Genomic DNA, 50675 nt, shown 5'->3' with positions numbered 1-50675 from the left:
AAACACATGATTAACTATAGAAAATTAAAATTAATATAATTAAAAATAATGAAAAAAATATTTTTAAAAAACAAAAATGAAAGGTAAGAAATTTATAACATACAAAAACGATATTATATGGTTAGATAAATACACATGATCAAAGTGAAGGAAGTGATAAAGAGGAAGAAATGATAAAAATGGACTTACTCTGGAAAATAGAATAAATAAAAGAACAATTTATTAATTTTTCAGACGACATAACTTTGGTATTCCATTGAAGTCATATGTTTAGTCTTTTTTTGTATTCCTCTTGTATTCTTCTTTAATCGGACAATTTGAATAGTTATGTAAGTTATATACTGGAAACATCCTACATTCATGAAACGTTTACTCAAGCAAAAAGAAAAATATTTGGCCTTTTTAACATATCCTAGAGATGTAAGAAAATACAACTATACAGCAAATACCGTGGAAATATTTAATAGCGTGTTTGAGAATGGAATATCCCTTTAATTGGAGATTACTCAAATTTTTAACATCAAATATTTCAACTCAGACACATAATTATTGATTAGTCTTCTTTACTTAGTCGATTTATTACTTCAATGGCTTACAAAAAAACCCCCTAAGTGATAAAACCACTAAGGGGGTGTTTTTTGTTCAGTGTAAATTTGTAAGTTATTTTTACCTCTTCATATTACTTGCGGTTCTTAACATTTCATCTGCAGTTTGAACGGTTCTTGAATTTAATTCGTATGCCCTCATTGCACTTATCATATCTACCATTTCTTTTACTATATCAACATTTGATTTTTCCACATATCCTTGGAGAATCGTTCCAAATCCATCTTGTCCTGCTGTACCCTCTACAGGTGCGCCACTTGCAGGAGTTTCAAGGTATAAATTATCACCTATAGCTTTTAGACCTGAAGGATTTATAAACCTTACTAATGTAATTGTTCCCAAATTTTGTAGAGTTCCATCCTGAAGTTCAGCAGTAACAATACCATCTGGTGATATGCTTAGTGCTACTGCATTTTGTGGGACAACAATATTAGGCGAGAGTAGATTACCATTGCTTGTAATTATTCTTCCATTACCATCTACTTTGAATTGTCCATCTCTTGTGTATGCTATTCTACCATCTTGGAGTTGTACTTGGAAAAAACCATCACCAGAAACTGCCAAGTCTAATGAATTTCCTGTTCTCTCAAGATTTCCTTGTGTAAAGATTCGTGTTGTTGCGGATAATTTTGTTCCATGTCCTACATATATGCCGGTAGGATGTAACGAATTTTGAGCAGTTGCAGCGCCGGCGTTTTTAGAGTAATCATACAAGAGGTCTTGAAATTCTGTCTTTACCTTTTTGTAACCCGCAGTATCCACATTGGCGATATTATTTGAAAGAGTATCCAATTTAAATTGTTGAGCCCACATTCCCGTTGCTGCTGTGTAAAGACCATTAATCATTTCTTAAACACCTCCTATTTTAAATTTCCTGCAGAGTTAATAGATTTATTAAGCAGTTCATCGTGAACTGTAACGGCCTTTGATAGAGTTTCATAATGTCTTGTTGCTTCGATCATCTTAACCATTTCACGTACTATGTTTACATTTGATTTTTCTATATAACCTTGTAAAATCCTAAAATTTTTCTTTGCTTTTTCTTGTCCTTCGAAGAACGTATAACCTATCTTTTTGGGATTTTCCAAATCAACCACCAATATTTTTTCAATTAAATTATCATCTGTCTTAAGTTTTTGCCCATCTTTTCCTAAAACATAGGCTCCATCATAGTTTACTAAAAAGCCTTCATCATTTACTTTAAAGTTTCCAGCACGCGTGTATAACCTTTTTCCATTATTTTCCAATACGAAGAAACCTTCGCCATCAATTGCAAAATCTAATGCATTTCCCGTATGCTCTATTACGCCTTGTGAAAGATTGGTTTTCACCTGATCCAGAATGAGTGCTTGTTCAAAATTACCTATTTTTTTTATTTCCACTTTTTTTTCTTGTGGCATAGGATTGAAAGAGTACAAATTTTTATCAAAATATGCTTTAAATGCCAAAGAATCAGACTTATACCCAGCTGTTTCGGCGTTTGATATGTTGTTTGAAAGGGTATCAAGTTTTGTAATATCTGCTAGCATTCCCATGGATGCAAGATAAATTCCTTTGTACATATTTTCACCTCATTCGTATGTTACTGCCACCTCATTTAATAATTCTTCATCCTCTAGTAAAATTCCTGTACCTCTTGCAACACATGTTAATGGATCTTCTGCGATTTTACATGGTACACCTATTTCATCGTAAATGGCCTTATCAATACCCCTTAACAATGCCCCACCGCCTGTTATAACAATACCTTTTTCCATTATATCTGCGGAAAGTTCTGGAGGTGTTTTTTCAAGTACCACTTTTATTCTAGATATTAAATTTTCGATTATTGGTTTCAAAATTTTATAAACATCGTTGGAGTTGAGTTTATCTGTTCTAGGAAGTCCTGTTACTGCATCTCTTCCCTTTACGTCCATTTCAAAATCTTCCACTTCTGGATGTGCTTTTCCTATTCTTTTTTTGATTTCTTCAGCTGTTGATTCACCGATTATTAGGCCAAGGATTTTTCTTACACTTTTTACAATTGTGTCATCCATAGAATCTCCTGCGAGTTTTACCGAATCACCTACAACGACTCCACCCAAGCTTATCACCGCAATATCCGTTGTTCCACCACCTATATCGACGATGATATTTCCTTCTGGTTTTGTAACGTCAATTCCAGCCCCAATTGCAGCTGCAAGTGGTTCAGATACAACATATACTTTTTTAGCACCAGCACTCATAGCTGCATCAAATACCGCTCTTTTTTCCACTGTTGTAGTTTTTGCTGGGATTCCAATAACCATATTTGGTTTTAGGAAGAATCCCTTTGTTACTTTCTTCATAAACATCTTAAGTACTTCCGAAATAATAGTATAGTCGGCTATAACCCCGTCTTTCATTGGTCTAATGGCAACGATACTTTCTTCAGGGGTTTTACCTATCATTTCTTTTGCCTCATCACCTATTGCAATGATTTTACCCGTTTTTTTGGAAATTGCCACTACAGAGGGTTGGTAAAGTACAATTCCCTTTCCTTTTTGATACACCAAAAAGTTTGCAGTTCCAAGGTCTATTCCTAAATCATTCTTTCCCATATTTTTCTCTCCTTTCTTCGAACTTTTCAAAAATATATAATCCTGTAACAACTAATATTATACCTGAAACTAGCAAAAATGTTGGCCATCTTTTAAAAAGAATATTTTCAAATATGGCAGTTACAATCGGGATGATATACACAGCATTTGTTGTTGTTCTATCTCCTAGTATTTCAATTGATTTGTTCCACAGAATGTATCCCACAGCAGAGCAAAGTATGCCAAGGTAAAGTAATCCAAAAACAACATTAATTGAAAAAATAAGCTTTGGAGTAAAATATGCATATTCAACAAAGGCAAATGGTATTAAAGTAACTACACCCCAAAAAGTAATTTCAAAGACGGCAGTTATCGATGAATGATCGGAAAGTTTTACAATGTGGTGTGTATAAAATACCCAAGAAAGTGCTGCTCCAAATGCAAGCAAATCACCTATAGGGTTAACGTTAAGGTACAATCTACCGTTTAAAATAACAAGTCCTACTCCAACGATTGCAATGGTGGAGCCAATATATTGAAATATATGTGTTTTTTTCTTGTGTACAATTTGGGTAAAAAGTATATACCAAATCGGTGCTGTAGAAACTATCATTGCGGCATTTGTGGGGGTGGTAAATTTTAGGGAAAAATTTTCTGCGACAAAATACATTGTAATTCCCCAAAATCCCGCAAGTATTTTATGAATGTTGAATAAATCTATTTTTCTCTTTTTAGGTACTATAAATAAAACCAGCAATGCTATTAAAAACCTCATAAATGCAGCAAAAAGTGGACTTATTTCCTTTACCACCACACTTGTTGAAATAAAGGAAAGTCCCCAAAAGAGAACTACTAAGATTAAGGGAAGATATCTCACATTAAATCCTCCAATATTTTTAGTATTTCTTCTATACTACTTGCGATTTTGATTTCAACAATCTTTCTGTTATCTAAATATTTACCTTCTATTAGTACTTTTTGGATTGTATCAGTCCATCCTCCAGTTTTGTTAAACAAAATTAGTGGTTTTCCATATGCATATGCCCCTAGTATTTCTATTGCTGTACCTATTTCACCGCCAATGGAAATTACCGCGTCTGCATTTTTTAATAGTATGAAAGATCTCATTTGAAAATCAAGACCTGTTGTAATATCCAAAAAGTTATAGGCATTGCCCTTTTCTTCAAACGGTAAAATGCCTATACATGTTCCATTTTCACTTTTTACTCCCTTTGAGATTGCTTCCATTACTCCACCTCTTCCACCAGTTAGGACGATGTATTTTTTTGAAAGGGCTTTTCCGAGCAAAAAACATATTTTTTCAAGTTTTTTGTCTATTTCTCCAGAGTAACCTATTACAGCGACTTTTTTCATATGCTCCTCCTTTCGAAAAAAGCGGGGAATTCCCCGCTTATTTTCTTTCACCTTTTAAAACAGCTGCACACCTTGGACAGACATCTTTGTAGATTTCATCTTTTCCTACATCTTTGCTATATTTCCAACATCTTTGACATTTTTCACCTTGTGCCTTTTCAACTTTAACACTTGAAAATTCACCTTTGATATCTCCGTTTCCCACTTTTACATCTGAAACGATAAAGAATTCTGCTAGATATTCTTTGTACTTTTCTATTATATTTTGTACATGTTCGTTTACTCCTTCAAGTGTTACATTTGCATCCAATGAGTGACCGATTACATTATTTTTTCTTGCTTCTTCTAACGCTTTTAAAACATCATCACGTACGAGTAATAACATTTTAAAGTCTTCCATAATTTCTTTGTTGATGAATTCCTCTTTTACTTCTGGCCAATGTTCCAAGTGTACTGTTTCGTATTTTTTGAATGGACTTAATTGATACGCTTCTTCTGCGGTGAATACCAAAATAGGTGCAAGCATTTTAACCAATGCCTGTAGTATATAATACATTACAGTTTGTGCTGAGCGTCTGTATATAGAATCTTTTGCTTCAACGTATATCCTATCTTTTATAATATCAAGATAAGTTGCACTAAGTTCTACTGTACAATATTTATTTAACAGGCTATATACTTTTGAATATTCGAACTTTTCAAAGTGATCTGTTACTTGTGAAATTACTTCTTGTAATCTGCCCAGTGCCCATTTATCAAGTGGTAATAGTTTTTCAAATGGGAGTATGTGTTTTTCTTCAAAATCACTGAGATTACCAAGTAAGTATCTTATTGTGTTTCTTATTTTTTTGTACACTTCAACTTGTTGTTGAATGATATTTTTTCCAACTCTGATATTGTCAAAGAAGTCAATGCTTGATACCCATAATCTTAGGATATCGGCACCATATTTGTCTACAATTTCTTTTGGATCTATAACGTTTCCCAGAGATTTACTCATTTTTCTTCCGTGTTCGTCTTTAATAAATCCATGGGTGACGACGGTCTTGTATGGAGCCATGTTTGTATGGGCTACAGACATGAAGATAGAGCTTTGGAACCATCCTCTGTGTTGATCGTCCCCCTCAAGGTATAAGTCCACTGGGAATTTTTCACCCTTTGACCGTATAACCGCTTCAAAAGAACAACCAGAATCTATCCATACATCTAATGTGTCGTAGGTCTTTTCAAAAGAAGTACTATTACATTTTGGGCATTTTACATCTTTGGGTATTAATTCTTCTTCTGAAAGTTCAAACCAAGCATCTGTACCTTTTTCTTGTACTATTTTTATGAAGTTATCTATAACTTTTTCGTCTAAAAATACCTCTCCACAGTTTTTACACTTTATTGCGGGTATTGGAGTTCCCCAGACCCTTTGTCTTGAGATGGTCCAATCTGGTCTTTCTTTTACCATTGACGTTATTCTATTTTCACCCCATTTTGGATGCCACTCTACTTTTTTTATTTCATCCAAGACCTTTTCCCTTAATCCGTTTTTATCAACTGAGATAAACCATTGTGGAGTTGCCCTGAAAATAACAGGATTTTTACATCTCCAACAATGTGGATAACTGTGTTCTATTTTATGTGTTTTTATTAAAGCACCGCTTTTTTCAAGGTCTTCAATTATTACTTTGTTAGCATCCCATATTTTTAAACCAGCGTATTTTCCCGCTTCTTTTGTAAATACACCTTCTTCATTTACTGGTGAAAGTACGGGTAAGTTATATTTTAAGCCTGTTAAATAGTCTTCTGCACCGTGCCCTGGTGCCGTGTGTACACATCCCGTTCCATCTTCCAGTGTAACGTAATCCGCAAGCACTACAAGAGATTTTCTGTCAATAAAGGGATGTTTTGCAGTTTTGTATTCCAAATCTTTTCCTTTGAATTTTTCTACAATTGTGTATTCTATTTCCGTTTCAGCGGCAAATTTGTTCAATAAACCTTCGGCAACTATCCAGTATTCGTTGTTTACTTTTATTTTTACATAATCATAATCTGGGTGTACTGCAATTGCAACATTTGCTGGAAGAGTCCAGGGAGTTGTTGTCCATATGACTATATATGTGTCTTTTTCAAGTTCAAATTTTACGTATATAGATGGTGATGAATGATCATGGTATTCAACTTCTGCTTCTGCAAGTGCGGTTTTACAAGTTGGACACCAGTATACGGGTTTGTTTCCCCTATAAACATTTCCATTTTTTACAAGTGTTTTGAAAATGTTTAAAATGTGTATTTCGTATTTGGGATCAAGCGTAAGGTATGGATTATCCCAATCACCACGTACTCCCAACCTTTTAAATTGTTCCCTTTGAATATCTACAAAGTTTAGGGCAAATTCTTTACATTTTTTTCTGATTTCAACTGGTGACATTTCCTTTATCTTTTCACCCATTTCCACTGACACCCTATGTTCAATGGGAAGACCATGGGTATCCCAACCGGGCACATATGGTGCATAGTACCCCCTCATGGTCTTGTATCTAATAACTATATCTTTTAGGATTTTATTTGTAGCTGTTCCAATGTGTATATTTCCATTTGCATATGGAGGGCCATCATGTAGTACAAATTTTGGTTTACCCTCTCTTGATTTCAATACCAATTTGTATTCATCCATTTCTTGCCATTTTTTCAACATTTCAGGTTCTTTTTTCACAAGGTTAGCCCTCATAGAAAACTGAGTTGAAGGCAAGTTCAACGTTTCTTTGTAATCCATCTTCTACACCTCCATATATTTTAACTTGTATTATTAACAAAAAAGGTGGCCCTCCCGCCACCTTTTATTGGGGGAGGGCTTATCTTACATATTAATTATTTTTGCAATAGTATCTTTTAATTCCGTTAAATCGGAAGATTTAACTACGTATGCATCTGCTGCCCATGAAGCAAGATCGCTTTTATAATGGGAATAGGCGGTCAAAATAATGATTTTTGCGTCCTTTTTCATCTCACGAATTTTCCCAGCAACTTCAAGCCCATTCATGCCGGGCATTTCAATATCCACTGTTACAAGGTCGTACTCTTTTGATCTAAATTTTTCCAATGCTTCTTGTCCATTTCTTGCTTCATCTACTTCGTATCCACTTTCTTCGAGCTCTTCTGTTATTAAAAGTCTCATATTATCTTCGTCTTCTACAACTAATATTCTTTTTTTAGACATGCTATCACCCCTCAGAGAAATACTACATTAAATTATATCACAATTATTCATTCTTGTACAAAACATAGGCGGAAATTCCTTCTAATACTAGTTTACCAGAAACTGTTTTTATTACTTTAGTGCCTGCTGTTTCTCCATTTACAACTAAATTCCAATTACCTTCTGGTAAATCATATTCTATAGAATTTACATTACCGTTGTATATAACCAAAATGTCTTTCCATGTGTCGTTTCTTGCGTTGTCGTGGATTATAAAGGAAACAACCCTTCTTTTTCTACTGGATAGAATTTTTAGATGTTTTTTAATTTCTTCTGCTGTTGTCATTCTAAACGCAGGGTGTTGTTTTCTAAGGTTAATAAGTCCCTTGTAATATTCAAAGACATCCAAATATTCATATTTTCTTTGGTAGTCAAGGCCATTTATAGAAATAGGTGCATTATATGAATTTTCGTTGAATTTCTTTGTTCTAGCAAAATCTTGACCTGCGTGTATGAATGGTATTCCTTGAGATGTTAGGAGTATAGCACCTGCAAGTTTTTGAGAATTTTTGAGCATTTCATCTGTCCATTTGTATTTTTTGTCGTATTTTGCGGCAAGTGCATTTTTATCCCAAAGTGTATGGTTATCGTGACATGCAACATAATTAATAGTTTCTTCTGGATCACTTGCGAAGCTTTTGATTCTTGAGTCATAATGTATACTACCCACAACACCTCTTTTTACGCGTGTTTCTTTTCCTATTGCTCCCATTAAAAATCCTTTAACCTTTTCGTTGAAAACAGAACCTCTTAAAGCATCTCTAAACTCGTCGTTGAATGCCGCAATATGTGTGTTTGCTACATCTGATTTACCAAACCTTATTGGTGCACCCCAGCCACCCCAAGGTTCACCGTACAGTATAATTGTTGGATCAATTGCATGGATTTTTTTCTCAAGTGACAACATTGTTTTTTTATCCATTAGTCCCATTTGATCAAATCTAAATCCATCAACGTGGTATTCGTTTATCCAATAAAGTAGTGTATCAATAACGTATTTTCTCATCATAGGTCTTTCAGTTGCAATAACATTTCCACAACCGCTTTCGTTTAGGTAGGCTCCGGTTTTATCTAATCTGTAGAAGTAATAAGGAACAGTTTGATCAAATGCGGAAAGTTTGCCAATTCCAAATGTATGTGGAAAGACCATATCAAGTATTACCCTTATACCTTTTTCGTGTAATTTTTGAACCATCTTTTTAACCTCAAAGATTCGTGTGTATGGATTTTTTGGATCTGTTGAATATCTTCCTTCTGGAACTGTAAAAAGGTAAGGATCATATCCCCAATTGTAACTTTTTTCGAAATCCTTGTTTTCTTCATCTCCTGTGTAAAAATCAAACATTGGAAGAATGTGAACGTGTGTAACTCCAAGTTCTACAAGGTGTGATAATCCCGTTGTAACTCCACCAGGACCTGTTGTGTTTTCCTCAACCAATCCCAAGTAAGTAGCTTTATTTTTTACACCTGAATTATCAAGTCCTGTCATATCTGCAATATGTATTTCATAAATTATGGCATCTTCGAGTGCTTCCATGTAAGGTCTTGTATCATTTTTCCAGTCTTTTGGATTTGTTTTAGAAAGGTCTACCACGGCGCTTTTTAAGCTATTTTTGTAAACGGCCTTGGAGTAGTAGTCTACGGTTTCTCTAACTTTACCGTAACTTTCAAATCTGTATTTGTAAAAGATACCATCTAAGTCACCGTCAACTTTTGCTTCCCAAACACCATTTCCAACGTATGTCATATCAACAACTTTGTATGGCTTTTTGTCTTCTCCGTTTTTGTATAGTAAAACTTGTGCCGTTTTTGAAACGGGGGACCATGTTCTAAAGATTGTACTGTCTTTTGAGTAGATATAACCTAGTTTTCCATCGAAGTATAAATTATCTAAGACATCTAACATGTAAACAGTAGACGGTGAGAAGCCCTCTATTAACAATTTAACATCTTTTCTAAAATCATCTTCTGTAAGTGGTGTTTCTAAAACTATTTTTATATAGTTTGTCTTAGAGAGGTCCGTTGGATCTGCTTTTTCAATTTTAGATACCTTTTTTTCCTTGCCGTCGACCGTTACCTTAACTCCTTTGAATGTTTTTGTGTCAATCGCATTTGTCAAATATGCTTCTATGATGTTTGAAGCTTTTGCAGCTGCAAAAAATACTCTTGGTTTTGTATCTGGCTTTTTTGTGTATATTTCTTCAACTCCTTGCAAAATCCACACCTCCGCTTTTCCATCTTTAATGTCTATAAATCTATCTTTGGCTACATCTTTTGCTTGCCATTCGTTAAGTCGTACGATAATTCCAACTTGTTCAAGGTCCATATCAAGCACTATCTTGGCAACCACACCAAAGTCATCTTTTTCCGTGAATGCGTATGATTTTCCGTCCATGGCAACGGGTTTCATAGGCCATATCCATAAATTCCATCCGTTGTAGTTACCATCAAAGCGGTGATAATGGACAACAATGGTTGTTGAGGAAATAGCAATCAATGAAAGTAAAACAAACAGAAAGACAAATACTTTTTTCATAGAAAACTCCCTCCTTTATTCGTTGACTATTATAAGTGCAAAACCACCAGGTTCTAGGTTTAATTTAACAACTTTTTCCGGTGGATAAAAGCTTTCATCTCTATTCCAAATTTTTATGTTTTTAACATTTAAATTTTTCCCGATGGTGTTTTCTAGATAGATTTCAACATTTCTTTCCCAGGAAAGATCTAAATTTCCAACTATGATTATTCCTTTGTCACCTATCCAATAGGAGTAATTTGCCAAAAATCCATCTTGATAGTTAAAGTACACGTATTTGAATTCTCCGTTTAAGACGAAATTATCGTATTTTTTTCTAATGAAAAGTAATTTTCTTAAAAAGTCAAATGTTTCTTTATCGTATTTACTCCAATGTAATGCATAGTGATCAAAAAACGCAAGTTTTGAGTAAAATTCATCATCTGGTGGTAACAAAGTTTTACCCCAGATGGTGTTATCAAGCCCAAGGTTCATCGGTTGTATTTCACCAATTTCTTGGCCTGAATTAATATACGGGATACCATTTGGCGAAAAATAAAGTAAAAACGGAGATAAATATTTTAATTTGTTGCCAAATTCCCTTGCCATTATTCTCGGGGTATCAGGCGTTTCAACGGAAGCTATAAATGGTATAACAAGTTTTTTTGCCTTTTCTTCTATAAATTTGTACATTTCATCTTTTCTTGGAGCAACATACCAAGAATTTCCTAAAATTACATCATATCCATCTGCCTTTGATTTTTTGTCGTTTTCTATTTCAAGTTCTTCTGCGATAAATACAAAATATGGATCTATTTCCCTTGCTTTGGAAATTATCATCTCTTGCAATTTTGCAGGAAGAGCGTGTCCCATATCTATCCTTGCACCGTCTATTCCAAATTTTTGTTGGTAGGTGGGAATTATATTTGAAATGTATTCCCAAAGCTCTTTGTTTGGTACATTTCCTGGAAATTTACTAGATTTTATAACATCGAATAAAATGTATGGTTTTTGATCTTTTGAGATGTAATCTTTTGCATCCGCTGGATTGTCAAGATAAAGTCTTAAAAATGTAACGTCATCCCAAGTGGGCTGTGGGTCGTTAATCCAATCTGAAAAACCAGGAGGAGTTACAACTCCAAATTCTTTGATTACATTCACAAGGATATTGCCATCCATGTCTTTTACTTTTTCCCATTTTTTTGGATCAAGTTTATCCGGTGAATCTACAAATTTTTTTAAGTGTTTTCTCACTTCTTTGTTTCTGTACAACAATTGTATATCTTCTTTATCTGGTATTTTAAAGGGAAGTTCTTCAACTTTTGGTGGTTTGTATTCGGATAAGTCATCTATTTTAATCCAATAAAACCAATCTGGATGCTCTTTTATTAAGTCGGAATCCCTTGAAGCTGTTCTTGGAATAAAATCCAGTACTACCCTTATACCCAAAATATGTGCAGCCTCTACTAAAGCTTTAAATTCATCTTCTACTGTGAAATCTTCAAGCAGAGGATCATGGTAACCTTCATCAAGTTTTAATGGGTTTTTTACAGCATATGGAGAACCAATACTTCCTTTTTTGAATAAATTACTGTTTTTACTAATTGGAAGCATGTATAGTGTATTAACATTAAAGTTTTTCAAGTACATAAGAAAAGCGATCATTTTTAAAAATGTTCCCGTTTCTTTATACCCAAGAATGTCTACTTCTTCAAAATTCCCGAAACCTTTGTGATTAAAGGCAGTTGTCATTCTTGGAAGTGTTCCGTACATTATTGCCTTTTTTTCCCAGTTTTTTTCTTTTGTGTGGAAAGATATGGGTTTTGCATAATCTAAATTTTCCCTTTGTTGATTGATATATGAAACCACTTTGTAGAAAAATTCGAATGGATCAACAAAAATATTTTCCCCTTTTTCTTCAAAAATGTTACCATATAAGTATTCATATCCTTTAATCCAAAGCTTGGGAATGGCATAATTTTTGTGACCTGTTATCTTTGATTTTAAATATTTTTCAAGATTTTTTAGCATATATACACCTCCATAGAAACGGTTCCAATGTTAACAAAAAAATTATACCATAAATCCTTAATATTTTGATATTCCGTATTTTATAATTTTTATGACATTTTCAAATTCTGATAACATTTTATCAGGTATATAGCTTGTATTGTTGTACCTTCTTGAAAATGTGTCAAAAAAATCTAAAACTATTGAAAATGTAAAATCTCTATCAAGTCCCTCTTTTAATTCTACTTTTTCGAATTTTTCTCTTAAAACAGGCATGTATTTTGTATAATTTTCTCTTAGAATAGTTTGAATTTTCTCTTCCAAGCTTTTTGGAAGATTTTTTGTGGTTTCAAGAAAATCAAGTATATATTTTCGTTTGTTTATAATTTCTATCTTCTTCTTACTCCATTTTAATATAAGGTTAAAAAAATCTAGATTTGGATTTGTTTTAAGGAAAAGATCTAATTCTTTCTCAAAAAGACTAATAATACTTTTAAAACAAATCAAGTATAAATTTTCTTTACTTTTGAAATGATAAAAAATTGCTCCTTTTGAAACATGGGCGTTTGTAGAAATGGTATTAGTAGAAGCTGCAAAAAATCCCTTTTTTGCGAATTCTTTTATTGCAACATCTATGATTTTGTTTTTCATAAATCACCACCTTATATCTTTATATCTTCTTTTCTGAATATAACTTCTCCAATTATCAACATTACAAAACTTATGAGTATTAAACAAATAGAATTTTTGACGAAAACAGTATTTGTCTTTAAAGTATCGCCAATAGAAATATATTTAAATATACTAAAATATCTTATGTTTTCCATTTTTTCCATGGCAGTCCCCACAAGATCAATTATATACATTATAACAAATAATCCAATTGAAAGGGAAATTGAAAACGTGGATTTTTGAAATAAGACAGAAAAAAGTAGTGTTAAAAATCCAAAAAATGTTTCCACAACGTATAGGTACAGTGCAAATCCCAACAATATACGTGCGTTATACTCGAAGCTTACGTAAATGTTGAATAAATATAAAACGCTTAACCCAAATGCAAGCGCAAAGGTGCTGTAGAATAAAAAAAGCACGAATGTTTTATACCAATAGACTTTTTTTCTGCTTATAGGTTTGATGAGTAAATATTCGATAGTCTTGTACTCAAATTCTTGTGAAAAGATACTTGATGCTAGTAATACAGAAAATATTGCGGCGAATATCTGAGCCATCATCATAACTTTTGCACCAAAAAAACCTTCTGGAGTTATAAAGCTTTCCGAAATGTTAAATGCTTTTAACATAAATTTTGGAAGTGAATTTACAAATTTTAATATTTCTTCAGAATCGTTCATTACAGTATCTATAAATGGTGCAACCATATATGAAAACATAAACAAAATGGCAAACCAAATAAAAAAGACCTTTAAGTTATGTTTTAAATCTTTTAAAAAAAGCATTTTTTCACCCCTTATATCAAAATATCTTGTGTTTCAAAAGATTTCTTTGATACTAATATCAAAGCAAAAGATATTAAAATTATAAAAAATACAGCAATATAGTTTATTGTATGTTGATTTACTAACTGTATTGTGGATAGGTGATAAAACATACTAATTTTTCTCAAAGATGCAAAAATTTTTACACCTTTGGTTACTGTATCCAAAAAATAAAACAAAAACAAAATGGCTATCGAAAGGGAATTTACGACCTTTCTTTTTTTTATGAAAATAGAAAGAAGAATTGCAATTGAAGAAAAGAAAATTGCAATTGATAAAAGGTATAGAGCAAACCCAAACATAACTTTTACACTGAATTTTTCAACAAAGGTTTTAAAGAATATAACTTCAAATGTAAAAAAAGTAAAAAATAAAAGTATGTTGTAAATGAATATGGCCAAGGTTTTTTCAAAGAAAATCTTTTTTCTTTTTAAAGGTTTTAGTAAAATATATTCTATTGTTTTTTCGTCAAATTCACTTGCAAGTATCTTACTGGAAAGTAAAATTGAGAATGTTCCAAATAAAATGAACATAAATACCATACTTTCTGTCCCAAAAAGTCCCTCAGGTTTTGACAGAGTTTCCATATCTATGTTAAAGGTCTTTAATAGATTTTTTGGGAGTTTTTCAATGAATTTTAGAGCAGAACTGTTTTGTTGCAAGAAAATGTTTGTAACTGAAGCATACAAAAAGACGAACAGAGAGATTATAACACACCATAGAATAAAGGTTTTTAAATTGAATTTTAACTCTTTTTTTGTAATATGCATTTTTATCACCACCTATATATACATCTTTAAAAATATGTCTTCAAGTGCTTGACTTTTAATCTCTATATCTTTAAATTCACACTTTAAAATGTCGCTTAAGAAATCTTTAAGTTGATTTTGTTTTATCTCAAAAACGTAATTTGTTTCCTCTTTTTGATAAGGATAGTTTTCCAAGAATTCACAAAATTTCAAACCATATACAAATACTTGTTTTAAAGAAATATCCCTCAATTTTGAAATCTCACCACTTATTATTACCTTTCCTTCTTTTATCATTGAAAATTTGTCACATAATTTTTCTATTTCAGATAATATGTGAGAGGAAAATAGTATTGCAGCTCCTCTTTTTTTGTGTTCTTCAAGTAATGCGTAGAATTTTTGTTGCACTAATGGATCAAGTCCACTTGTAGGTTCATCTAATATCAAATACTTGGGGTTGTGAACGAGAGCTTGTAATATTGCTACTTTCTTTTTGTTTCCAAGGGAAAGTTCTTTAAATTTTTTATTCAAATCTATTTCCAGTGTGTTGATTATATATTTTTCATATTCCAAATCTATATTTTTATAAAAAGAACGGTTGAACTTCAAGAAATCTTTTATTTTCATATCACCGTAGAAATTGACCTCTCCAGGTATGTAACCTATATCCTTTTTTACTTGATCTATTTCTATTGGCATCTTTTTGTTGGAAATTAATGCCTCCCCACCATCAGGTGTCAAAAAACCAGTTAATATACGTATTGTAGTTGTTTTCCCCGCACCATTTGGACCTATCAGTCCCAAAATTTCTCCTTCTTTTATTTCAAAGCTAACATCTTCTATACCTATACGTTTTCCATAGCGCTTTTTCAGGTTCTTTACTACAATCATATATATGCCCCCTTTTTTTAGAGTTATATGACCACATGGTCAGTATAGATTATATCATACGTTTAACGTAAATACAAATGAAAAAATTCTATTTAAAAAGGATTAAATCCGTGGGGTGGATGGTGGTGCTTCTTTTTTGTGGAAAGATATAGGTTTTGCATAATCTAAATTTTCACTTTGTTGATTGATGTATGAGACTACTTTGTAGAAAAATTCAAAGAGATCAAAATGTTTTCCCCTTTTTCTTCAAAAATGTCACCGTATAGGTATTCATATCTTTTAATCCAAAGTTTTAGAATGATGTAATTTTTGTGACCTGTTACCTTTTCGAAAAGGTATCAAAAAAGTCTAATGTTATTATGAGTGTAAAATCTCTAATAAGTTTTTCTTTTAATACTATCTTAGACTGTGACTGACCATTTGAAATTAAGAAAATATTTGAATCAGTAAGGTTTTCATTAAAATATACGATCTGAATTTACCGCTTATTTTATCTTATTGATTAAGGATTACAAAGTATAATGTTATAATTTATTAGTAGAAAGTTTGAAATTTTTCGTATGCTTAAAATGATAAAAAATTTTCTAAGAAAGAGGTGTGTAGTATATTACGAGGAAAAAAGCTTGGAATAATATTACTTCTAATGATATTTTTGGCATTTTTGGAAGGTTGTTTAACAAATGCAAATCAACAAATTGAAAGTTCTGCAAAATATATTTATGCGGCTGGATATAGTAAAGGAATATTTGTAATAGATGTAACAGATCCAGTAAACCCAAAGAAAGTAGGATGTTTAGATACGAAAGGAAGTGCATGGGGAATATACATCTCAGGAGAATATGCATACGTTGCAGATGGTTATAATGGTTTGGTAATAGTAGACATAAGCGATCCAACAAATCCAAAGAAAGTGGGGCATTTAGATACGTATGATCTTGCAAGAGAAGTATACGTTTTAGGAGAATGTGCATACGTTGCAAATTATGAAAGTGGTTTGGTAATAGTAGATATAAGCGATCCAGCAAATCCAAAGAAAGTGGGATATTTAGATACAGATAACATTGCAGGTGGGGTATATGTATCAGGAAAATATGCATATGTTGCAAATTATGAAAATGGTTTAGTAATAGTAGATATAAGTGATCCAACAAATCCAAAGAAAGTGGGGCATTTAGATACGAATGGTTTTGCAGGAGAAGTATACGTTTTAGGAGAATGTGCATACGTTGCAGATGGTTCTAATGGTTTGGTAATAGTAGATATAAGCGATCCAGCAAATCCAAAGAAAGTGGGATATTTAGATACAGAGGGTTCTGCATGTGGGATATACGTTTTAGAAGGATATGCATACGTTGCAGATGGTTATAATGGTTTGGTAATAGTAGACATAAGCGATCCAACAAATCCAAAGAAAGTGGGATATTTAGATACAGAGGGTTCTGCATGTGGGATATACGTTTTAGAAGGATATGCATATGTTGCAGATGATTCTAATGGTTTGGTAATAGTAGATATAAGTGATCCAACAAATCCAACTTTAGTAGCAAATATGATGTTGTTTAGTGTTTTGGATATATCTATGTAAGAAAGAAAAAGAACGTAAATAAGAAATCTTGTTGTGTTATAAAAAAGGGAAACCATTTCCATTTTTTATTCCAATCTGAATTTCTTAAAGAGCATGTAGGATACAAAAAAGTCTATTTTTTACCAATTTTCTATCCTATGCGGGAAGAGATAAAAAACATGGCTCTGGTAGAGTTCCAAAGCCATGTTTTTTTAATTATAAATTGATTTTTTGTTCTAATTTGCGGTGTTTATTTTATATTAAATACTACTTCTTTATCTTTTATTTCCAGGACGTTGATATTTAAATTGGGAATGTTTTTTACTTTTTTGATTATTAATTCTAAATTTTCGGATGTTTCAATTACAAAAACTCCTCTTTTTGGTGTTCTTTCAATCAAGTTTACTTTTTTAAACATCTCATTTAAATAATCTTTTAGAACTAATACATAGGTAGAACGTGAAACATTAAATATTAGTTTTACTTTATTTTCCGCCAAATCTTCTTCTTTTCTTAAGTTACCTACTAGATTATTCATGAAATTTACAAATTTTTCTTTATTTAACACTTTAGAAAGTGCAGATTGTTTTGTTGCACCTGTTCCTGTATCTTCAAAGGTAAGACTTTTTATTATTTGTCCAGAGAATGTATCTATTAATTGGACATTGAGCAGTAATCTTACAGACCACAGTTCATAGTCTTGTAAGTATTTTTCGCCATAACTTACTTTAACATTTATAACGTATTTGGCTGCGGATAAGAGTGCAAGTTTTGATAAAAGGTTTGGATCTTTGTAACCTACTAAGTTTTTGGAATATTCTTTGGAAACAAGTTTTATACCGGAGTTGATTAGCCTTTGTTCAATGTATGGTTCTATATATCCATATTGATCGTTATTTACCACTAAGACAGCATATCCAAGGGGTTTGTTATTTATTATCTTTTTTACTAAATCCTTGAATTTATCTTTTTCAAAACTTACGTTAATTACCACGTGATATACCTCATTTTTGGTATCTTCGTTGACTATTTCGTATTGTAGAACACCAATTAGAGAATCGATTAATTCAGCATCTACGGGTAAACTCAAAAGTAAATTTACATCATTTGCAAATAGCATACCCATTGCTTTTTTTACAGCTAGTATTAATGCTTTTTCTATTGCTTTTTCACGTGTGCTGCCTGCACCTTCGGCAGAAATTCTTAATAGTTTACCTGTTTCTTGTGAAGAAATACCAGTTCCCTGGGTTGTTCCAGGTGCGTATTTTTTGGAAATTACGCCTCCAAGTGAGATTTCCACTTCTATGTTTTTATTCTTCACTACACCGCTTAATATTGCTTTACCATTTTTTAGTGAAATATTTTTTGGAAAATCTCCATTTTTAGATGTTACTTTTAAAACAATATCATCTATATTTGGGGTTAACTTTACGGTTAAATCTATTCTCATTCCCACAGACACTTTATCAGGACCTTCTATTTTCAATACAACATCTTTTAAAAAAGGTTGTGCTTTTTTCCTTAAAGAAATTAATTTGTTTTCGGGAAAGTCTTTTGAAAATTCCTTTATCTTATCTATACCCTCAAGTAATTTAAGTGCTTCATTAGTGTTTTTTATTTCCTTTTGTGATAATTGTCTGTATAGTTCGTTAACCTTTTCCCATTTAATCTTTATTTCAGATACGATTTGGGTTAAGCTAGAAAACATATTTGCAGGTATTTGTGTTTTGTTTTGTGATAAGAGTATTTCGTATTCTTTTACTATCCTTTGAGCACTGTATATCATCTTGTCTTTTAAAAGTGATTGGCCAAGTTTGATTGCAAAGTACACTTTGTAGATGTTTAGTGCTGTATCTTTATCCAATAGTCCTAAAACTTTTGTGTAGTATTTTCCGTTCTCGTATCTTTTATCTACCAATGTAAAATCTACGTTTACAAGTTCAATACTCACGTTTGTTTGTATAACACTTTCTAATTTTGTTTCAATTTGCTCTTTTACTTTTTCATCATCTGTTATTTGAACGAGATTTTCGTATAACGTTGAATTGCTTTTTACTTCAACAAATATTTGCTCAGAAATCTTCCTTAGAGCTTCTTTTCTAGCTATTTCTTCAGACTTTCCCTCTGAATCTGAGATGCCTTCTCCAAAAGCACCGATAAACCCATATGGAATGGAAAAATCATTATTTGTGGTAGTTTTACTCTCAGTGTTGTTGCAAGAAAAAAGAAAAAATGCCAAAATGAGTAGCATTATATACGTAATTTTCTTCATATTTTTCCTCCTTAGAATGACATAAAGTATCCAAGACTAATTTGTGTAAACGATGTTTTATCTATTCCAAATAGTTGTTCATAAATATATTTTACAAGGTCTCCTGGAAACAACATGGTATATCCCAAATTTGCAAGTATACCATTTTTAGGTTCGAATTCATACTTTATTTGTATTCCGCCGTTAATTCCAAAAACGTTTAAGAAAGAATCACTACTTACACTATTTGTGTCATATATTCCAAGAATTTGTAATCCTCCAAATCCAGAAAAACTAACTTGTCCCATTTCAAAAAGTTCTACTATTCCACCGACAGTTGAATAACCAGGCACATATCCAAGTTCAGAAGATAAAATAATGCCAATATCTGCAAATATATTTTTGCTATATCCAAAGATTCCTAAGGATATTTTTCCAGCATACATTCCAATCGAAAAGCTTCCAAATGTATCGGAAATAGGATATTCTAAGGCAGGATCATATATTGATGGGTTACCGCCGTACTTTATTTTTGCAATGACGAGATTTTCATTTCTATCTACGCCTATAACTTTAGCATATACCACATCTCCTTCTGAGGTTTCGATTTTGAATATAAATCCCTTTTTGACGATATTTGGATCTAGACCTGCAAGGTATACTTTCCCGTTTTCCACGCGTTTTACATATGCTTCTACTTTAAAAAATTCCCTTAAGGTAATCCAAATATCTTCAGATATTAATTCTAATAGGCTGTTTATAGCCTTTTGTGATGTTTCTTCTTCAACGTAAGTGCTTTTATCAAAGGTTTTTGCAGCTAGAAGTTCTCCTGTGCTTAAATTGTAAAGTTTTAAGGAAAGGCGTAGGCTTGCGGTGTAGCCGTTTTTTTCGTATTGTGCAGAAAGTTCCGTTAATGTAAGCAAAACAGCGTATTTTGCTCCCAAAATCTTTCCCACTTCAAAGGTTTGTTCTACTATTCCCAAATCTGCAAGGTTTCGTTCTTTTACTATCATATCTAAATCATTTCTTGAAAAAACCCTAAATCTTCCAAGAGATAAAGCCTTCTCTTCAAGTAGTGATATTAAGTAATCTGCTTCATCCATATTCCAACCATTTCCTACTTTTGCAGGTAAGATTACCAAACCCGTTTTTTCACTTATAGTGATGCCAAAAGCTATTCCAAAAAATAGTAAAAATAAGAATACAATTTTTTTCATTTTTTCACCCCCTTATTTAAATTATATCATAAATTTAGAATGAAGATTCATAACCAAATATTAACTTTTTGCTTAATAAATTTATCCCCAACGATATACCACTACCAATTGGTAAGAACTTAGACTTTCTTTTAAAAGAAGTGATTGATATTTCTGGGGAAATGTAGTACTCGGTTTCTTTTAGAAATAATTTTACTGAAAAGTCAAAAGAATAGATTCTTTTGGAAATTCCTATATAATAGACTTGTGGTGAGAAACCAAATAAAATTGAATAATTTTCAGAGCCGTATAAATCTAAAAAGTTTACTTTTGTACCTACTATTGGAATATTATTGTATTCAAAAGTTATTGAAAAGCTTAAATTAGAAGGATAGTAGAAACTTTCCATGGCAAGTGAGTACTTCCCTATTGGTTCAATTGAGCGGAATATATTACCATTTGAATTATTTTGCCCTACCTCTTTTATTCTTATATACCCTTGTGTTAGGTGATTGTTGAAAATTCTAAAAACTTGCCCTTTTTTTATTCCAATGTTTTCTCCGTCGTAGAGAAAGACAGTTAACCCCTTTACATCTTTTACCACACTTGATAAGTAGAAGACTTCTTTTAATTTTTTATTAATGGCTTTTGAGATATCTTTGAAAAGGTTGTTTATTTTTTCAATCTTTTCATTTTGTATTACCATTCTTTTTGAGTAAAATGTTTGTGGAATATTAACAGAAGCTTTAAAGGTTTTAGCAAAAATTATTTTTGCATTTTTTGTATCTATAATATTTAGTAAAATAGATAGATGGTAGTTGATATATTCAACATTTTTTACAAAAAACAGATCATAGAAATTACTTGCAAGTTTAAAACGCTCTTTTCTCCAAGGAAAGTTTAATATCTTAACGTAATTACCTTCTTTTTTATCTAGAGTATAGTTGTTATCTTCTTTTTTGTAGTATCTTCCCAATTCTACTTTTTCACCACTTATTAGGTATCTTCCTGACATTTCATTGGGAAAAAAGTCAACCAAGTCTTTTTTCATTATTCTTTTTTGAAAATTTATGGTTTTAATGTTGATTATGTATTTTGGTACACGAAAGTCAAATGATATTTCTCCAAATAGGTCTTTTATTGCTACGTCTTTTAATATTTCTCTTATGTAATCTCTATCGTAGATGTTGTACCTTTTATCTTGTTGTAGTTTTTCCATAATAAATGCCTTTAGTTTGTTTGGAGTATTTGAAAAATTTACGACTATATCGTATTTGTCACTGTAAAAGTTGTTTTTGTTTTTTTTCAAATTTAAGAGTTTTTTTTCCACTTCATCGAATTTTTTTACTTTAAACACAAAAGGTGTAAAAGATTTTATGTAAAAAGAATCTATTTCGGTTAAATAACCTGAAACATAGTACTTTTCTTCTTTTTTGTTTATTATTTTTTTTCTATAAAAATCACTTATTATGTATTTTTGATGTTCGTCTCTTGCCCAAGGAAAGTTGGTTGCATAAACATAAATGCCATTTTTGTCAACTACAAACTTATCATCTTGAAGGTTATATCTTTTTTTATCATTTGTGTAATAGTAGTTTCCATTGTAGGTTATGTAATGCCCTTTTTCATCTTTGATATAATTTATAACTTTCTTTAAAGTGATTTCTTTTTCAACGGAGAATATTTCTATTACTACAAGATTATTGCTTTCAAAAAGCTCTTTTTTTATGTTAAAGTTATAATCGGATTTTATTATTACTGTTTGAAAAGAAAGAATTGGAAGCAATAGGATAAGAAGTATTGCTTGTTTTACCACGATATTCCACCGCCTATCGTGTAATTTTCTTTGTTGAATTTGATGAAAAAGTCCAAAAATTGATATCTCAAAAGTATCCCAGGGGCATTTATAGAGTATGTTAAAAATACTCCAAACTTTTCAAAATCAAAGATTCTAAATCCCATATCATATCTAGAAATTTTAAAATCCGATGTTTTGATATCTAAAAATGCGATTTTTTCGTTGTGAATATTTTTTTGGACAAGACCAAAAGAAAAGAGAAGACCTTCTGTGGAATAATAAATTCCAAGTTCAAATGGTAAAGAAACCATTTTGGAAGATTCTTTTGCCAGGTCTTTTGGGATTATCTTTTCTCCTTTTTTTAAATAAATAACTTCTGCTTCTGAAAAATTTTTTTCCACATTTCTTACAATTACCTGTGCTTTTTCATCTATACTAAATACCGTGTTTAATTTAACTCCGTCATTTTTTCCGACGTCTAAAACTACTCTATTATCCTTTAATGCAACTACATTTGCTTTAATATTGTATTTTAGTTTATTCAATAGATTATATGCAATTGTTTCTGCAATTTGATCTATAAAAAAGCTATTTTCTTTTTTTATGGGACTTTGGATTGATTCGTTCCATTCATACCACGATTTTTTTATTTTTTTGTTTATTTCTATTTCCCCATTTTTTCCGGCGAAGTTGTAATATATTTTACCTTTTACGATAAAATATTCCAAGGTATGGTGGAATTTTGTGAAAAATGATGTTGCAGAGTATAGATTTCCATCATATCCTTTTACAAAAATCCCATCTTTTCCGCCACTTGCATCATACCATTTTCCAACGTATACTTTTATGTATTTTCCATTTACATTTATGTAGTTTCCAGATGCGTTATTTTCTAGAAAAAATTTTTCTTTACTTTGAATAGTTACACTAAAATTTTTTAAATACAAATTCAAAACTAAAGGAGATTGTACGTTTTCACTGAGGATAATATTTTCACCAGAAAGTAGATCCTGAAGTTTTACTTCAAACCCCAATTTTTTTAAGGCATCTTTTAGTAGTATTTCAAATTTATTTTCACCGAAGACACCTTGTACATTTGCATAGAAAATCTCAGAATATTCTGGTGCGTGTACGTTAATTATTATTAACGGCTTTGAAAAAATAATTATTGGAATGAAAAAAAGTATGATAAGTTTTTTCACATAATCCCTCCTTGTTTTAATAATTATAACAGAATTGGTGGTATAATTCTCAATAGAGTGAGAAAATATATAAGGAGGGATTGTTTTGATTTTTAAAGATTTGTTGCTTCAAATTACTATTGTGCTAGTAGCGTTATTTGCAAGTCCAAAATATACTTACGAATTTAGTGTTCCAAAGTATGCTATTTTAACACTTTCAATTTCCATATTATTTACATATCTTGCAGTCAAATGGATAAAAGAAAAGAAAATTTCATTTTACATTTCAACTGCGCACGTAATTTGGTTTTTCTTTGCAATTGTATCTATAATTTCAAGTTTTAACGTTTTAAGGTATAATCCCTTTTACTTTAGACAATCTTTTGATATAGGACTTTATGTGCTTTTTAACGTATTAGTTGCTTTTTATATAAGTAGTGAATATAAGGAGAAAAATAGAATAAACTTACTTCTTTTTGTTTTTATGATAACGGGATTTATAATCTCTATTGATGCACTTTTGAATTTTTATACGGGGTATGACTTTTTCCTTGGAAAGGTGGGTGCACCTTTTACAAGGGCTTCAATTAAAGCAAGTGTTGGGAATGTTATTTTTGCGGCAAACTACATAGATATGCTTCTTCCTATTGCACTTTATTTCTTACTTGCATATAATATGAATTTAACAAAGTCTTGGCAGATTTTAGTTTTAAAGATTTTTGCTTTAATTAGTTTTTTAACGGGATTTGTCGCGGTAATAGTTTCGCAGACTAGATCAGAATATCTTGCGATAATTATCATGAGTGTTATGTATGTAATGTTTTACTTTATTTGGAAAAAAGGGAAAAAGTATGACTCTGATAGAAATGTAAAGAAGTTATCCAATGTGTTGTTTGCAATATTGATAGTTGCTTCTATATTTTTAGTAGTTATATACAACACGGAAAATCCACTTACCGGTCAAGGAAAGGTAAATATGACAAAGAGATTTGAAGCTATGAGTTCTGTTTCGAGTAAAGATGAGAGGTTTTTGTCGTGGTTTACTTCACTTGAATTGTGGGAGGATCACAAAATATTTGGGAGTGGTATAGGAACATACCAGTTACTTTCTCTTTCAAAGATGGGAGAATATTTGGAAAAACACCCGGAATTATACTATGGATGGAATAATTTTAAGAGAGCACATAACGATTATTTTCAAGTACTTGGTGAAACTGGTACCGTTGGATTTGTTTTAATAGTTTTACTATTAGTTATACTTGTGTATTACTTTTTTACAATTCCAAAAAAAATAGATGAGAGGGATGATCTACTACTTTTTCTTTCATTATCCATTTCCATAGTGGGATTTGCCATTCAAAGTTTCTTTAGTTTTCCAGGGCATCTTTTGCCAAACGCACTTGCCGCAACGGTATTTGCAAGTTTAGCAATTGGTCCATACTTTACAAAGAGGAAATTAAAAGAAGTAACATGGGGTAAAGCAATATTAATATCAATACTTGTTTTGACTGTGTCATATTCTTCAACATATTTAAGGTGGAATCACTTTATATCAGAAGTTTATTTTAAAGATGGAAATGCGGCTTATCTTACTTTTGCAAAAATTATCGAAGAATATCCAAAAGCTTCTGAATATATATCCAGTCTTGAATCAAAACTGGACGCATTGGAAAAACAACAAGGTGAGTTTTCTTATCTAAATAAAAAAGTATGGGAGCAACAAAAGATAAGAGAATACAAAAATAAAAATATACCGTTTAATGAATTTGAAATAGAAAACCAAAGGATTGCACAAATAGAAAATATAAGAAAACAGTTAAAAGCTCAGCTTGAAAAAATAAAGATGCAAAAAGCTAGTATGCCGGCATTAGCTAAGCAATACTATATCCAGGCAAAGGAAAAATTGCTAAAAAGTGTAAAGATAAATCACACGTATGGCAAATCGTATTTCTACCTTGCAACACTAGCGGTACAGGAATTTGAAATAGAAAATTTAAAGAAAAATTTGTATCATAACTACAAGGAGATATTTAACCAAGAATTTAGTGATTTTCAAAAGGTTGTGAAAGTCAAACATAAATGGCTTTCTACACTTATACCTTATATTGAAAAAAACAAAGATATTTTAGATAAATTTGATTTTGCAACCACACAAGCACTTATAGATTCCATAAGTTTGTATGAAACTTCACTTCTTTGTTTTAACGAAAGAAATACGTATAAAGCACTTGCAATGAGATTCCACAATTTGCACATAATGATGAGAAAGTTGCTTTCTTTAATAGGGGAAAAGCAATATAAAGAGAAAGTAAAAAAACTAGTTGTACTTACATTTGATAAGTACGTAGAATATGCCAAAAAGACGATAATTAATATGCCCGGTGGTTGGAATAGATTTCCCGATTGGAAAAATCCAAATATTACAAAGGCTTCGCGTGGAGAAGATATATATAGATTTTTTGCTGGGATGATATTTAAACTTCAACCACCCACTGTTGAACCTGTAAGTGATTTTATTTATTGGCTTGCAAATATGGAAATAAAGGCTGTAAAGTATATGAATTTAAAAGGTATCTGGGGGGTACCAAATGGTGTAATTGACTTCTTGCACGCATCTGCCTTTGAATATTACAAAAATGGAATGATTCAAGAGGCCATATACTTACTTGAGAAACTTAAAGATATGTATAAATCTTCATATGATATGGCAGAGAAACAACTTTCAAAGTACAAAAGATCACTTGACAATCAGATAAATTACTTGAAAGAAAAATACGGTAAAAAAATAGAGGACATCCTGGCAGAAAACTCTATCCCAAATAGTGCAATAAAAGTGATAAAAGATGAATTTGAAAGAGCTTTGGATAACGCAAATAGAGATTTTCAAAATTACAACTATCTTTCAGTTGAAACAAATTATATGAAAAAGGTTGTGTCAAGGAATCCTTCAAGTTGGTATGATGTTCCTAAAAACAGCGTATGGGGTGCAATAATTGTAAAACACTTAAATGAATTCCTTTCAAAATTACAAAAGATGGGTGTAAGTACAAATATTATATTAAGCATCAGAGAAAAGATCCAAAATCTTATTAACAATCCTACATATGTAAGCGTATATGAATCCTACGCAAGGTTTATAACACATTATGCTTTAATAGGAAACGACTTAAAATTTAATGCAAAAAAATTGCTTGAAAAATATTCTGAGATAACAGATAATATGTGGAAAAATGTTATAGATGATTGGAGTAATGTTTTGTTTGATGCAACACCTTTATACACAAAAGAAGAAATTTTTGAGTATCTTAAAAGTATTTCAAAATAATAAAGTGAAATGAGGTTGAATTACCGGAAAATGCAACGCTAACACAGATAAGGTTATGATGGAGCAACTGTTACTGTAGCAGGCAGAAAATTTGGTGTTACAATTCCAGATGAGGAAATTAAGATTCAAAAAAATTAAGGGAAAAGATTTGAAGATTGATTTTGAATTATAAAAATAAGTCCTTCCGTTTGGAAGGACTTATTCTTTTAAAATTGCTTCTAGATATTTTGAGATAAGAATACCCAATACAAAGTATACATATGAAAACCATTTTGTAGTGACTGGGAAGATCAAAATGGTACCTGCTAAGGTCAAGCCTATTAGAAAGGAAATAACTTTTTCTCTGAACTTTTCCATTAAAATTTCTAGGAGTTTAACGATTAATATTAATCCAAGTAAAACGCCAAGGCCAAAGGGGATCAAAATTCTAAAATCCAAACTTGAAATAGCATCTATGACTTGTTTGTATATTCCCAATATTAATAACATGGAAGAGCCACTAATGCCTGGGAGAACCATGGTGGCTGCACCTATTATTCCTCCAATGAATAGGTAAAACAGGTTTGTATTTGATTTTTCTACAGATTGAGTGAAAGATAATATAAAATATGTACTGGCAAATGAGAAGGTAATTATTGAAAAATTTGAGATTTTTTTAACCTTTACTTCTTTTAAGAGGTAAAAGAGTCCACCGATAATAAGTCCGGAAAACAGCCCATATGAATATTCTGGATATTTTTCAAAAACTTTTGAAAGAATTTTAGAAAGTAGCAAGATGGATATTGCTATGCCAAAGACGAGGAATACAACGGTTTTTAAAGAATTTTTTTTGAGTTTGAAGGACAATAAATCTGAAAATGCTTTTAATATTATGTCGTATCTTCCCGAAATTGCCGCAATAGTACCACCACTAATCCCGGGAAGTAAATTTGCAATACCCATTAAAATACCAAGCAAAAAATCTCTCATATCTAATCCTCCATGAGTTTTTCTTTAATTATACATATTTTTTTGTTAGTTGTAAACTACGTGGAGATATCAGAGGTTAGTATAAACTTGCTTTTGTGTTTTCCAAATGAAAATTCCACTGTGGGAAGATTTTCTCTAACGCCAAATTTTACGGAAATTACCCCAGGGATTGAAACTATTTTGTAGTATTTTTTCCCATCAAATAATTTAATAACTTTTTCCGTATTGTCACTTTCTAATATGTATTTATATTCTTTTCCTTTTCCATCAGGTGTGGAAACGATAAAAGAAATTTCATTTTCAAAAACTTTTACTCCATATGATACATTTGCATTTTTAAAAAAATTTTGTAAAGTGTAAAAAGAATATATTGTACATTGTTCTAAACTGCAATTTTTAAATGTAACTTCTAAATTTTTTGTCAAAAGTAAAAAAAGAGATAAAACAGTTGCAAATAATATTACAAAGATAAGAAGAAAAGAGATTATTCCGGAAATTGAAAAGATCATATTCTCCCCCCTTTATGGTCTCCCTTGGAATATTAGAAATTCTTCTTTTGTGTTGGTATTTTTTAGAATCGTTACTTTTATGATTCTTGCAATAACAATATTGGAATTTTTATATACTTTTTCCACCGTGAGATTTGAGATCCGTGGATATATATTTGGATCTTGTGTGCCGTGGAATTTTTTGTTTATTATATTTGGCAACGATTCTATGCTTTCATCTTTTACGCCACGTATTAGTATTTCATTTATTACGAACCTTTTGAAATTTAAAAAATTATTTTGAACTTTTAATTTTCCATTTTGAAATGAAGAAAAAGAAACCAGGGAGAATACCCCTGTTGATATTAAAGCTATAAGCAATAATGAAACAAGTGTTTCAGTTAAGCTAAACCCTTTTTTCAAAAAAACCCCTCCTATCCCCTATTTATAACATTCTCCAAATAAAGTATCATTATACTCTGTTTCTTTGATGGAGTGGCATTTGTTCCAATTCTTCCAAGCAAAGCCCTTGAATCATGAACGTAAAATTTGTAATAACCAGGAGCATATTGCCCAACAAGTCCCACTGGTCCCCTTTTTCTTTGCATAATACTTCCGAAAATAAAGAGTTGCTTGTTTTTTTGACCATTTTGATAGTCTTCTACCCTAAAAGAGCCGTTGAAAGAATATATATTTGCAAATATTTTGTGGTTGTTTATTCTTGAAAAATTTTTATTCGATTTTACAATTACATCATTTTTTGCGACTAAATCTAAAGAGGAATCTTCGTTATTTAACACAAAATTTTTAATTTCCTCTGCTTTTTCTAATGATATTTCTTTGTTCAAATCAAAAGAAACATTTGAGAGTGTTTTATACGGTACTATACGTGTGTTGATATAGATATTACTTTTAGAGAATATGGTTAAATTTCCATCATAGGTAAATAACCTTTTTTGGAGAGATTTGTTATCTGTTAATTCTATGTCGTAATCAGAAGTTATAACCCCATTAAACTTTACGTTATTTGATTTACCGTTGTATCTTATTCTTGCTTTTGGAAGTTCTCCTACTTTCCAGGATAGCTCATAACTTTTACCATTAGTATATATAGTTAATATATTTTCACCATCTACAACCTTTGAGGTTATAATTGCACTATTTGGCAATTTAATTCCACACTCTGTTGATGTGTATAAAAAGTCTTCTAAAGGTAGGGCGAGTTTTGAGGTAGCGCTAGAATAATCTTCATAAATATCTGTAAAGCCTATGTCAGAATCTACAAATTTCACAGGTGGATTTCCCTTTAATTTTAGTAAGTCGTAGACCATCTCTGGATTGTGTTGTGAATCATATGTTGTTAATGTATCATTGTTTTCGTTGTAGTATTTAATTCCCGGTACTTCTAATGTTCCAAATACGGTAAATTTTTTGTTTGTTTTTGCATATTGGTACACATGGATATAGTCATTACTCTTTAACGGACCGTATATTATTTCATTGCTTGTAAAATAAATTAACGGTTCTTCTTGGGAATAGTAAATGTACTTATTTAACTTTTCGGAGGTAAATATTGCAATTTTGTTGAATTCAGTATTTTCGTTTTTTATCCTAACGTAAAGTAAGTATTTTCCACTATTTTCGATTTTATACACAGCAGAGAATACCGAAAGATTAGGAAAGCTTTCTATATATTTTTTAAATTCTTTGTAATAATCTTTGAGGGAAAGCTTTTCAAATGATGAGGTGCTTAATTTTTTGGTATTTGAAAATATAATTGTTGCCTTTTTTGTGTCCACTTTTTTTTCTATAAATTGTTTTGTCTGGGTGGGCCATTTTACATTTTTTATATAGGCAACTTCTTGCGAATAGTCTTTAAATAAAAAAATATCTTCTCTTAAATTACTTGAGTTGTCCATTCCCATCTTTACAGTTGCAATGGAAAATTCTAAGAGATTATTTGCGATAAATTCGACGTTTTCTTCTTTTAGTTTTCTAAAATATATATTTTCTGTGTTTTTAAGTATGCTAAACGTAGCAACAGAAAATATTGTAAAAACTACAAGTAACATTAAAAGAATGATACTAATTGATCCTTTTCTCAAAAAAATCCCCCCACAGTATAAAAAAACATTCTAATTTATATATAACAAAAAATAAGATGATTGTCAAAAAAATTGTAATAAAAATATTAGTATATATTAAAAAAGTCTATATACACACAATCTATTTGTTTATTTAATATTTTTGTAACGTACGGTTTTTTTAAAAAAAGGGGAGATATCTCCCCTTTTTTATCCTCTAAGGAAGATTAAATATAGGATGAATAAAAATGCGAGGAGCCAGTTTAGGATATGGACATCTTTGGTTTTTCCGCTAAACGTCTTTACAATTGGGTATACAATTAATCCCAATGCAATTCCATTTGCAATAGAGTAGGTAAGTGGCATTACAATCATTGTAATGAAGGCGGGAATAGCCTCTGTTATGTCGTCCCAATTAATTAATTTTAAGCCTTTGAGCATTAATGCACCGACAAAAATTAACGCAGGTGCCGTTGCTGCGGCAGGAGTTGTTAATCCAAGAGGTGCAAAAAAGAGCATTAAAAGCATTAAAATAGCCACTGTAACAGCTGTAAGTCCCGTTCTTCCACCTTCTGCTATACCCGTGCTACTTTCGATGTATGTTGTAACAGTTGAAGTTCCAAATAATGCACCTACTGTGGTACCAATGGCGTCTGCTAAATAGGCTTTATTGGCCCTTGGAAATTCACCTTTTTTTATAAAACCGGCACTTTCAGCAAGCCCTGTTAAAGTTCCAAGTGTGTCAAAAAAGTCCACAAAGAAAAAAGTGAATACTACAATCCAGAAAGTTCCAGATGCAAGATCTGCCCAGGAGAATTTTTCAAATAATTTTAGAAATGTTGGGGATATATCAGGTATCTTTCCAACGATTCCTTGGAATTTTGTAACTCCAAATATGGGGATTGCACCAATAAATGTGGAAGCCAAAATTCCTATTAATATTGAACCGGGAACTTTTAGTGCAAATAGAATAGAAATAATGAAAAATCCTATAATAGTAACTAATGCGGTATGTGATGTTATATCACCCAATGTTACAAAGGTTGCGGGGTCTGAAACAACGATACCGGAACTTTTAAGACCGATAAATGCGATGAACAATCCAATACCTGCACTTGTTGCTATTTTAACAGAATTTGGAATTGCCTTAACTACAAAGCCTCTAACACCGCTTATTGTGAGTAGTATGAATAGAATACCTTCAATAAAAACTGCGGCAAGTGCCACACGCCAGTCAATACCGAGTTTCCCACAAACTGTAAATGCAAAATACGCATTTAGTCCCATACCAGGTGCAAGTGCAAATGGATAGTTGGCCCAAAGTCCCATTATTAACGTTGCAGTTGCAGCACCTAAAATGGTTGCAACCATAAATGCACCGAAGAATTGAGCATATAGAGGATTGTCTGGACTTAATCCGGGGATCACGTTAATTAAGATGTTTGGGTTGATGAAAATAATATATGCCATGGTAAGAAAGGTAGTAATACCAGCAACTATCTCGGTTTTTACACTTGAACCACTTTCCTTAATTTTGAAGAATTTTTCCATACTTTCTCCTCCCCCTTGAGATATGAGTGTTACTTTATGTTTATTTTTGTTTTTCTTGTAAATTCAATTAAAACCCCATCCACAACGATATTGTCGATATCCATGTGTTCAACGAAATCAACTATCATTTCTTCTAGTTCTTTTTTCTCCCTATTTAATTCTTTTATAGTTTCCTTTACTTTTAGGTACCTCTTTAAGAGTTCTTCAAGTGTCTGATTTTCCATATTCTACCTCCTTAAAGCTTTTTCTATTTCATCTACAATTATTTCTACTTCATCAAAGGACAATTCGGGAAAAATTGGTAAAGCAAGGGTTGTTTTTGATAGTTTTTCTGAAACGGGTAAACTTCCTTCTTTGTAACCTAGATATTTGAAACAATTTTGAAGGTGTAAAGGAACTGGGTAATAAATGCTAGTTCCAATTCCTTTACTTGCAAGATGTCTTTTTACCTTTTCCCTTTTTTCATTTGAATCAAATTCTACCACATACTGATGAAAAACATGAACCTTTAATTTTCCGCTTGTTTTGGGGTATTTTAAGTCTAATTCGTGTTTTTCAAATTCTTTTGCATAATTTTTGGAAATTTCTATCCTTTTTTCAGTCCACTTTTTTATGTATTTAAATTTTACGTTTAAAATAGCCGCTTGTAATTCATCGAGTCTGGAGTTATAACCTATTTCATCATGAAAATATTTCTTTTTTGCACCGTGAACTCTGAGAGATTTAGCCTTTTGATAGATATTTTCATCATTTGTAACTATTAATCCCCCATCACCATATGCCCCCAAATTTTTTGTAGGAAAAAATGAAAAGATAGATGCATCTCCTATACTGCCACTTTTTTTAACAGTGTTGTTAATGATACCTTCAGAACCTATAGATTGTGCACAATCTTCCAATATTTTTATACCGTATTTTTCTTTTAGAAAGTTTAAATCCTCCAAATTAACGGTTCTTCCAAAAAGGTGCACGGGTATTATGCCGAATACTTTTTCTTTTTTTAGTACATTTTCAACTTGGTTTAAATCTATATTGTAAGTTTCTTTGTCAACATCAACAAATATGGGAATAGCCTTATTCCTCACAATAGATGAGGCAGTTGCAAAAAACGTATAAGGTGTGGTGATAACTTTATCTTCTTCTTGGATTCCCATTGCTCTAAGTGCTATAACCAAGGCGTCGCTTCCATTTGCAACACCTACCCCGTATTTAACACCTATGAAATCAGCTATAGTCTTTTCTAATTTTTCTACTTCTGGACCCAAAATGACTCTTCCGCTTGATAGAACGTTGTCAATGGCGTTTATTATTTCTTCTTTGATTTCCTTGTATTGTCTTGTAAGATCAAATAGCGGTATCACTTTTTCTCCTCCCATTTACAATACTTATAGATTGAACAAATATTACATTTTGGTGATCTAGGTAGACACACATTTTTCCCAAATTCCACCATCGAACCGTTAATAGGCCCCCAAAGATTTTTGGGAAGGATTTTCATAAGTTCAAATTCTGTTTCTTCAGGAGTCTTAGTCTTTACCCAGCCAAGTCTGTTTGAAATCCTATGGACGTGTGTATCTACCGCAAGGGCAGGTTTTGAAAAAGAAACGTACAATACTATGTTTGCAGTTTTTCTTCCAACCCCAGGCAAAGAAATTAAATCGTTTAGATTATCGGGAACTTTGCCTGAGAATTTTTCTATAATTATTTTTGAAATTTCTATTATTCTTTTAGCTTTTTGTCGGTAGAGTCCTGCGGGTTTAATTAGTTCATAAAGGGCTTCTTCTTTAGCTTTTGAAAGTTCTTTCACTGTTTTGTATTTTTTAAATAAATTTTTAGCTGCTATTTCCGTGTTTTCATCTTTGCTTCTTTGGCTTAAAACGGTTGTAATTAAAACTTTAAATGGATCTTTTTCATTGTGAATTCTTGGATATTCTTCGATAATTTTTTTTGCAATTTTTTCAATATCCATATTCTCTCTCCAATATCTTTCTTGCTATTTTTTTGTCTTCGTGCATTTGTTTTATCAATTCATCAATTGAGGAAAAATTTTTTTCTTCCCGTAAAAAATCAAGTAATTCTACTCTAATTTCTTTTCCGTATAGATTACCTTCAAAATTTAAAATGTAAACTTCGTATTTTACATTTTTAGTTTTCTCAATAGTTGGTCTTAGTCCTATGTTGATGAGTCCGTAGTACCTTTTTGGCGTATAAACTCTACAAAGGTAAACACCAAATTTTGGGGTAATAAGTTCTTTACCCCTTCTAATATTTGCGGTGGGAAATCCAAGTTTTTTTCCAAGTTGCTTGTCTTTATAAACCTTGCCATAGATGGGATATGCCCTTCCAAGTAGCTTGTTTGCCTTCTTTACTTTTCCTTCTTTGATCAATTTTCTAATTAATGTACTACTAACCCTTTCTCTGTCTACTATTAAATCATCCACTATTTTTAATTTAATTCCTTCTTCTTTGGAAAGTTTTTCAAGTAGTTTAATGTCTCCTTTTGCGTTTTTGCCAAATCTAAAATCTTTTCCAACTACTATACCAGTTGTGTCTTTTGATAAGAATTCAAAAAAATTTTTTGCTTCAATATCTTTTATTTCCTCCAGATTTAATGTAAATACATCTCCGTACATTTCAAGTAATGTTATTCTATCTTCAAGTGGTATCAAAAGCCCATCAAAATTACCAATATAATATTCCATAGGAAATACTATAGTGTATATTTCAGGTTTAGATTGGAATGTTTCTGCCATTTTCTTTAAAGTGTTTAAAATTTCTACATGTCCAATGTGTACTCCATCGAAAACACCGATAGTTAATACTCTCAAAAGAATCACCTCAAAAAAATTATACCATATAAAAAGGCTCTGTTTCCAGAGCCTTTAAAATGTAAATCCACTTGCTATATAATACATTTCTCCAAATTTCATTCCCAAGGAATTATCTTCTAATTTTTTTACTCTTCCAATAACACCTGCTTCTAGTTTGAAAATGGAAAGTTTTAATCCCAAACCTACTTTTAAATCTAAAACGTTAAATTGTTTTATTGAGATTGCCTCAATAAAGGGCATATCGGTGGAAAGCCTCATATATAGATTTTTTGAAAAGCTTGGGGTAAGTTGAAGTCCAATTCCCAAAAAACTTTTTACATAGTTAAGATCAATATTATCTTTTAGATAAAAGTTACCATCTTCGTTATATGTACCAAATGGAAACATGAAATACAAAATACCAAAGTCTGCTCTTGCAAACAACTCGATTTGAGGTGCGGGATATTCTGGAAAATCAATTTTCGGTAATGTAAGTCCTTCAACACCTATGAAAAATGGAAATGCCGAAATCGAAAAAAGCAACAAAACTATTAAAAAATATTTCATGTGTTCACCTCCCGTTAAAGTTGAAGTAACTTTTATAATATAATACCATATGAGAATACGAAAAAACAAGATGATTGTTATGTTATGAATTTAGATTAAAGGTTTAATTATAATTTTTATTTTTTGGAGATGAGGTAACTTTTGCAAATTCAAAAAATTAGGAAACTATTAAAAAATCAACGAAAGTACAACAAATGATATAAATGACACAAGCACAATTGATGGACCTGGTGCAATATCAAAAAGATAAGCAAAATAAAATCCTACAAATGAAACTGAAGTGTTAAATAGTATGGATATAACAAACAATCTTTTGTATGATTTTGCAAGTTTTTTTGCAATAATCCCTGGGATTATAATTAACGCACCTAAAAGAATAACTCCGGATATTTTAACGATACTTACCACTACAACTGAAATTAAGCTCAACAATAATGCCCTTAAGAATTGTGTTTTTACACCGTAGAATCTGGCCATTTTTTCATCTGCAAGAAAGTATAGTATTTCCTCTTTATAAAAGAAAAAAAATAGTGATTCTAAGATAACTACAAATATCAAAAAGTACACATCTTTCATGTTTACAAGTAGAATATCACCGAACAGATAGCTTGTTATATTTTGGGTATAAGTTGAACTTTTTGAAAGAATAATTACGCCAATAGACATAAAAACTGGAAGTAACATACCAATTGCACTATTTTCGTGTATTTGTTTTTTATTTGTGAAATAACTTATAAGTAGAGAAAAGATAATAGCAGTAATTATTGAAATTAACCTATAATCTAATCCAAAAAGAAGTGCAACTGCCAACCCTGCGAAAGCCGCATGAGCGGTTCCATCACCTATAAATTCCATTCTTTTAAAAACAATAGTAGGAGACATAAGGGAAGAAGAAATAGCTGCTAAAATGGTTGCTATTAATGCCGTTCTTAAAAATTCAAGTTCAAATATCTCCATTTTCATGCTCCCTTTCGTAATGGTTTTTTGCACGAAGCCATAGATCAAAGTCCGGAAATAATATTTTTAATTCTTCTGGTTTGATTTTTTCGGTAGGTCCATGGCAATGTAATGTTTTATTTAAACACATTACAGTGGTACACTTTTCAAAAACCATGCCTATATCGTGTGAAATCATTAAAATTGTTAAATTTTTTTTCTCTTTAAATTTATACAAAAGATCGTAAAACCTGGCTTTTCCCATTTGATCAACACCTGCTTCTGGTTCGTCCAAGATCAAAATATCCGGGTTGTATAAAAGTGCTCGTGCAAGTGAAAGTCTTTGAAGTTCGCCACCTGACATTGTTCCGACAAGTTGTCTTTCCTTTCCAGCTAGTCCTACGTTTCTTAGAAGGGTTGATATTTGTTCTTTACTTACCTTTTTCTTATACGCTCCCATTTTTGCAAATTGCAAAGCATTAATAGGTACTTCTCTATTAATAGTTTGAACTTGGGGAAGATAACCAATTTTTCCGTTTACCAATATCTTCCCTGTGTAGTTTTTTATTTCTCCTACGATTATCTTTATGAGTGTAGACTTACCCGCACCATTGGGGCCTATAATCCCTACAAATTCGCCTTTTTTTATCTTGAAATTGATGTTTTTTAAGATTTCCTTTTCGCCTATTTTATAATTTAAATTTTCAACTAAAATGGCAATATTATTCATTTTTTAACGCCTTCCTTATAATTTCAAGGTTTTTGTAATATAAATCCACAAAATTTTTTGCATCTATTCCCAATGGATCAAGAACGTAGTATTGTTTCTTTAATTCTTTTGAGATTACTTTAATTTTACTTTCGGGTTGTTGTTTTTCAGTAAATAATGCGATAAGTTTCCCCCCCTTTATGGTATTTATAATCTTCTTGAGACCAATAGATACGTTGTGTCCCTCTTCTAACCATTTTATTTTTATTCCAAATTCCTTGAAAAAGTAATAAAAGCTTGGATGATTTACAAGTACCAGTCCGTCAGTTTTTAACACTTTCCATGCATCTTTTATAAATACATCTATTTTCTCCAATAATTTTTTTTCGTTTTCTATTATTTTGTTATCTTTATATATTTTGTAAAATTCTTCAGAAAGGGAAGGTATAATATAGAACTTCACAAAGTATGGATCAAGCCAAAAATGAGGATTTTTATGTTCTATAAATACTTCTGGAATGTATTTTTTTACGTATAAAACATTATCGTATTTTTCTAAATTTGGTTCTAAATTTCCATTTGCCACTATTAAATTTGCTTTTGCTAGTAATTTTACATCACTTACTTTTAGAGAATAAACGTGTGGATTTACATTTGGAGGTAATAATAGCTGTACATCGTCTACACCTTTTAAAAGTTCACTTGCCAACAAATAATACGGATTTATAGTAACTACTACATAGGAAAACATAACAGAGGAAAATAACAAGAAAAGTAAAAAGAACTTCTTCACAATCATTCCCCCTCTCTACATTTTTTGCAAATTCCTTTAAAATAAAATACGTGATCGAGTATTTGGTAGTCAAATTTATTTTCAATTTTCATTTTTATTTCTTTTGCCACGCATTCGTTAAAAACTTCAATGCTTCCACATTTAATACAATATAGAAAATGAATATGCCTTTCTTTTGGGAAAAAGTACTTTGTGGAATTTTCAAATGATACCGATGAGATAATATCTTTTTTCTCAAGGTAATTAAGCGCCCTATAAATAGTCGATAGATTTGGCTTAAAGCCATTTATTTTGTAAATCTCTTCTGCACACAGTGGTTTTTTGCTATTTTCAAGTATATTCCAAATGGTTTTTCTCCACTTTGTCAATTTTCACACCCCTATTTTTGCAAATGCAAATCATTTGCAAAAAATATTATAGTAAAATATTGAAAAAAAGTCAAGAGAAATTGCATATTTACTAATTTTTGTGTTATAATATTCGAGAAAAAGGAGGAGTAAAAATGCTTTATTCTTTTGAGGTTATGACAAGATCTAGAAATTCTTTGATTGATATCACAGAAAAAGTAAACAAAGTGGTAAAAGATTCCGGTGTAAAATCTGGAGTTTGTGTAGTGTTTATCCCACACACTACTGCAGGTATTACTATTAATGAAAATGCAGATCCATCTGTAAAAGGTGATATAGAGAGGACTTTGAGCAAAATAGTGCCACCAAATTGGGAATACACACACTTAGAGGGTAATTCAGATTCTCATGTGAAATCTACACTTGTTTCTCCTAGTATTACTTTGATTATAGAAAATGGTAAAATTTTACTAGGAACTTGGCAGGGAATATATTTTTGCGAATTTGATGGTCCAAGGAGAAGAAAGGTATTTTTGAAAATAATTACCGATTAGGGGGGATATTTTGCCGTTGTATATAATCGGGCTTCCTGGGAGTGGAAAGTCGGCTGTGGGTAAAATTTTAAAGGAAGATTTTGGTTACGATATAATCGATTTTGATGAAATTTTAAATCTTGAAACTGGAAAGAGATTTAATACAATACTTCTTTCCAATGGGGTTGTTGCTTTAGAAAACCTTGAAAGAAAATTTTTAAAAAGATTTAAAAGGTTTGATGAAAAGATAATAGTTACCCTTGGTTTGATAGCGGAAAAGGATCGCTACAAGGGAAAGGTAGTATACATAAAGATCCCTAAAGAAAAATTTATTAGAAGGATGAAAATGGTCTCTGAGAAATTTCAAAATTTAGACGATTTGTACGAAAAATTTCATTTTACATTCTCAAAGGATGCGGATCTTGTTATTTCTTCTGAAAACAAAACAAAATTTGATATCGCAAAAATCATAGATGATTTCTATAGAAAAAGCTTTAGGAAATAAAAATTTGCATTCTGATGTAAAAAAATGATATATTATATACGTATTTTAACTATCACATGTGAGGAGGGAAAAGTTATGAGTAAAAAGGAACTTGTAAACAAGGTAGCAGAGAAGATGCCAGAATTAAAGAAAAAAGATATCAAAGCAGTTATTGATGCGGTTTTTGAAACTATAACTGAGGCTTTGTCAAATGGAGAAAAAGTTCAGCTTATTGGTTTTGGAACGTTTGAGGTAAGAGAAGCAGAGGAAAGGACAGGAGTTAATCCAAGAACAAGAGAAAAAATAACAATCCCTGCAAGAAAGGTTCCAAAATTCAAACCTGGTAAGGAATTAAAGGAGAAAGTAAACAAATAAGTAATCCCCCCCGAAAAACTGGGGGGGATTTTTTAGAAAGTTGAAACCATTTTAGAAACTATATGTGAAACTTTTCTGTGATATCTGTAGCTTACACTATTTCCTTTTATTATGTTTCTTTTAAAAAGATTAATGATTCTAAATTCTGATTCCTCAGGTGGGAGTGTGTAGTTGATAATGTCATTTCCAAGTCTGTGAAAGTGTTTTAGTGCTGATTCTGTCCACCCCATAGTATCTGGTAGTATAAAATAATAAAAGGTTTTTCTTCTATTTTTTACGTAAAAGTCTGTTTTTAGTACTACCTCGTATTCTTTATTGTTTATCAAAAAAATCTTTGAAAATTCTTTTGGGATAGGATTTATAAAATTGAAAAATTTTGTTTTGCAAATTGTTTCTTTGAAAATTTGAAATAAATTTTCAAATTCTTCATCCAGGATGTGCTTTGTAAGTTCTTCATCTTTTGTTTCAAGGAAAAGTTTTGCCGCTCTGTAAAAATTGTCGTATTTTCCCCTATAATTTAAAGGTTCTTTTCTCGTCCCCGCTAGACATATAGCAATATCTTCGGCAAATATCCTTTTTTTCATATTTTTCACCCCCACAACGTACATTTACAATCGGATTATAACAATAACTTTAAAATAAATCAACAATTTAACCGTTGCTTAATCATGTGGCAATATAAATGAAATGTTGCTGTGTTAGAGCATTTTGTTTACTTTTCTACTAATTTTACGTTGTTGTAGATTTCGAAATTTTTGCAAATTTCGTAAAAATGGCAAGAAACGGCATAAGATTTGCAAAATCTTTTTTTATTTTGTATTTTAAATCCCATATCTTTTAAATACATCATAAATGGTTTTACGTTGTTTTGCTCAACAAATATAGGGGTTATATCTCCGCTTGTTAGCTTTTCCAGTATACTATCAAGCCAAGATAAGTAAATATCGTAGTCTATTTCTTTTTCTGATTTATAATAGTTATAGTAAATTTTTTCTTTAATTCTTTTAATTTTATAACTTTTTCTATCTTCTATTCCCAAAAATAACAGCGTAGTTTCAAAATCTTTGTTTATATTACTTTTGAAGATATAGTCGTACAAGAGAAGTTGACCCATATCACTATTTTTTGAATTTTTTTTGTAGTCTATAATTGTATAAGAATCTTTATCTTTATCTATTCTATCAATACGTGCTTCTGCCAAAATATTTCCCCTTAACTTAGTCATGTATGTTTTTTCAAGTTGATATATATTTTTAGATTCCACGTTTTCATGTAAATGCATTAAAAATTCGTTTAGTTTTTTTGTATAATTTTCTATGTTTATTGACTTTGGTATGGAATATTGAAAGAATTCTTCTGTAAATACTTCATCGTATACTTCTTCGACTAGTTTTTTTAATTCAAAAACAACTTCTTCAAAATATCTTTTTAGAACCCTGTGGTAAAAAATACCTATGTATAGATTGGATTTGTCACTATCTATGTTTCTTACATTTGCTTTTTCCGATAAAAAAAGTTTGAACGGACAATTAACATATGTTGAGATTAAACTGTGACTTACTTTTTTTACGTTTAAACTACTTTTCCATTCTACATTTAATTTTAACTTTCTTTCATCGTTAAATGCTTTATACAAATTTTTATCAAATTCTGAGTATATTTTGCTGGCTTGTGGAATTATGTAAAAACTTGTTTCAATATTTTTTACTTCTCCAAATTCAGTTGCGTATGTAGAAGGTAAAATGGGTTCTCCTGATAGAGTTGAATGAGGAAATGATATATGATTATTTTCCGAAAAGATCAACGAAAGTATTACGTTTCTTCTTTCTACCTCCTCGTTAAATGATCTTAATTTATTTGGGTCGGATAAAACGTTTAAGATAAGTGGATTAATATCAAAATTTGGATAAAATGCGTCAATGAAATTAACAAAAAATTTGAATTTTTTCCGTACAAATCTTGCTTGGGTTATATCAAATATGTCTATTGCATTTTCTTTTCTTTCGGAAAATCTGTATTTTTCAACGTTTATAATACTTGTTAGTATTTTATAGAAAGTTCTCCAAGAGTTTATTTTTAAATTATAACTTTTTAGGTTATTTAGTACTTCTATGAATTTTATAAGTGCGTTTTTTTCTTCTTTTATTTCAAAGAGGTATTTATCGTTTGTAAATATATCAAACTTTTCTATTGAAAATTTTATGAATTCAATAAACCATGTGATAAAGTCATTATTTATACCGGTTTTGACTTCTTCTAATAAATTGAGCAAATTGTCCAGAATTTCTATAAAGACTTTGTATTCTTCTATCTTTTCCATTCTGTCTTGGTATGTATCATCATCTTTTATTTCTTCAAGTTGTTTTATATGCGCAGATATTTCTTGTATCTTTTCTTTTGAAAATTTTTCATCTAACATACGGAATTCTCTAAAGAATTTTTCTATCTTTTCTATTGTAAGTTGTCTTGTATCTATATACGGAGATTCTATTAATGCTAGAAGATCTTCTGTTTCAAAGTTGTAATAAATGGTTTTTATTGGTTGGAGTAAGATTTTTACAATTTTACTCTCCGAGAATTTTGATTGTAAATTAACGTTGTTTGGTATACCAATTTCCGTTAATTTTTCAGAGAATTGTTTTGCAATTGAAAAATTTGGTACGACAATTGCTATCTCATTTGGTGATTTACCATTTATCAAGAGTTCCTTTATTTTTCCAGTTATTTCGTAGATTTCCACAATAGAGTTTTTGTAGGAAATTACTTTTGTTTTATCTTTTAATTTGAGTGTATGTGGAATTGTCTCTTCTATTTTGAAGCCTTCGCTTTTCAAAAAATTGTATATGTCGTTGAGTTGATTAAAGGCCCTATCGTTTATTTGTTCCCAAACGTAAAAATAGACATTTTCAAAGTTTTTAAACATCTTTTTAAAAACGTCCTTTAAGATGGGTGGAATATCGAAAAATCCACTTAAAACAAGATTTTTCTTTTTTTCTTCAAAGTATTCTTCAACGTACCATTTGTATGTAGTTATCTGCTCAAAGATATTTCCGGATTTTTGCATAATAAGGCTTGTGTCATTTAGTAGATTTAAGATTAGTTTTGAAATTTTTTCGTTTTTTTCAAGTAATTGATTTATTTCATAGTAATACGGTGTGAGAAAATCTCCATTTGAAACTTTGATTTCCCATGCTTTTTCAAAAAGTTCAAGTATGTAACTTAAAATGCCTTTTGATCTTGAAACTGTCCTTAAAAATTCCAAATATTCATCGTCTTTTTCATTTTTAATATACTCTTCTATTTGAGAAGCTATAAATGCTTTAAAAAAATCCCTATCGAAAAATACCGCGTCCATATTGTTTAGTTTTAAAGTTTCAACAACATATTGATTTATTACCCTAAAAGCATCTCGGTTTATTGTTTTTCCAAGTTTTTCTGAAAATTTATCGGATATTTGCCTTACGTAGTATCCCGTGGGTCCGATAAATAAAAAAGAAAATGGGTCATAGTATTTTTCCATTTCATTTGCCATATATTCAAAGTGATTTTCATCTAATTTTGTAATTATAGCTCTTTTCATTTTTCCACCTTCTCAAAATTATCTATAGCTTTTTTTATCGTATTTTCAAATCCTTCTTTATACGATATTTTTAGCATATCTCCTGTTTTAGTAGAGATAATGTATGCTTCTTTTACATTTCCAAAATCTTTTAAGAGATACATATAAAAATTTACTTGGAATATGTATTTTTCATCGTCTAAATTTTTTGTGTTTTTGAAATCAAGAATGTATATGGAATTGTCTTTAAAGATTACTTTATCTGGTATACCAAAGAGCATGTATTTTCTGTTTTTATGGAAAAAAGGCTTTACTATTCTCCACTCTGGCAAGATTTTTGAATTTTCAAAAAGATGTCCTATTTTATGTGAAAGTCTCACCTTTATTTCTCCAGTTTCTTCAAGGTATCTCAGTTGTGAGAGTGTATTTGCGTTTGAGAGTTTTCTGTGAATTTGCGATCCTTTAAAAGTTTGTTCGTTTAAGTCCAGTGTTATCTCTTCTTTTGCCTCGTTTTCATTTCCTAGATATCCGTATAATGTTGTGGGTGAGATGTACGATTTGTACGATAGGTGTGAAAAATCTTTTAAATTTTCTTGTGGGATCTCCTCTTTTTCTTTTGTATATTTTTTCGGTTCAGTTGGAATTTTCACATTATTAATCTCTACGTATTCAAAACTTTTAATTTCCTTTTTTAATTCTTCTATTTCGTCATTGGATAATTTTAGATATTTTGCAACGTTTTCTTTGTTTTCGTTAAAGATTATTGGAATAAACATTTCGGAAGCCCTCGTTATTGCAACATATAGTTTTCTTAATACTTCTGTTTCATCGTATACCTCATCAAGGTAGAATTCCTTTATTAATTCCAGGGTATTTTTGTCGAGATTATTCATTATTTTAGTCAACATGAAGTAATTTTTATCTTTCTTGTTGTAGAATTTTAAATCTTTGGAATTTTTTGTGTTTAAATTAGCGAAAAGATCGCCTAATAAGACAATTTTAAATTCGAGACCTTTAGATGCGTGAATGGTCATTAATTTGACACTTTCTGATGTTTCATCTTCTGTAGAAGCTTCTGCTTCGTTTGTATCACCTATTTTTTGAATTAGCTTTATTAACTCAGAAAAAGAATCTGCAAGTTGATCAAAGTTTTCCGCTTCCAAGATAAGTTTTTTGACGTTTAAGATAGCGGATTCTTTATCTTTAAAATAGACTAATTTTTCAAAATAATTTAGGTCTTTAATTAATCCCTTTAGAATTTCTGTTGGTCTTATGTAGTATTTTAAATGTGCGTATTTTTCAAGTACTTCTAGTGCATGACTTTTATGTATTCTCTTTGCCGCTTCAAATAATGTTTCATTTTCTTTTTTTTCGCTTACAATTTTCTCGTAGTCTTTAAACTTTCCTAGTACAAGTGGCGAGAAGAAAAATCTTGTAAAATAATAGTTGTTATTTGGATTTTGTACAGCAAATAGTGCGTTTAAAATTGTTTGAATTTCTAGTTGTTTGTAGAAACTTTTTCCGCCTACTATGTGTAATGGAATATTGTACGTTTCAAATACTTCTTTGTAGATGCCTTCTGCATTTGACAGTCTGGATCTTAATATAGCGAAATCACCGTATGTGATCTTTTTGTCTATACATTTATTTTTTACATTAATGGTTAATTCTTTTCCAACGAGTTTTTTTATTATATACGCTGCAACTAGTGCTTCTTTTTTTTCTTTTTTTTCTTTTTTGTCTAGTGATACAATAACGTATTTTATCCTTCCGTTTTCTTTGTTATTTAATGAAGGAACTTTTCCTTCGCAAAAAATAGTGGGGTTTGACGTGTCTTTTTCATCATCAAACCATAGTTTTTTGTATATATTTGGTTCAAGTACTTTAAATGTTTCGTACTTATCTATATTATTTGTTTTTTGGATTATGTGTTTGTTGAAAATTTTGTGTTTTGATATGAAATTGAAGTATTTTACAAGTTCGCTGTTTGATCTATAATTGTCTTTTAGTGCCAAGATTTTTTCACCATTTTCTTCAAATTCATTTTGAGTTTTTAAAAATACGGAAACGTCTGAATTTCTAAATCTGTATATTGATTGCTTTCTATCCCCTACGTAAAAGAGATAATTTTCTTTTGTATGTAATTTATCGAATAGTTCTTTTTGTAGGTAGTTTGTATCTTGAAATTCATCGATAATTATATATTTAAACCTTTTTTGGTATTTTTTTCTTATGTTTTTATCTTCTAAAATGTCTAGTGTTTTTTCTAAAATACCTTTAAAGTCGTATTCAAAATTATCAACTGTAAAAGCTTCGTATATTTCTTTTGAAATCAGAAGAATGTCTTTAAAGGCTTTTAAGGCTAGTGATTCTTCTTTTGCAGTTTCAAATAGCTTTTCTAGAATAGTTGCATTTTTCATCTCTGTTCTCCAATTTGAAAGTGTATATTTTAACAAATTTTCTACTTCGTCTATGTTTTGATATATTTCAAAAAGTTTTTTTATGCTATTTTTGTTTTTTTTCAGATTTTGTAGTATAATCTCGATTTGTTTTTTTCTTAACTTTGAAATGTTTAGGTTTATGTCTGTTTTATCATAGTCATACAGCTGAAAGACAAATTTTAAAGTCAGGTATACAGATCTTTCTATTAATTTATTCATTTTTAAATCACTGATTATGGTAAAATTTGGATCTATTTTTGCGTTTACATTTTCCTCTCTTAATATCCGTTGACAAAAGCTATCTATTGTGGAAATTATTGCACGTGGCAGATAGTTTTTTATTTTCTTCCAATATGGAGAATTTTTCTCTTTTACAAGTTGGAAGATTCTTTCTTTCATTTCTGAAGCTGCTTTTTTTGTGAATGTGGTAACAACTATTTCGTCGACTATTTCTGGATAATTTATTTTTTCGTATTCGTTTAGTATTTCCACGTAGTAATGGGTAATAGTATAAGTTTTTCCCGTACCCGCCGATGCGGAAATAAAGTAATTTCTGTTTATATTGCTTTTAATCTCATCAAGTACGCCCATTATATCTCTCCTTGTGCCAAGTCCAAGCTGTTTTAATGATATCATCTAGTGAATATTTTGGCTCCCATGAGAGTATTTTTTTTGCTTTTTGGTTGTCTGCAATCAAGTATGCAGGATCCCCAGGTCTTCTTTCTACTTCCTCTACTTTGAAATCTATATTTGTTATTTCTTTTACCTTCTCTATGACTTCTCTTACAGAATAACCATTACCACTTCCCAAGTTAAAACAATTGGTTTTGTTTTCTTTTAAAAGATATTCAAGTCCTTTTATGTGTGCATCTGCAAGGTCATTGACATGTACGAAATCTCTGATACATGTTCCATCTTTTGTTTCATAGTCTGTTCCGAAGATCTTTATACTTTCTCTTTTTCCAAGTGCTGCATCTAATATTAGCGGTATAAGATGTGTTTCTGGGGTGTGTGCTTCACCTATCTCCCCTGATTCATCTGCTCCTGCTGCGTTAAAATATCTAAATCTTATACTCTTTAGGTTATATGCTTTATCAAAATCGTCCAGGATTTCCTCTACCATATATTTACTCTTTCCGTACGGGTTAATGGGATTTTTGGGGGCATCTTCTTTTATGGGAATTTTCTCTGGCATGCCATAGACTGCCGCTGTAGATGAGAAAATAAATTTTTTAACGTTGTGTTTTAACATTGCATTTAAAAGCATAAGTGTATTTGAAACGTTGTTTTCATAATATTTATATGGGTTTACTACAGACTCTCCAACTTCTATATATGCACAAAAATGCATAACTGCATCGATGTTGTAGTGTTCAAAGATAATATCCAAAAGTTTTTTATCTGATATATCACCTGGTATGAACTTTCCGTATTTTGCAAATTCTTTATGCCCGTTTGATAGGTTGTCAAGTACTATTACGTTATATCCCCTTTCATTTAGCATCTTACAAACGTGTGAACCTATGTATCCTGCTCCTCCTGCAACCAAAATATTCATGCTTTCCTCCCCTTTAGTTTTAATAGTTTTTTTAAAAGTTTTCCCTTTATTTCTTTTATATCACCGGGGTTTGGAACAATGTAAATACTAATTGGACCATGTGATATTCTTTTTAACTCTAACACTTCGTGATTTATGTTTTTGAATAATCTTTTTACTTCATGTTTTTTTCCCTTTATCATTTCTACTTTAACTGTGGAATAATTAAATCCCACGTCTAATATTTCAAAGTATTCCAATCTTAAAAATTCACTATCGTCCCATATCCCTTTTTTTAAAGTTAAAAGTTCTTTGAAGTTTATTTTTCCCTTTACTTTTACAATATAAACTTTTTTTACCCTGTATTTTGCACTAGTTAGAATATTTATTAACTCTCCATCATTAGTTAAAATTAAAACACCAGTTGCATCTTTGTCTAAACGTCCTGCTGCTTTTAGGGGTTTGTCTTTGAAAAATTCCTTTATGGTTTTCTTTTCCTTTGGATCATAGAGGGTAGTAACGTATCCCTTTGGTTTGTGCAAAACGTAATATTCAAAGTTGTTTAACGTTAATTTTTGATCGTCTAAAGATACGACATCACTACTTTTAACTTCATACCATGGTTTTTTAACCACTTTGTTATTGACTTTTATCCTTCCAGAAAATATAATTATATCTGCCTTTCTTCGAGCGTATCCACAAAGTTGAAGGTACTTTTGCAACTTAATTTTCTCACCCCTTTCCAATATATTTTATCATTATAAGGAGGGATTTTATGTTTTTTGATTTGCCTTTTTTGATACTTTTAACTATTTTTGTATTGACAAAATTTATTTTCCATTCTCCACTTGGAATTCTTGCAACAGGTGCATTGGTAGGATATATTACAAATATGCTTGCAATTTGGATGCTTTTTAACCCTAAAAGAAAAATTTTGGGAATTCAAGGGGTAATTCCAAGGAAAAAGTATGAGATTGCCCAAAATCTTTCAAGGGTGATAGAAGACGAGTTTATTAATACTGAATCTCTTAAGAATTTCATGAAAAGAAATTTAGATCAATTGAATTTCAAAGATGACATTATGCGTTTTATTGTTGAAAATTTTTCGAAACTTTTGAATGAAGATACAAAAAATTCTATTTTGCGATATTTATCTTCAAAAATAAGTATACCTTTAATACCTGTTGATAGGATTGTTTCTTCTGTTTTAGACAATGTTTTTAAGGATATAAAAGTAGATCTTGAAAGTAAAGGAAGTATATACAAAATGATTGAAAAGAATTTAACAGATGGAGAATATGATATAATAAAAGTGTTGGAAAAAGTCTTCGAAAGAATACCCTTTAAAGATATTGTAAGGGAAAAAATAGAAAATTACACAGTCGATGAGATTGAAACTGTAATTTTGAAGATAGCAAAGAGAGAGTTGCGATATATAGAACTTTTAGGTATTCCACTTGGAATTTTAATAAGTATTATACAAATGATTTAATGATTTAAGAGAGGTGATTGTATGAAGAGCTTTGTTATGAACATTTGGATAAATACTTGGAAAAGACTATACGGTGAAAGTCTTGTAGATTCTCTTATTAATGAATTTAACGTAGATTTAGACATACTCCAAAGTCCAATTAATGATGTAGATGATGAAATGGTAATTAGATTTTCAAGAAAACTTGCAGAAAAGACTGGGAAAACATTTGAGAAAGTTTGGGAAGAAACAGGATATGAAAATATTAAAAGCTTTCATAAGTATTATCCAGGGTATTTTAAAAAAGATGGTATTCTTTCATTTTTGAGCACTATGGATATGGTTCATAGGGCACTTACAAGGAGAATTAAGGGTGCAAAGCCTCCAAGGATTATATACAAATATATAGACGAAAAAACTGCCATTGTAAGGTATCAATCAAATAGGGATTTTAGAAGTTACTTTTTGGGGTTAGTGAGGGGAGCTTCTGACTTTTTTAAGGATCCAATAACTATGGAAGTACTGGATCAAGGTACAAATAATGGCACTTCTTTTGTGGAAATAAGAATAAAGGCTTCAAAACCATACGGAAAGTTGATAAAATTGAAGTCGTTTAGATTGGTATCATTTGGTATTTTGAAAAATATATTAAAGAGTAATGTTATTTTTCTTCCTTTAATTGTCTTTATTGTTTCGTTACTGTCTTCAAGCTTTTTATCACCTGTTGTTTCTTCGATAATTGTGGCGCTTTCCACATTTGCTTTGTCTTTGCCTATTGTTTTGGATTTAAAGAAGGGATTTAGTGCACTAAAATTTGAAGATCTTTCCTCTGTTACATATGTTTCCGGTGAGGAAAACTTTGAAAAAATAACACATGAGTTAAACAAAGCAAATGAAAAAATCAAAGAGTTGTTGATATCATTCCAAGGTGATACCGAAGAATTGTTGAGTTTTTCCAGCAAGACAATGTCATCAATTGAAGTTGTTGAAGAACAGATTGATACGATGAAAGAATTATCTTCACAGGTTGCGGATACCGCCGTTCAAATAAGTAATGATGCAGAAAGGATTTCAGATGCAGTAACATCAAATGTGGATACTATTTCACAAACGATAAGTGTTCAAAATGAAATAGTGCAAAATTTAAACGAGGCAGTTGAAAATATTATATCTGCGGCAAAGAGTGTTGAAAATGTATCATTTAACATAGAAAATGTAAGCGATGATTTTGAAAAAATAGCAAATGAAAGTAAAGAACTTAGAAAACAAGCAGATGAAATAAAAGAAATTGCCGATACCGTTATGAGCATAGCAGAACAAACAAATTTACTTGCACTTAACGCTGCAATTGAAGCAGCAAGAAGCGGGGAAGCTGGAAGAGGATTTGCTGTTGTTGCTGATGAAATAAGGAAGCTGGCAGAAGAAAGTAAAGAATCTGCAAATAAAATATCTGATTTCCTAACAAAGATTTCAAGCGGCATAGAAAATTTGAGCGTTGGAGTTGTTTCTGGATATGAAAATTTAAAAGCACAAACAAAGGCACTTTCGGAAAGTTCTAAAAAGAGTAAGGAATCTAGTCAGGTGATATCAGATATTACCGGACATTTAAATTCTTTGATTGAATCGTTAAATACGGAAGCAAGTAAATTGGAAGATATAACAAATAGTATCCAAAATCTGTTGGCAATTTCAGAGGAAAGTAGTGCGACCGCAGAAGAAATAAGTGCATCTATTCAAAGATTTTTGACAGAATTAAGGACAGTCTTTGATAACGTAAGCAAAACTATTAGTTTGTTAGAATTGATACAAGAAAATATAGAGAAGGTAGATATATAAAAAGGCTCCCAATGGGAGCCTTTTTTTTAGTCAAATTTTAGTCTCATTAGATCTGATTTTACACCGGGTATTTGGTTTAATTTTTCCTTTAATTCATCGTGTTTTGATTCATTATCTACTAGTTCTAGAATAATTAGCCCAGAATTTGAACAGTATTGAGGTACTCCTTCGTGAAGCCCTAGTCTAGTTTTGATGTAACATCCATATTCTGTTAATAATTCTTGCACTTTAGTTGCAGATTTTTCCCTATTATCGATTAAAATGGCCATGACCGTTCTGACTGTTATATCCATAATTCCCCCCCTTTTAGTTAAATTTAGAAATATTTTCGATTAATTCATCCAATTTTTCATATTCTTCTTTTGTTATAAGTCCTTTTACCACTACTTCACCTACTATTTCTGCCTTTACATTCTTTATCATT

Annotated in this window: 44 protein-coding genes; 7 read left to right on the top strand and 37 right to left on the bottom strand. The window is 30.9% G+C overall.

What is annotated here, in order from left to right; translation table 11 throughout:
* Nucleotides 1-666 precede the first annotated feature (666 nt).
* The 13 genes from flgG to AS157_RS01480 form a co-directional block, all read right to left on the bottom strand.
* Nucleotides 667-1452: a flagellar basal-body rod protein FlgG gene (gene flgG / locus AS157_RS01540; RefSeq protein ID WP_075665592.1), complete on the bottom strand. Its 786-nt coding sequence runs from the start codon at nt 1450-1452 to the stop codon at nt 667-669.
* Between the two features lie 14 nt (nt 1453-1466).
* A complete protein-coding gene (locus AS157_RS01535) occupies nt 1467-2168 on the bottom strand; it encodes a flagellar hook-basal body protein (RefSeq protein ID WP_077289021.1) in 702 nt (233 codons plus the stop codon).
* Between the two features lie 9 nt (nt 2169-2177).
* The gene (locus tag AS157_RS01530) at nt 2178-3185 is read right to left on the bottom strand and encodes a rod shape-determining protein (RefSeq protein ID WP_077289020.1); all 1008 of its coding nucleotides are present in this window, start codon (nt 3183-3185) and stop codon (nt 2178-2180) included.
* Nucleotides 3172-4041, bottom strand: coding sequence for a DMT family transporter (locus AS157_RS09675; protein ID WP_077289019.1), 870 nt, complete (start codon nt 4039-4041; stop codon nt 3172-3174). Before AS157_RS09675 ends, AS157_RS01530 begins: the two co-directional genes overlap by 14 nt.
* On the bottom strand, nt 4038-4538 hold the full coding sequence (locus AS157_RS01520; RefSeq protein WP_077289018.1) for a TIGR00725 family protein: 501 nt from the start codon (nt 4536-4538) through the stop codon (nt 4038-4040). Before AS157_RS01520 ends, AS157_RS09675 begins: the two co-directional genes overlap by 4 nt.
* Before the next feature lie 37 nt (nt 4539-4575).
* The gene (gene ileS, locus AS157_RS01515; protein WP_077289017.1) at nt 4576-7302 is read right to left on the bottom strand and encodes an isoleucine--tRNA ligase; all 2727 of its coding nucleotides are present in this window, start codon (nt 7300-7302) and stop codon (nt 4576-4578) included.
* Between the two features lie 84 nt (nt 7303-7386).
* On the bottom strand, nt 7387-7746 hold the full coding sequence (locus AS157_RS01510) for a response regulator (protein WP_075665586.1): 360 nt from the start codon (nt 7744-7746) through the stop codon (nt 7387-7389).
* A gap of 43 nt (nt 7747-7789) precedes the next feature.
* Nucleotides 7790-10321 carry a type I pullulanase gene (pulA, locus tag AS157_RS01505; protein ID WP_077289016.1) on the bottom strand — a complete coding sequence of 844 codons (2532 nt, stop codon included), beginning with the start codon at nt 10319-10321 and terminating at the stop codon, nt 7790-7792.
* Nucleotides 10322-10336: 15 nt separating this feature from the next.
* Nucleotides 10337-12331 (bottom strand): alpha-amylase family protein, encoded by a 1995-nt coding sequence (locus AS157_RS01500; RefSeq protein ID WP_077289015.1) that lies wholly within the window; start codon nt 12329-12331, stop codon nt 10337-10339.
* Between the two features lie 57 nt (nt 12332-12388).
* Nucleotides 12389-12961, bottom strand: coding sequence for a TetR/AcrR family transcriptional regulator (locus AS157_RS01495; RefSeq protein WP_077289014.1), 573 nt, complete (start codon nt 12959-12961; stop codon nt 12389-12391).
* 11 nt (nt 12962-12972) lie between these two features.
* The gene (locus AS157_RS01490; RefSeq protein ID WP_077289013.1) at nt 12973-13767 is read right to left on the bottom strand and encodes an ABC transporter permease; all 795 of its coding nucleotides are present in this window, start codon (nt 13765-13767) and stop codon (nt 12973-12975) included.
* An 11-nt stretch (nt 13768-13778) separates the two neighbouring features.
* Entirely contained in the window at nt 13779-14576 is a 798-nt protein-coding gene (locus AS157_RS01485) for an ABC transporter permease subunit (RefSeq protein WP_077289012.1), read from the bottom strand.
* Nucleotides 14577-14588: 12 nt separating this feature from the next.
* Nucleotides 14589-15446: an ABC transporter ATP-binding protein gene (locus tag AS157_RS01480; RefSeq protein ID WP_077289011.1), complete on the bottom strand. Its 858-nt coding sequence runs from the start codon at nt 15444-15446 to the stop codon at nt 14589-14591.
* A gap of 643 nt (nt 15447-16089) precedes the next feature.
* Between AS157_RS01480 and AS157_RS01475 the strand changes: the two genes are divergently transcribed.
* Nucleotides 16090-17031 (top strand): LVIVD repeat-containing protein, encoded by a 942-nt coding sequence (locus tag AS157_RS01475; protein WP_077289010.1) that lies wholly within the window; start codon nt 16090-16092, stop codon nt 17029-17031.
* Nucleotides 17032-17260: 229 nt separating this feature from the next.
* On the opposite strand, the gene AS157_RS01470 is transcribed toward AS157_RS01475, so the two are convergent.
* The 4 genes from AS157_RS01470 to AS157_RS01455 are packed head-to-tail and all read right to left on the bottom strand — an operon-like array spanning nt 17261 to nt 23457.
* Nucleotides 17261-19282: an LPP20 family lipoprotein gene (locus AS157_RS01470; protein ID WP_077289009.1), complete on the bottom strand. Its 2022-nt coding sequence runs from the start codon at nt 19280-19282 to the stop codon at nt 17261-17263.
* Between the two features lie 11 nt (nt 19283-19293).
* On the bottom strand, nt 19294-20478 hold the full coding sequence (locus tag AS157_RS01465) for a CsgG/HfaB family protein (protein ID WP_077289008.1): 1185 nt from the start codon (nt 20476-20478) through the stop codon (nt 19294-19296).
* 34 nt (nt 20479-20512) lie between these two features.
* Nucleotides 20513-22273, bottom strand: a complete 1761-nt coding sequence (locus tag AS157_RS01460; RefSeq protein WP_077289007.1) for a hypothetical protein — start codon at nt 22271-22273, stop codon at nt 20513-20515.
* Nucleotides 22267-23457 carry a hypothetical protein gene (locus AS157_RS01455; RefSeq protein ID WP_077289006.1) on the bottom strand — a complete coding sequence of 397 codons (1191 nt, stop codon included), beginning with the start codon at nt 23455-23457 and terminating at the stop codon, nt 22267-22269. Before AS157_RS01455 ends, AS157_RS01460 begins: the two co-directional genes overlap by 7 nt.
* 85 nt (nt 23458-23542) lie before the next feature.
* Between AS157_RS01455 and AS157_RS01450 the strand changes: the two genes are divergently transcribed.
* The gene (locus AS157_RS01450) at nt 23543-26761 is read left to right on the top strand and encodes an O-antigen ligase family protein (protein ID WP_077289005.1); all 3219 of its coding nucleotides are present in this window, start codon (nt 23543-23545) and stop codon (nt 26759-26761) included.
* A 198-nt stretch (nt 26762-26959) separates the two neighbouring features.
* Here the strand turns inward: AS157_RS01450 and AS157_RS01445 are convergent, their stop codons facing one another.
* The 14 genes from AS157_RS01445 to AS157_RS01380 all read right to left on the bottom strand — a co-directional run bounded on the left by AS157_RS01445 (nt 26960) and on the right by AS157_RS01380 (nt 38036).
* Nucleotides 26960-27730, bottom strand: coding sequence for a DUF368 domain-containing protein (locus AS157_RS01445; protein WP_077289004.1), 771 nt, complete (start codon nt 27728-27730; stop codon nt 26960-26962).
* Nucleotides 27731-27786: 56 nt separating this feature from the next.
* Entirely contained in the window at nt 27787-28239 is a 453-nt protein-coding gene (locus tag AS157_RS01440; RefSeq protein ID WP_077289003.1) for a hypothetical protein, read from the bottom strand.
* A gap of 12 nt (nt 28240-28251) precedes the next feature.
* On the bottom strand, nt 28252-28641 hold the full coding sequence (locus AS157_RS01435; protein ID WP_197023170.1) for a type II secretion system protein: 390 nt from the start codon (nt 28639-28641) through the stop codon (nt 28252-28254).
* An 11-nt stretch (nt 28642-28652) separates the two neighbouring features.
* Nucleotides 28653-30323, bottom strand: coding sequence for a hypothetical protein (locus AS157_RS01430; RefSeq protein WP_077289001.1), 1671 nt, complete (start codon nt 30321-30323; stop codon nt 28653-28655).
* 189 nt (nt 30324-30512) lie between these two features.
* Nucleotides 30513-31853, bottom strand: coding sequence for an NCS2 family permease (locus AS157_RS01425; RefSeq protein ID WP_214494946.1), 1341 nt, complete (start codon nt 31851-31853; stop codon nt 30513-30515).
* Nucleotides 31854-31882: 29 nt separating this feature from the next.
* A complete protein-coding gene (locus AS157_RS01420; RefSeq protein WP_075665569.1) occupies nt 31883-32077 on the bottom strand; it encodes a hypothetical protein in 195 nt (64 codons plus the stop codon).
* A gap of 3 nt (nt 32078-32080) precedes the next feature.
* Nucleotides 32081-33214, bottom strand: a complete 1134-nt coding sequence (locus AS157_RS01415) for a DegT/DnrJ/EryC1/StrS family aminotransferase (RefSeq protein WP_077288999.1) — start codon at nt 33212-33214, stop codon at nt 32081-32083.
* A complete protein-coding gene (gene nth / locus AS157_RS01410) occupies nt 33211-33822 on the bottom strand; it encodes an endonuclease III (RefSeq protein WP_077288998.1) in 612 nt (203 codons plus the stop codon). Before nth ends, AS157_RS01415 begins: the two co-directional genes overlap by 4 nt.
* A complete protein-coding gene (locus AS157_RS01405) occupies nt 33812-34690 on the bottom strand; it encodes a bifunctional riboflavin kinase/FAD synthetase (RefSeq protein ID WP_231450289.1) in 879 nt (292 codons plus the stop codon). Before AS157_RS01405 ends, nth begins: the two co-directional genes overlap by 11 nt.
* 45 nt (nt 34691-34735) lie before the next feature.
* Nucleotides 34736-35230: a hypothetical protein gene (locus AS157_RS01400; protein ID WP_077288996.1), complete on the bottom strand. Its 495-nt coding sequence runs from the start codon at nt 35228-35230 to the stop codon at nt 34736-34738.
* Between the two features lie 168 nt (nt 35231-35398).
* On the bottom strand, nt 35399-36187 hold the full coding sequence (locus tag AS157_RS01395) for a metal ABC transporter permease (RefSeq protein WP_077288995.1): 789 nt from the start codon (nt 36185-36187) through the stop codon (nt 35399-35401).
* On the bottom strand, nt 36174-36896 hold the full coding sequence (locus tag AS157_RS01390) for a metal ABC transporter ATP-binding protein (protein WP_077288994.1): 723 nt from the start codon (nt 36894-36896) through the stop codon (nt 36174-36176). The genes AS157_RS01395 and AS157_RS01390 overlap by 14 nt, the downstream gene beginning before the upstream one ends.
* Nucleotides 36889-37674 carry a metal ABC transporter substrate-binding protein gene (locus AS157_RS01385; RefSeq protein WP_077288993.1) on the bottom strand — a complete coding sequence of 262 codons (786 nt, stop codon included), beginning with the start codon at nt 37672-37674 and terminating at the stop codon, nt 36889-36891. The genes AS157_RS01390 and AS157_RS01385 overlap by 8 nt, the downstream gene beginning before the upstream one ends.
* The gene (locus AS157_RS01380; RefSeq protein ID WP_077288992.1) at nt 37671-38036 is read right to left on the bottom strand and encodes a Fur family transcriptional regulator; all 366 of its coding nucleotides are present in this window, start codon (nt 38034-38036) and stop codon (nt 37671-37673) included. The genes AS157_RS01385 and AS157_RS01380 overlap by 4 nt, the downstream gene beginning before the upstream one ends.
* 134 nt (nt 38037-38170) lie before the next feature.
* Between AS157_RS01380 and AS157_RS01375 the strand changes: the two genes are divergently transcribed.
* From AS157_RS01375 to AS157_RS01365, 3 genes are all read left to right on the top strand, one after another.
* Nucleotides 38171-38569, top strand: coding sequence for a secondary thiamine-phosphate synthase enzyme YjbQ (locus AS157_RS01375; protein WP_077288991.1), 399 nt, complete (start codon nt 38171-38173; stop codon nt 38567-38569).
* A 10-nt stretch (nt 38570-38579) separates the two neighbouring features.
* On the top strand, nt 38580-39053 hold the full coding sequence (locus AS157_RS01370) for a shikimate kinase (RefSeq protein ID WP_077288990.1): 474 nt from the start codon (nt 38580-38582) through the stop codon (nt 39051-39053).
* A 75-nt stretch (nt 39054-39128) separates the two neighbouring features.
* Nucleotides 39129-39407 carry an HU family DNA-binding protein gene (locus tag AS157_RS01365; protein ID WP_075665558.1) on the top strand — a complete coding sequence of 93 codons (279 nt, stop codon included), beginning with the start codon at nt 39129-39131 and terminating at the stop codon, nt 39405-39407.
* Nucleotides 39408-39439: 32 nt separating this feature from the next.
* Here the strand turns inward: AS157_RS01365 and AS157_RS01360 are convergent, their stop codons facing one another.
* The 5 genes from AS157_RS01360 to AS157_RS01340 all read right to left on the bottom strand — a co-directional run bounded on the left by AS157_RS01360 (nt 39440) and on the right by AS157_RS01340 (nt 47666).
* A complete protein-coding gene (locus tag AS157_RS01360; RefSeq protein WP_077288989.1) occupies nt 39440-39991 on the bottom strand; it encodes a hypothetical protein in 552 nt (183 codons plus the stop codon).
* Nucleotides 39992-40119: 128 nt separating this feature from the next.
* A complete protein-coding gene (locus AS157_RS01355) occupies nt 40120-42987 on the bottom strand; it encodes a PD-(D/E)XK nuclease family protein (RefSeq protein WP_077288988.1) in 2868 nt (955 codons plus the stop codon).
* Nucleotides 42984-45998 carry a UvrD-helicase domain-containing protein gene (locus AS157_RS01350; RefSeq protein ID WP_077288987.1) on the bottom strand — a complete coding sequence of 1005 codons (3015 nt, stop codon included), beginning with the start codon at nt 45996-45998 and terminating at the stop codon, nt 42984-42986. The genes AS157_RS01355 and AS157_RS01350 overlap by 4 nt, the downstream gene beginning before the upstream one ends.
* Nucleotides 45985-46965, bottom strand: a complete 981-nt coding sequence (gene galE / locus AS157_RS01345) for a UDP-glucose 4-epimerase GalE (protein ID WP_077288986.1) — start codon at nt 46963-46965, stop codon at nt 45985-45987. The genes AS157_RS01350 and galE overlap by 14 nt, the downstream gene beginning before the upstream one ends.
* Nucleotides 46962-47666: a pseudouridine synthase gene (locus tag AS157_RS01340; RefSeq protein ID WP_231450287.1), complete on the bottom strand. Its 705-nt coding sequence runs from the start codon at nt 47664-47666 to the stop codon at nt 46962-46964. The genes galE and AS157_RS01340 overlap by 4 nt, the downstream gene beginning before the upstream one ends.
* 53 nt (nt 47667-47719) lie before the next feature.
* Here AS157_RS01340 and AS157_RS01335 point away from each other — a divergent pair, with 53 nt between their 5' ends.
* Nucleotides 47720-48436: a DUF445 domain-containing protein gene (locus tag AS157_RS01335; protein ID WP_077288984.1), complete on the top strand. Its 717-nt coding sequence runs from the start codon at nt 47720-47722 to the stop codon at nt 48434-48436.
* A 21-nt stretch (nt 48437-48457) separates the two neighbouring features.
* On the top strand, nt 48458-50251 hold the full coding sequence (locus tag AS157_RS01330; RefSeq protein WP_077288983.1) for a heme NO-binding domain-containing protein: 1794 nt from the start codon (nt 48458-48460) through the stop codon (nt 50249-50251).
* A gap of 26 nt (nt 50252-50277) precedes the next feature.
* Here the strand turns inward: AS157_RS01330 and AS157_RS01325 are convergent, their stop codons facing one another.
* A complete protein-coding gene (locus tag AS157_RS01325; RefSeq protein ID WP_143611741.1) occupies nt 50278-50547 on the bottom strand; it encodes a CPF_0552 family protein in 270 nt (89 codons plus the stop codon).
* Nucleotides 50548-50675 lie beyond the last annotated feature (128 nt).

It is taken from the genome of Thermosipho sp. 1244, from assembly GCF_018588215.1.
GTDB lineage: Bacteria > Thermotogota > Thermotogae > Thermotogales > Fervidobacteriaceae > Thermosipho > Thermosipho affectus.
This window is presented reverse-complemented; position numbering and strand designations above follow the sequence as displayed.

What these genes read in the sequence shown, in the direction of transcription:
- AS157_RS01445 (WP_077289004.1), bottom strand. Translation starts at nt 27,730, where the DNA reads ATGAGAGATTTTTTGCTTGGTATTTTAATGGGTATTGCAAATTTACTT.
- AS157_RS01375 (WP_077288991.1), top strand. Translation starts at nt 38,171, where the DNA reads ATGCTTTATTCTTTTGAGGTTATGACAAGATCTAGAAATTCTTTGATT.
- AS157_RS01385 (WP_077288993.1), bottom strand. Translation starts at nt 37,674, where the DNA reads ATGATTGTGAAGAAGTTCTTTTTACTTTTCTTGTTATTTTCCTCTGTT.
- AS157_RS01350 (WP_077288987.1), bottom strand. Translation starts at nt 45,998, where the DNA reads ATGGGCGTACTTGATGAGATTAAAAGCAATATAAACAGAAATTACTTT.
- AS157_RS01530 (WP_077289020.1), bottom strand. Translation starts at nt 3,185, where the DNA reads ATGGGAAAGAATGATTTAGGAATAGACCTTGGAACTGCAAACTTTTTG.
- AS157_RS01425 (WP_214494946.1), bottom strand. Translation starts at nt 31,853, where the DNA reads ATGGAAAAATTCTTCAAAATTAAGGAAAGTGGTTCAAGTGTAAAAACC.
- AS157_RS01440 (WP_077289003.1), bottom strand. Translation starts at nt 28,239, where the DNA reads ATGATCTTTTCAATTTCCGGAATAATCTCTTTTCTTCTTATCTTTGTA.
- AS157_RS01470 (WP_077289009.1), bottom strand. Translation starts at nt 19,282, where the DNA reads ATGAAGAAAATTACGTATATAATGCTACTCATTTTGGCATTTTTTCTT.
- AS157_RS01485 (WP_077289012.1), bottom strand. Translation starts at nt 14,576, where the DNA reads ATGCATATTACAAAAAAAGAGTTAAAATTCAATTTAAAAACCTTTATT.
- AS157_RS01390 (WP_077288994.1), bottom strand. Translation starts at nt 36,896, where the DNA reads ATGAATAATATTGCCATTTTAGTTGAAAATTTAAATTATAAAATAGGC.
- AS157_RS01510 (WP_075665586.1), bottom strand. Translation starts at nt 7,746, where the DNA reads ATGTCTAAAAAAAGAATATTAGTTGTAGAAGACGAAGATAATATGAGA.
- AS157_RS01400 (WP_077288996.1), bottom strand. Translation starts at nt 35,230, where the DNA reads ATGAAATATTTTTTAATAGTTTTGTTGCTTTTTTCGATTTCGGCATTT.
- flgG (WP_075665592.1), bottom strand. Translation starts at nt 1,452, where the DNA reads ATGATTAATGGTCTTTACACAGCAGCAACGGGAATGTGGGCTCAACAA.
- AS157_RS01535 (WP_077289021.1), bottom strand. Translation starts at nt 2,168, where the DNA reads ATGTACAAAGGAATTTATCTTGCATCCATGGGAATGCTAGCAGATATT.
- galE (WP_077288986.1), bottom strand. Translation starts at nt 46,965, where the DNA reads ATGAATATTTTGGTTGCAGGAGGAGCAGGATACATAGGTTCACACGTT.
- nth (WP_077288998.1), bottom strand. Translation starts at nt 33,822, where the DNA reads ATGGATATTGAAAAAATTGCAAAAAAAATTATCGAAGAATATCCAAGA.
- AS157_RS01490 (WP_077289013.1), bottom strand. Translation starts at nt 13,767, where the DNA reads ATGCTTTTTTTAAAAGATTTAAAACATAACTTAAAGGTCTTTTTTATT.
- AS157_RS01465 (WP_077289008.1), bottom strand. Translation starts at nt 20,478, where the DNA reads ATGAAAAAAATTGTATTCTTATTTTTACTATTTTTTGGAATAGCTTTT.
- AS157_RS01330 (WP_077288983.1), top strand. Translation starts at nt 48,458, where the DNA reads ATGAAGAGCTTTGTTATGAACATTTGGATAAATACTTGGAAAAGACTA.
- AS157_RS01480 (WP_077289011.1), bottom strand. Translation starts at nt 15,446, where the DNA reads ATGATTGTAGTAAAGAACCTGAAAAAGCGCTATGGAAAACGTATAGGT.
- AS157_RS01395 (WP_077288995.1), bottom strand. Translation starts at nt 36,187, where the DNA reads ATGGAGATATTTGAACTTGAATTTTTAAGAACGGCATTAATAGCAACC.
- AS157_RS01475 (WP_077289010.1), top strand. Translation starts at nt 16,090, where the DNA reads ATGATATTTTTGGCATTTTTGGAAGGTTGTTTAACAAATGCAAATCAA.
- AS157_RS01365 (WP_075665558.1), top strand. Translation starts at nt 39,129, where the DNA reads ATGAGTAAAAAGGAACTTGTAAACAAGGTAGCAGAGAAGATGCCAGAA.
- ileS (WP_077289017.1), bottom strand. Translation starts at nt 7,302, where the DNA reads ATGGATTACAAAGAAACGTTGAACTTGCCTTCAACTCAGTTTTCTATG.
- pulA (WP_077289016.1), bottom strand. Translation starts at nt 10,321, where the DNA reads ATGAAAAAAGTATTTGTCTTTCTGTTTGTTTTACTTTCATTGATTGCT.
- AS157_RS01355 (WP_077288988.1), bottom strand. Translation starts at nt 42,987, where the DNA reads ATGAAAAGAGCTATAATTACAAAATTAGATGAAAATCACTTTGAATAT.
- AS157_RS01500 (WP_077289015.1), bottom strand. Translation starts at nt 12,331, where the DNA reads ATGCTAAAAAATCTTGAAAAATATTTAAAATCAAAGATAACAGGTCAC.
- AS157_RS01335 (WP_077288984.1), top strand. Translation starts at nt 47,720, where the DNA reads ATGTTTTTTGATTTGCCTTTTTTGATACTTTTAACTATTTTTGTATTG.
- AS157_RS01495 (WP_077289014.1), bottom strand. Translation starts at nt 12,961, where the DNA reads ATGAAAAACAAAATCATAGATGTTGCAATAAAAGAATTCGCAAAAAAG.
- AS157_RS01420 (WP_075665569.1), bottom strand. Translation starts at nt 32,077, where the DNA reads ATGGAAAATCAGACACTTGAAGAACTCTTAAAGAGGTACCTAAAAGTA.
- AS157_RS01520 (WP_077289018.1), bottom strand. Translation starts at nt 4,538, where the DNA reads ATGAAAAAAGTCGCTGTAATAGGTTACTCTGGAGAAATAGACAAAAAA.
- AS157_RS01360 (WP_077288989.1), bottom strand. Translation starts at nt 39,991, where the DNA reads ATGAAAAAAAGGATATTTGCCGAAGATATTGCTATATGTCTAGCGGGG.